The organism is Bradyrhizobium sp. Kon37 (assembly GCF_055807535.1).
Window position 1 is genome coordinate 1 of record NZ_JBVVOY010000037.1, and the last position, 40,435, is coordinate 40,435.

The 40,435-nt window shown below is 63.8% G+C and carries 45 protein-coding genes; 6 read left to right on the plus strand and 39 right to left on the minus strand.

The window, feature by feature from the left end:
• Positions 1-1,009, minus strand: a 1,009-nt coding sequence (locus tag AC0L3J_RS34845; protein WP_473350110.1) for an MFS transporter, incomplete at its 3' end; no start/stop codon positions are given.
• 424 nt (positions 1,010-1,433) lie between these two features.
• Between AC0L3J_RS34845 and AC0L3J_RS34850 the strand changes: the two genes are divergently transcribed.
• Positions 1,434-2,012 (plus strand): MarR family winged helix-turn-helix transcriptional regulator, encoded by a 579-nt coding sequence (locus tag AC0L3J_RS34850; protein ID WP_473350089.1) that lies wholly within the window; start codon positions 1,434-1,436, stop codon positions 2,010-2,012.
• Between the two features lie 14 nt (positions 2,013-2,026).
• Here AC0L3J_RS34850 and AC0L3J_RS34855 read toward each other — a convergent pair whose 3' ends face one another.
• The gene (locus AC0L3J_RS34855; protein WP_473350090.1) at positions 2,027-2,995 is read right to left on the minus strand and encodes a hypothetical protein; all 969 of its coding nucleotides are present in this window, start codon (positions 2,993-2,995) and stop codon (positions 2,027-2,029) included.
• 814 nt (positions 2,996-3,809) lie between these two features.
• On the opposite strand from AC0L3J_RS34855, the gene AC0L3J_RS34860 reads away from it, so the two are divergent.
• Complete coding sequence (locus tag AC0L3J_RS34860; protein ID WP_007595845.1) at positions 3,810-4,580, plus strand: response regulator transcription factor; 771 nt, start codon at positions 3,810-3,812, stop codon at positions 4,578-4,580.
• Positions 4,581-4,754: 174 nt separating this feature from the next.
• Here AC0L3J_RS34860 and AC0L3J_RS34865 read toward each other — a convergent pair whose 3' ends face one another.
• The 37 genes from AC0L3J_RS34865 to motA form a co-directional block, all read right to left on the minus strand.
• Entirely contained in the window at positions 4,755-5,213 is a 459-nt protein-coding gene (locus AC0L3J_RS34865) for a hypothetical protein (protein ID WP_473350091.1), read from the minus strand.
• Entirely contained in the window at positions 5,210-5,722 is a 513-nt protein-coding gene (locus tag AC0L3J_RS34870) for a flagellar biosynthesis protein FlgN (RefSeq protein ID WP_473350092.1), read from the minus strand. Before AC0L3J_RS34870 ends, AC0L3J_RS34865 begins: the two co-directional genes overlap by 4 nt.
• Before the next feature lie 42 nt (positions 5,723-5,764).
• A complete protein-coding gene (locus AC0L3J_RS34875) occupies positions 5,765-6,250 on the minus strand; it encodes a rod-binding protein (RefSeq protein WP_473350093.1) in 486 nt (161 codons plus the stop codon).
• Positions 6,247-6,666 carry a hypothetical protein gene (locus AC0L3J_RS34880; RefSeq protein WP_473350094.1) on the minus strand — a complete coding sequence of 140 codons (420 nt, stop codon included), beginning with the start codon at positions 6,664-6,666 and terminating at the stop codon, positions 6,247-6,249. Before AC0L3J_RS34880 ends, AC0L3J_RS34875 begins: the two co-directional genes overlap by 4 nt.
• 6 nt (positions 6,667-6,672) lie before the next feature.
• Positions 6,673-7,425: a flagellar biosynthesis protein FliR gene (fliR, locus tag AC0L3J_RS34885; RefSeq protein ID WP_473350095.1), complete on the minus strand. Its 753-nt coding sequence runs from the start codon at positions 7,423-7,425 to the stop codon at positions 6,673-6,675.
• The gene (flhA, locus tag AC0L3J_RS34890) at positions 7,422-9,503 is read right to left on the minus strand and encodes a flagellar biosynthesis protein FlhA (protein ID WP_473350096.1); all 2,082 of its coding nucleotides are present in this window, start codon (positions 9,501-9,503) and stop codon (positions 7,422-7,424) included. The genes fliR and flhA overlap by 4 nt, the downstream gene beginning before the upstream one ends.
• Before the next feature lie 85 nt (positions 9,504-9,588).
• Complete coding sequence (gene fliQ, locus AC0L3J_RS34895; protein ID WP_456768229.1) at positions 9,589-9,855, minus strand: flagellar biosynthesis protein FliQ; 267 nt, start codon at positions 9,853-9,855, stop codon at positions 9,589-9,591.
• On the minus strand, positions 9,852-10,265 hold the full coding sequence (gene flgD / locus AC0L3J_RS34900; protein WP_456768228.1) for a flagellar hook assembly protein FlgD: 414 nt from the start codon (positions 10,263-10,265) through the stop codon (positions 9,852-9,854). Before flgD ends, fliQ begins: the two co-directional genes overlap by 4 nt.
• A gap of 14 nt (positions 10,266-10,279) precedes the next feature.
• Entirely contained in the window at positions 10,280-10,690 is a 411-nt protein-coding gene (gene flbT, locus AC0L3J_RS34905) for a flagellar biosynthesis repressor FlbT (protein ID WP_456768227.1), read from the minus strand.
• Positions 10,690-11,034, minus strand: coding sequence for a flagellar biosynthesis regulator FlaF (gene flaF / locus AC0L3J_RS34910; protein ID WP_456768226.1), 345 nt, complete (start codon positions 11,032-11,034; stop codon positions 10,690-10,692). The genes flbT and flaF overlap by 1 nt, the downstream gene beginning before the upstream one ends.
• A 67-nt stretch (positions 11,035-11,101) precedes the next feature.
• Positions 11,102-12,148, minus strand: a complete 1,047-nt coding sequence (locus AC0L3J_RS34915) for a flagellar hook-associated family protein (protein WP_473350097.1) — start codon at positions 12,146-12,148, stop codon at positions 11,102-11,104.
• Between the two features lie 3 nt (positions 12,149-12,151).
• Positions 12,152-13,630 carry a flagellar hook-associated protein FlgK gene (gene flgK, locus AC0L3J_RS34920; RefSeq protein WP_473350098.1) on the minus strand — a complete coding sequence of 493 codons (1,479 nt, stop codon included), beginning with the start codon at positions 13,628-13,630 and terminating at the stop codon, positions 12,152-12,154.
• Positions 13,631-13,664: 34 nt separating this feature from the next.
• Positions 13,665-14,897, minus strand: a complete 1,233-nt coding sequence (locus tag AC0L3J_RS34925) for a flagellar hook protein FlgE (RefSeq protein ID WP_027570491.1) — start codon at positions 14,895-14,897, stop codon at positions 13,665-13,667.
• Positions 14,898-14,987: 90 nt separating this feature from the next.
• A complete protein-coding gene (locus AC0L3J_RS34930; RefSeq protein WP_473350099.1) occupies positions 14,988-15,569 on the minus strand; it encodes a transglycosylase SLT domain-containing protein in 582 nt (193 codons plus the stop codon).
• A complete protein-coding gene (fliK, locus tag AC0L3J_RS34935) occupies positions 15,520-16,860 on the minus strand; it encodes a flagellar hook-length control protein FliK (RefSeq protein WP_473350100.1) in 1,341 nt (446 codons plus the stop codon). The genes AC0L3J_RS34930 and fliK overlap by 50 nt, the downstream gene beginning before the upstream one ends.
• Complete coding sequence (locus tag AC0L3J_RS34940; RefSeq protein ID WP_473350101.1) at positions 16,857-18,059, minus strand: chemotaxis protein; 1,203 nt, start codon at positions 18,057-18,059, stop codon at positions 16,857-16,859. The genes fliK and AC0L3J_RS34940 overlap by 4 nt, the downstream gene beginning before the upstream one ends.
• Entirely contained in the window at positions 18,056-19,387 is a 1,332-nt protein-coding gene (locus AC0L3J_RS34945) for a MotB family protein (protein WP_473350102.1), read from the minus strand. Before AC0L3J_RS34945 ends, AC0L3J_RS34940 begins: the two co-directional genes overlap by 4 nt.
• Before the next feature lie 6 nt (positions 19,388-19,393).
• A complete protein-coding gene (locus AC0L3J_RS34950) occupies positions 19,394-20,089 on the minus strand; it encodes a hypothetical protein (RefSeq protein WP_473350103.1) in 696 nt (231 codons plus the stop codon).
• The gene (gene fliF / locus AC0L3J_RS34955; protein ID WP_473350104.1) at positions 20,086-21,717 is read right to left on the minus strand and encodes a flagellar basal-body MS-ring/collar protein FliF; all 1,632 of its coding nucleotides are present in this window, start codon (positions 21,715-21,717) and stop codon (positions 20,086-20,088) included. The genes AC0L3J_RS34950 and fliF overlap by 4 nt, the downstream gene beginning before the upstream one ends.
• Positions 21,718-22,021: 304 nt before the next feature.
• Entirely contained in the window at positions 22,022-22,936 is a 915-nt protein-coding gene (locus AC0L3J_RS34960; protein ID WP_456768218.1) for a flagellin N-terminal helical domain-containing protein, read from the minus strand.
• Between the two features lie 267 nt (positions 22,937-23,203).
• Complete coding sequence (locus tag AC0L3J_RS34965; protein ID WP_027570484.1) at positions 23,204-24,112, minus strand: flagellin N-terminal helical domain-containing protein; 909 nt, start codon at positions 24,110-24,112, stop codon at positions 23,204-23,206.
• Between the two features lie 263 nt (positions 24,113-24,375).
• Positions 24,376-25,116 (minus strand): flagellar type III secretion system pore protein FliP, encoded by a 741-nt coding sequence (gene fliP, locus AC0L3J_RS34970; RefSeq protein WP_007595877.1) that lies wholly within the window; start codon positions 25,114-25,116, stop codon positions 24,376-24,378.
• On the minus strand, positions 25,113-25,556 hold the full coding sequence (locus tag AC0L3J_RS34975) for a flagellar basal body-associated FliL family protein (protein WP_456768217.1): 444 nt from the start codon (positions 25,554-25,556) through the stop codon (positions 25,113-25,115). The genes fliP and AC0L3J_RS34975 overlap by 4 nt, the downstream gene beginning before the upstream one ends.
• Before the next feature lie 42 nt (positions 25,557-25,598).
• Entirely contained in the window at positions 25,599-26,294 is a 696-nt protein-coding gene (flgH, locus tag AC0L3J_RS34980; protein WP_018453966.1) for a flagellar basal body L-ring protein FlgH, read from the minus strand.
• Positions 26,295-27,053, minus strand: a complete 759-nt coding sequence (locus AC0L3J_RS34985; RefSeq protein WP_473350105.1) for a MotE family protein — start codon at positions 27,051-27,053, stop codon at positions 26,295-26,297.
• A 64-nt stretch (positions 27,054-27,117) separates the two neighbouring features.
• Positions 27,118-28,248 (minus strand): flagellar basal body P-ring protein FlgI, encoded by a 1,131-nt coding sequence (gene flgI, locus AC0L3J_RS34990; protein WP_456768215.1) that lies wholly within the window; start codon positions 28,246-28,248, stop codon positions 27,118-27,120.
• On the minus strand, positions 28,245-28,721 hold the full coding sequence (flgA, locus tag AC0L3J_RS34995) for a flagellar basal body P-ring formation chaperone FlgA (protein ID WP_473350106.1): 477 nt from the start codon (positions 28,719-28,721) through the stop codon (positions 28,245-28,247). The genes flgI and flgA overlap by 4 nt, the downstream gene beginning before the upstream one ends.
• 13 nt (positions 28,722-28,734) lie before the next feature.
• Positions 28,735-29,523 carry a flagellar basal-body rod protein FlgG gene (gene flgG / locus AC0L3J_RS35000; protein WP_007595892.1) on the minus strand — a complete coding sequence of 263 codons (789 nt, stop codon included), beginning with the start codon at positions 29,521-29,523 and terminating at the stop codon, positions 28,735-28,737.
• A gap of 15 nt (positions 29,524-29,538) precedes the next feature.
• A complete protein-coding gene (gene fliE / locus AC0L3J_RS35005; RefSeq protein ID WP_456768213.1) occupies positions 29,539-29,868 on the minus strand; it encodes a flagellar hook-basal body complex protein FliE in 330 nt (109 codons plus the stop codon).
• A 2-nt stretch (positions 29,869-29,870) separates the two neighbouring features.
• Positions 29,871-30,287 carry a flagellar basal body rod protein FlgC gene (gene flgC / locus AC0L3J_RS35010; protein ID WP_007595894.1) on the minus strand — a complete coding sequence of 139 codons (417 nt, stop codon included), beginning with the start codon at positions 30,285-30,287 and terminating at the stop codon, positions 29,871-29,873.
• An 11-nt stretch (positions 30,288-30,298) separates the two neighbouring features.
• Positions 30,299-30,679, minus strand: coding sequence for a flagellar basal body rod protein FlgB (gene flgB, locus AC0L3J_RS35015; RefSeq protein WP_354160444.1), 381 nt, complete (start codon positions 30,677-30,679; stop codon positions 30,299-30,301).
• 85 nt (positions 30,680-30,764) lie between these two features.
• Positions 30,765-31,850, minus strand: coding sequence for a flagellar biosynthesis protein FlhB (gene flhB / locus AC0L3J_RS35020; RefSeq protein WP_473350107.1), 1,086 nt, complete (start codon positions 31,848-31,850; stop codon positions 30,765-30,767).
• Positions 31,851-31,863: 13 nt separating this feature from the next.
• Positions 31,864-32,904: a flagellar motor switch protein FliG gene (locus AC0L3J_RS35025; RefSeq protein WP_027570476.1), complete on the minus strand. Its 1,041-nt coding sequence runs from the start codon at positions 32,902-32,904 to the stop codon at positions 31,864-31,866.
• A 2-nt stretch (positions 32,905-32,906) separates the two neighbouring features.
• Entirely contained in the window at positions 32,907-33,287 is a 381-nt protein-coding gene (gene fliN / locus AC0L3J_RS35030; protein ID WP_027519864.1) for a flagellar motor switch protein FliN, read from the minus strand.
• A gap of 76 nt (positions 33,288-33,363) precedes the next feature.
• Positions 33,364-33,678, minus strand: a complete 315-nt coding sequence (locus AC0L3J_RS35035; protein WP_018453958.1) for a hypothetical protein — start codon at positions 33,676-33,678, stop codon at positions 33,364-33,366.
• Positions 33,659-34,597 (minus strand): flagellar motor switch protein FliM, encoded by a 939-nt coding sequence (locus AC0L3J_RS35040; RefSeq protein WP_456768211.1) that lies wholly within the window; start codon positions 34,595-34,597, stop codon positions 33,659-33,661. Before AC0L3J_RS35040 ends, AC0L3J_RS35035 begins: the two co-directional genes overlap by 20 nt.
• The gene (gene motA, locus AC0L3J_RS35045) at positions 34,594-35,493 is read right to left on the minus strand and encodes a flagellar motor stator protein MotA (RefSeq protein WP_456768210.1); all 900 of its coding nucleotides are present in this window, start codon (positions 35,491-35,493) and stop codon (positions 34,594-34,596) included. Before motA ends, AC0L3J_RS35040 begins: the two co-directional genes overlap by 4 nt.
• Positions 35,494-35,635: 142 nt before the next feature.
• Here motA and AC0L3J_RS35050 point away from each other — a divergent pair, with 142 nt between their 5' ends.
• The 4 genes from AC0L3J_RS35050 to AC0L3J_RS35065 all read left to right on the plus strand — a co-directional run bounded on the left by AC0L3J_RS35050 (position 35,636) and on the right by AC0L3J_RS35065 (position 40,006).
• Positions 35,636-36,424: a DUF1217 domain-containing protein gene (locus AC0L3J_RS35050; protein WP_473350108.1), complete on the plus strand. Its 789-nt coding sequence runs from the start codon at positions 35,636-35,638 to the stop codon at positions 36,422-36,424.
• Positions 36,425-36,427: 3 nt separating this feature from the next.
• A complete protein-coding gene (flgF, locus tag AC0L3J_RS35055; RefSeq protein ID WP_007595915.1) occupies positions 36,428-37,156 on the plus strand; it encodes a flagellar basal-body rod protein FlgF in 729 nt (242 codons plus the stop codon).
• A gap of 36 nt (positions 37,157-37,192) precedes the next feature.
• Positions 37,193-38,518, plus strand: coding sequence for a flagellar protein export ATPase FliI (gene fliI / locus AC0L3J_RS35060; protein ID WP_018453953.1), 1,326 nt, complete (start codon positions 37,193-37,195; stop codon positions 38,516-38,518).
• Positions 38,519-39,370: 852 nt separating this feature from the next.
• Positions 39,371-40,006, plus strand: a complete 636-nt coding sequence (locus tag AC0L3J_RS35065) for a MarR family winged helix-turn-helix transcriptional regulator (RefSeq protein WP_473350109.1) — start codon at positions 39,371-39,373, stop codon at positions 40,004-40,006.
• Positions 40,007-40,435 lie beyond the last annotated feature (429 nt).

A 40,435-nucleotide genomic window follows, 5' to 3' on the forward strand; every position in this document is an offset into this window, starting at 1 on the left:
CACCGAAACCAACCAGGAGCGACAACGCGCCGGGCGCATGGACGATCCACAGGAAGGTCGGGTAGGTCAGCAGCAGCGTTGCGAGCTGCGGCCAGATCATCACCGGCTTGCGACCGAGACGATCCGCCAGCCAGCCCCCGACAAGCGCACCGACAAACTGGATGCCGTTGCTGACCAGCGACACGGCGAAAGCCAGTGTCGACGACACATGGAGCGTGTTCTGCGCATAGGTCGTCATGTATTGGGTGACGTAGGTCGAGATCGTGCCGCTCGCCAGGATCATCAGCGCAAGTCCGATGATGCCAAGGTGTCGTCTCGCCTGCGAAAGATGGCTGGTGTGCTCGACGGTGCGGGCACCGGCTTCGGCCTGCGGGATCGTCTCGGGCAGCGTCCGGCGCATCCAGAACCCGAACGGCAGACACACCGCCCCGATCAGAAACGCCGCCCGCCAGCCATAGGCGTCGAGCATCTCCGGCGCCATCGTCCTGCTCAGGATGACGCCGACGAGCGCGCCCGCGGTCGCGGCGATCTCCTGGCTCGCCGGCTGCCAGGCCACCACCAGCGCGCGATGCTGGGGCGGGGCGATCTCGATCAGATAGGCGGTGGTCGGTCCAACCTCCCCGCCCAGAGCAAAGCCTTGCGCCATACGCGCCGCGATCACGATGACGGGCGCGGCAAGGCCGATCGATTGATAGGACGGCGTGAGCGCGATGGTCAGGATCGATAGCCCCATGAGCGCAAAGCTCAGCAGCATGGCAGGCCGCCGGCCGATCCGGTCGGAATAGATCCCGAGCACGATTCCGCCGATCGGCCGCGTCACGAAGCCGGCGCCGAAAGTCGCCAGCGACAGCATCAGGCTGCCGTACTCGCTTCCCGTCGGGAAGAAGGTATGGCCGATCTGGATGGCGAAGAAGCTGTAGGTGATGAAGTCGTAGAACTCGAGCATGTTGCCGACGGTGGCGGCCAATGCTGCGCGCTTGACGCTGAACGGCTTCACTTGCTCGATCACGGACGACACTCTGGCATTCCCGGGCTCGATCCTATTTCGATTTAACCGCCTGGCCGCATTGCAACGCAACATTCATTAACCGAAAACGGTGGTTCCCCCGTCCCCTTTTCCACTGCCCGAGTTGCGGCCGATCCGTCCGCTCGCGGAATTCGAAGCGCATCGCGCAACAAATGGGCTTTGCGGTGGTCGTAATGACACATCATGTTGCACGCACATCCCGCGCAAGCGGAATCTGCGCGTACACCGCGGTCATTTGAGTGACATTTTCAGAAGAGTTGAGCCGGGCGATTTACTCGAACTTTCTTCGTGACGCTCTAGTTCCACGGTCAGAAGGTTCCGCTTCCCTCGGATCTTCATTATCAGCCGCTCGGATTGCGCTACCAAAAGCTCAATTGAATCAAGATTTATCCGACCTGGAATTAAAATGAACTTGCCTCGCGAATCGATCGAACTGCTGGAACAGGTCGCCCGGATCCTGTGGTTCGAAGGCACCAAGCACGGCTTGCGTGACCGCGAGTGGATGGCGCTGCGTTTCCTTTCCCGCGCCAACCGGTTTTCCCGGACGCCGTCGGCGCTCGCGAGTTACGTCGGCACCACGCGTGGCACCGCCTCGTTCATCATCGGCGAGCTGGAGCGGCTCGGATATCTCGAGCGAAAGCGCTCGGCCCAGGACAAGCGGTCGGTGATGCTGAGCGTGACCCAACAGGGCAAGAAGTTCCTGCTGCGCGATCCCGTCAACGTCCTCGTTGAGGCCATTGCCGTGCTCGAGGACGAGGCGAAGGTCAGCTTCCGCGACGCGCTCCGCCACGTGCTGGATCAGTCGGACGCGGCCGAACAGCGGCACCATACCGACGTCTGCAAGCGATGCATCTTCCTCCGCGAAGATCGCACCACGACGGACAACAGGACGACCGCCGAGTTCAGCTGCCGCCTGTTTCGCGCGCCGATCGCCGAAGCGGAGATCGATCTGCTATGCACCAGCTTCGAGCATCACCGCAAATAGAAGGCGGCCCTCGCTCAGGGCGTTGCCTTGCGTGACGAATAGATGACGCCCCCGCTGGACTCGACGACCAGCCGTCCGTTCTCGTTTTTGATCTCCTCGATGCGGCCAAGGCCGGGCACCTGCTGTCCCAGCACCGCCTCGACGACGCCGTTCGGGCCTTGCAGGATCGCAATCCCTTCATAGGCCTGGCGGACCGACCAGCCCTTGACCGTCTTGCGCGGCGCCGAAATGCGTTCGGACGGAGTTACCGATCCCGTGACCTCGGGCGTAGCGGCCGAGGCCATCATTGGCATTGGCTGTGAGGTGACGGGCGCCGGAGCCTGGGCCTGCACCTGGGCAAGCTTGTCGAGCTTCACCGTAGAGGACGAGCTCACCCGTTCGATGCGATCCAGATTCTCGCCAAAACGGCCAAAACGGTCATTGGTCGCCTTGCTCGATTGATCGACCGCGGTGCGCAGGCCGTCGAGATTGTCGGACACGCCCGACACCTGCCTGCGCAGTTGCGCTACCGTCTCGCGCAGATTCCTGATCTCAGTATTGGCCGCGACGTTGCTCTGGGCGGGCTGTGTGGTGAGATAAGCGATCACGCCGGTGCAGGCGCAGACGACCAGGATCGCAGCGACCGCCAATGTCGCGAGCGGCGCGACCCATGTCGGACGCGGCGGCGGCGGCTTGGCCACGATTACGGCCGGCTTGATCACGGTCGGCGTAGGCTTGTGGATTGCCATCTTGTCGAGGCGCGCCTTGGCGCGAATACGCTTGAGGCCCTCGAGCGCCTCTTTCGCCAGAGTTTCATCGCTCGCTGCTGCCGACGCAGGCTTGGTGTTCGCAGCAGGTTTGGTGTTCACAGCAGCTTTGGTATTTGCAAAAGGCTTGGCCGTCGGCGCCGCATTGTCTCTGGCATCGCGCATCGCCGCAGCCGGTTTCGCCGCTGCGGAAACATCGGCGGTCGCGTTGGGACGAGCTTGTCCATCGGACAACATGCGAGAATGCTCCGTTCGGTTCGATCTGTCGAACGGTGACATTATTTGCCGAAGCTTGCCTGAAACGTGCGCATCGAAAACTTTTCATCACGCGCGATGCGACGTCACATGAGTCAAACGCGTCACGCACGTGGCGAGAGTGCGACTCGAAAGACACACCCTCGCCAAGATTTCGCCAAGCTGGAGGCGCCTCGCCATACATGAGTCGAATTGTCGCATGTGGAAAGATGATCACGGGAGTCAATCCCGGGTTGAAAATCCATCAACTTGCATGAAGCGCAGCACCATCCAAAATGGCTGTAATCATACGGGGATGCGGAACTTTAGAACCGCCAGGGTGCAAAACTAGTTCGAATTCCAAATCAACTGATGCGATTGAATATACCAAGAAACAACTCGAACCGAATCAACAGCATCAAGCACGTGTAGCAAACGCTTAGTTGCGCACGCTTGATCGGAAATCGGCAATTGTTACGGTCCTACTCAAGTGATTCTCGCCAGTTGGCGAGGAGATCGACACAGTACAGTGGCGTTCGGACGCATGAGCAACTTGGCGCAACTGTTCTAGGTCGCTTTCTCAATCCGCTCCGCGAGGTGATCCGCAAGACACCCGCCGAGCCTCACGCAGTAAGCGTTCAGTATCGAGTCGAAGTAGCAGGCCTGCGAGACGCAGGCACTGAATGCGTAGGGCTGCCCGCGAATAAACCATAATAACGGTTCGCGGGAAGGAATATCGTCAAACAGCACAGTTGCCGAGCCGGGCATCACAACAAACAACCGGCCGTAACAAGTGCGAAACAGGGGCGAAAAACTGATGTATATTATCGTTGATGATCGCGAGAGCGTCACGAACAGCTATGTCGGAGGGCTCGTTCGCGAAGGTGTATCGTCGATCGGCTTCTCCTCCGGAGAATTCTGGGACTGGCTGCAATCTGCGAGTGAATCGGATCTGGCCGCGGTGGACGCCTTCCTCCTCGGGGATTGCGACACCCGCGGAAGCCTGCCGCGGGCAATGCGCAAGCGCTCCTCGGCGCCGATCATCGCCATGAGCGGCCAGAAGATGCTCAAGAACACCCTGGAGCTCTTCGAATCGGGCGTCGATGACGTCGTCCACGTGCCGATTCACCTCCGCGAGATCCTCGCCCGAACGGCCGCGATTGCGCGCCGCCGGGTCGGGGAATTGCCGAGGCCCTGCGAGACCAGGATCCAGGTCTTCTTCAACGGACGTGACCCCGAGATCGCTGGCCACGCCCTCACCCTGCCCCGCCGCGAACTGCGCATTCTCGAATATATGGTCAGCAACCACGGCAAGTGGGTCACCAAGACGCAGATCTTCAACGCGGTCTACGGCATCTTCGAAGCGACATTCGACGAGAGCGTGATCGAGAGCCACGTCAGCAAACTGCGCAAGAAGCTCCGCGACCGCCTCGGCTTCGATGCAATCGTGGCCCGGCGTTACGTCGGATACCGCCTCGACATCCCGGCCGGCGAGACTATCGACGTGCCGATGCAGGAGCTCGACGAAGTCGGCATCCTGCTGAACAGGGCGCATACCGCCCCAGTGGCGTATCCGGCCGGAAACTGATCGGCAGCGCGCTGCCACGAAACCGACAACGGCCTCTGCGAACCACCTTCGCAGAGGCCGTTGTAGTTTCTGCGACGTCAACGGCGAATAGAGCGCGGCAGTCCCGGCGCTGCGGCTCGCGTGTAAGTATAATTCTAGAGGCTCGCTTCTGATTCAATCAGAACCGGTAATACCCTAGGGCTTCTGCTGGAATTCTTCCTTCGACACGTAATTGAAGTCCTCGACAAGGACGTCCTGGACGACTTCGGCCTGCATTCGCTCGTTGACACGCTGCTTGATGGCCGTCGTGAGGATGGAGAGGTCGTAACGGGCAAGCTTTCTGAAATCGAGGCGGTCGTCGGCATAGATCCTGCGGAAGGCTTCATCGACGACGAACGGCTCGGGCGGAACGTTGAGCTGGTGCATGGTCCGCGCCTCTACGGTATAGACGAAGCGCGCGACGATGTAGCCCTGCACGTTGCCATTCTCGACCATCGGCACGCTCAGCGCCCGCGTCTTCTGGTACTGCAGCCCGTCAAGATATTCGTCCTTTGCCGGCAGCAGGCTGCCATTTTCCTTCCAATAGGCCACGGCATAGCTCGTTCCCGCGGTGAGGATGCATACCCAGAGCCCGGCCAGAACGAGTCTGATCATTTTCCGTCCTGTGCTGCGCGACCGGTATAGGTGCCGTCCGACTCGGCGTCCTTGATGGCCCTGACGATGATGGTCGCAACCTCGCGCACCGCATCGTAGTGCATTTCGAGGATGGAACGGTTCCGCTCGAGCTTCTCGCGCAGCCGCTGGACCTCCTCGGTGATCTCGACCTCGCCGCCGAGATGCATTCGTGCCCGCATCAGGCGGACGAATTCCAGCATGCTCCGGCTCTTCCGGGCGCTGAACTCGTCGAAGTCGATCTTCTTGCCCGTCGCGAGCGCGGCCGTCTCCTCTTCGACGATGCCTTCGAGCCGGCGGATCGCAGCCAACAGGCCGCGCACCTCGTCCGATCTCGCTGCGTCCGCACCGTCGTTCGTCACCTCGCCACCGACATTCGGCAGCAGCACGGGCAACAGGGCATCCCCCGACACGGCCGCCGTCGTCATCGCCTCGGTGTCCATGGCCGGCTGCTCCATCACCATGGCCGCCGCGCCTTCTTGTGCCTGCATAGGAAATTCACCCTTCAACTTCTGTCACCCATTCCCGAATCATCATCCGGCCTTGCCCGTAGCGTCCGGTCCCGCCGGATGCGCGGCAGCAAGCTGCTTGGCAATGCCAATGCCCTTGCCCTTTGCCAACTGCGCACCAAGTTGCTCCGCCAGCATCGACTTCCAGACGCCGCCCGCCGTGCCCTTTCCAAAGACCTCCTCCGACTCCTTCGGTAACATCGTCTCGACGAAGGTCTGGAGGATGAAGGCTTCGAACTTGCGGTACACCTCGCCGGATGCCGGCGCCTTGATCACTTGCACCGGCGCCCCGTTCACCGCACCCGACTGCGGTTCCGAAACCTTCGTCGCGGATTGATCGGCAGCAGCCGTCTTGGCCTTCGCCTTGCCGGCCTCCGCGTCCATCGTGGCGGCGAAATCCGCGTCCGATGATTTCAACGCGTCGAGCTTCGCGGTGGCCGCGCGCTGCGTCACGGGATCGGCAGCGTCGAGGACGTCGAGGACGAGGTCGGGTGTCGCTGTCACGATCATGTCTTGGTCCGGTTGGCTGGCCGTGGCGTCCACTCGCGCACGGTGAGGCTTGTTCCCGTCATCTCCTCGAGCGATCGCTTCTCGGCGTCGCGAAGCTTGTCCGCGAGCGCCGCCTTCCCGACCTGCTCGAACTGCTTCACACGGCGGCTCTCCGCGCGAACCTGGTCGAGCTGCTGCGAGGCCTGCGCCTGAATCGCGCGCGCGCCGACGCTGGTTCTGGTCAGACGCCGCGCGATCGATTCGCTCGATGATCCCGCCGGCGGCTTGCCCTCGTTGAGAGTTCCGACCAGCCATTCCTGCTCGTCGTGCAAGCTGCGCTCCTGCTGCCGCAGATGCGCGAGCTGCCACTCTGACAGCCGGAGCTGGAGCTTCACCAGCGAGACCATCCGGCCGAGCTTGTCCGCGCGCGACGTCATGACCGATCACTCCGCCAGCCACGACGAGACGCCGAGCATGAATTGCGTCAGGAGCTCGTCGCTGGTGAGGTAGAGCAGCAGGAAGCCGCCGAACAGCACAAAGGGCACGGAGATGAAATAGACCGGAATCGCCGGCGTCAGCTTGTTGATCAGGCCGACCGCCAGGTTGACGACCACCGAATAGACGATGAAAGGGCTGGCGATCCGCAGCGTCAGCACGAAGGCCTCCGACAGCCGGCCGACGAGCTGGTCGAGCGGCATGCTGCCGCCGAGCCGGTCGCCCGGATGCCAGACGTCGTAGGAGTTCATCAGCCCGCGCAGGACCTGCCAGTGCTGGTCGGTCATGAAGAACAGCGTGGTGACGGATGTCATGATCAGCGGCACCAGGGCCGGCGCCGGATCGGTGTCGCCGACCGGCGTCCCCGGGATGTTGCTCAGCCCGATTGCACTGGCCATCACGGTGGCCATGGTCTGGAGCGCAAGAAAGAACACGCGACCGCCAAGGCCGATGACGCTGCCGACCACGAACTCGGAACAGATCAGCAGCACGAGGGTCAGCGGCGCCGCGTTGTCCGTGAGAGGTTTCAGGACAGCAATCAGGATCGGCGTCAGCGCAAACGTCGTGACGAGCGCGACGAACAAGCGGACCTGGGCCGGAACGTTGACGCTGGAATAGCCGGGCACCAGCATCAGGCAGGCACCGATGCGGCAGAACACGATGAACGTCACCAGCACGCTGTCGGTGAGGCCGCTGATCACGATATGGCTCCGAGTGCCCTGATCTCGGTGCTGCGCGCGACCTCGACATGCGACAGGATCGGCAGGGTCGGAAAGACCCGTTCCAGGATCATCCGGACGTAGGGACGCGCTTCCGGGGTCACCGCCAGCACCACGCTGGTGCCGTTCTCGGTGAACTTGCGGATCGCGGCGCTGGCTTCGGTCGCAAACTGCTCGATCAGGCGCGGATCGGCGTCGAATTCGACGACGTCGCCCTTGGCGTCGCGCTTCAGGCTCTGGTGGAACGCCAGGTCCCAACGGTTGCCGAGACGGACGACGTTGAGCACGCCGTTGTCGGAGAGATCGCCGCAAATCTGCTGGGCAAGGCGCGTACGCACGTGCTCGGCCACCTGCTCGGAGCGCCGCACATGGGGCGCGATCTCGGCGATGGCTTCGAGGATCAGATGGAGATTGCGGATCGACACGCGCTCGGCCAGCAGGATCTTCAGGATCGCCAGCAGCCCCGAATACGATATCTGCGACGGGCAGAGATCCTCGACCAGGCGCTTGTATTCGGGATCGAGCCGGTCGAGCAGGCCGCGCATGTCCTTGTAGGACAGGAGCTGGGCGAGGTTGGCCCTGATCACTTCGCTCAGATGCGTGAGCAGCACCGATAGATTGTCGACCGGCTTGCAGCCCTGGCGCTTGACCTCGTCGGTGAACGCGTCCGTCACCCACAGCGCCTTCATGCCAAAGGCCGGCTCGATCACCTCTTCGCCGGGAACGTCGGGCTTGCCATCCTTGTCGACCAGCACCAGCACTTCGCCAAGCCTGAGCTCGCCCTGGGCAACGCGGGTGTCGTGGATCCGGATCTGGTATCCCTTGGGATCGATCGACAAATTGTCGGTGAGCTTGATCTCGGGAACCACGAAGCCGTACTGCTTGGCGAACTTCTTGCGGATCTTGGCCACGCGGTGCGCCAGCTCGTTGCGCGAGCCCAGCAGATGGACCGAGAGGTGGCCGCCGAGCGCCAGCTCGACCTCCGCGGTCTTGAGCGATTCCTTGACGGACTCCTTGGCATCGACCTGGGCGCGTTCGTCGGCCTTGCGCGCATCTTCCTTCTGCTTCAGGGCTGCCTGCCGCCTCGGCAGCGAGTATCCGACGAAGGCCATGACGCCGCCGAGCAGCAGGAAGGGCGCCGTCGGCAGCCCCGGCATCAAGGCGAGCACGAACATCATCAGCGCGGCGGCCGACACCGCGCGCGGATAGCCGCCGAGCTGCCGCAACACCGCCTGCTCGGCCGAACCTCTGGTGCCGCCCTTCGAGACGAGCAGGCCCGCCGACAGCGACACGATCAGCGCGGGCATCTGCGTTACCAGACCGTCGCCCACGGAGAGCTTGGTGTAGACGTCGGCGGCGCGTGCCAGCGTCAATCCGTGATGCGTCACGCCGATGATGATACCGCCGAAAATGTTGATCGCGGTGATGATCAGGCCGGCGACGGCGTCGCCGCGGACGAATTTCGAGGCACCGTCCATGGCGCCGAAGAACGCGCTCTCCTCTTCCAGCTCGCGCCGCCGGCGCTGGGCTTCCTTGTCGTCGATCAGGCCCGCGGACAGATCCGCGTCGATCGCCATCTGCTTGCCCGGGATCGCATCCAGGGTGAAGCGGGCGCCGACTTCGGCGATACGCGTCGCGCCCTTGGTGATCACGACGAAGTTCACCGTGACCAGAATCGCGAAGATGATCAGGCCGATGACGAAGTCGCCGCCCATGACGAACTTCGAGAAACCGGCAACGACGTGGCCCGCGGCGTTTTCCCCCTCCCCGCCGCGCGACAGGATGAGACGGGTCGTTGCGACGTTGAGCGCAAGCCGCAGGATCGTCGCGATCAGGAGCACGGTCGGGAAGGCCGAGAAGTCGAGCGGCCGCTGGATCCACAGCGCGACCATCAGGATCAGCGCCGACAGCGCGATCGAGAATGCGAGGCCGAGATCGATCAGGATCGGCGGTATCGGCAGGAACAGGATCGTGAGCATGGCCACGATGCCGCCTGCGAAAAAGGCGTCGGCGCCCAATCGTCGCGGGGTCGGCAGGCTAGCAGCTAACGTATCGGACATGGGTCACCGGCAGAGGATCCGGTCCGTAATCTGCCGTGCAAAGCTTACGCGGGGGTGGTGGCAGAGGCGGCCGGGACCGCCCGGATCAGAAGCCGCGCTCGATGTGCGAATAGACCATCTCGGTGAAGGTGGAGAGATGGGCTCCGATGAAGGAGCCGGAGATGGCGACGACCACGAGAATGACGATGATCTTCGGAACGAAGGTCAGCGTCACCTCCTGGATCTGGGTCAGAGCCTGGACCAGCGCGATGATGGTGCCGACCAGCATCGCGGCACCGACGGCAGGCCCGGAGGCGACGATGATGGTCCAGATCGCCGCCTGGACGATGTCGAGGGCATCCCGTTCGTTCATGACTGGCTGATCGTGAGACCGGGGCCGATCGCGACTTTGGTACCGTTGTCGAGTGTCGCGATGGAGCCGTCGCTGTTGATGGAGACCGAAGCGACCTTGCCGCTGAAGCTCGCTCCGGTCGAGTCCGTGAAGCTGACGGTCTTTCCGATCAGTCCATTGGCCTGCGACAGCGATTGCGAAGACAGCAGAGCGTCGAGCTTGGTATTGGTCTGCATCGCCTGCTCGACCGACGAGAGCTGCGCAAACTGGCTCATATATTGCGAGGTATCCATCGGATTGGTCGGATCCTGATTCTTCATCTCCGCGACGAGGAGCTGAAGAAATGTGTTGTAATCGACGCCGGTGCTCGAGGTCGTCGTCGTCGTGCTGGTCGACTTGCTGGTGCTATCGGTCGCGCTGGTGACGTTCATATCGCTCTCCGCTGTCAGGCAGCCTCGAATGGGGAATCGATCTTGGCGCCGGCCAGGATGGCCTGCTCCACCGGAAACAGTGCCCGGATCCGCTTGAGCGCCTCGAAGTAACGGCTCGCCCCGACCAGGTCGTCGACCGCACCAAGCCCGGCCAGCATCTCCTGGCTCTCGCACACGGCGAGCAGAGCGGCATGATGCTGCCCGTAGAGGGCCGAGGCATCCCGAACATCGGTCGGATTCATCAGCATGAGCTGGACGATGAAATAGAGCTGCCGCAGCGCCGTTGTGGCGTCGGAGGCCTGCATGATCTGCCCTTCGAGCAGGAACATCACGTCATTGACGAGCTCGACGGAGACCTTGCGGTCCACGCGCAGCACCGCGCCGTTGATGTAGACCCGTTCGCCTGCACGCAAGGATATCTTCATCAAAGTGCGTCTCGGATCAGGCGGTTGATTTCGATGAGCTGGAGCACGTCATTCGACTTTTCTTCGCGAAGGCGGTCGGCTTCCTTGACCACCCACAGCCCGATCGAGATGATGTCGGCGCGCAGCTTTTCCGGAAGCCCGTTTTCCGGATGCGCGAGATCCTCGATGAAGATCGTCCACAGCCGCCGCACATAGAGCAGGCTCTCGACCAGATCCTCGAGGCTGAAGCGGTCCTCCTGGATCCGCTCGAGCCGGTCGATGCCGAGGCTGAGCGCCTGCCGCTCGCGGCCCCGCGCCTCATAGCCGCTCTCGTCGACGACCGATTCATAGGCTTCAAACGTCATCAGGACAACTCTGCGCAGGAGACCGAACAACAAGACAAGGGTTACGCACCTTACGAAGGAGCTGGACTCAGAGATAGTTGATGAGGCTGATCTTCTGGAGCTGCGAGGTGAGCGCAAGTGCCGTCTGGATCTGCGTCTGCAAGGTATTGACTCTGACCGACGCTTCCGTCGGATCGACCTTCTCTATGCCGACGATCTGATTGTTCAGAATGTCCTGCTGCGTCTTCAGCTTGTCGGTTGCGGAGGTGATCCGCTGCTGGACCGTACCGATGTCGCCGCCGAGGGTCGCAAGGTCAGTGATGGCGTTCCCGACAAGGCCGATGGCCTTGTCCACGACGACCTGGAACGTCGCTTGGTCCAGGTTCGCGTTCCCGAGATCCGCCATCATGGTGTAGGCCTCGGCGAGCTTACGGAAGCCAGTCTGATTGGCGCTGACGGAGGTATCGGCGATCTCGGTCGTGGAGATACGGCTTTGCATGACCTGGTCGGTCGCCGATGACCAATTGGTGTTCCAGGCCGGGCTCGCGAACTCGGCATCCAAGGTGGTGTCGAGGAAGGTCTGCATCTGGGCCGGGGTGATGGTGTTCACGCTGGGCGATGATTGCGAGAAGCCGAAGGTCGCAAGGAAGTCGGCATCGACCTGGTTCTTGCTGGCCGAGCCCGCGGTGTAGGCCGTGATCGGCGTGTTCTGCGTGTTGATGCCCGCGAAGAGAGACGAGCCGTTATAGGAGACGTTCAGCGCGCCAATCAGATCCTGGAGGTTGGAGGACGCAGGCGGCAGGATGATCCGCCCGCCGCCGTCGGTGCTGCGCGCCGCGATCAGGTCCTTGAGGAAGTCCGTTGCGGTCGAACCAAGCTGGGTGATCCGGCTCTGCGTGATGTCCAGGCGTCCGGAGACCAGCCCGTTGGTGTCGACGAGCTGATCGGCGAAGCTCAAATCCGCCCGCAGGGTGACGTCGCCTCCCGTCGTGGCGCCAAGCTCGAGGCCGACATCGGCGAAGCGGCCGGTGGTGGCTTCCTTCGAGGCCTTGGCCAGCGCGGCCTGATTGTTGGTGATCGAGGACCTCAACGACGACGACAGCATCAAGGTCGAGATGTAGTTCGCGCTCATCATGACTTAATTTCCCACGGCAGCCAGCAGGCTCTGCAACATTTCGTCGACGGTCGAGATGATCTTCGACGAGGCCGAATAGGTGCGTTCGACCTGGAGCATCAACGACATCTCGTCGTCCATGTTGACGCCGCTGACGTTCGACAGCGCCGCGGTGCTGCGGTCGAGCAGCGTTTTCTGGTAGGTGACGTTGGAGTCGGCGGTCTTGCGCTGGTTTTCGATCCAGCTCGCCGATGACGACGCGAAGTCGATCAAGCTGCCGTTCGGCTTGCCTTGCGTGGTTGCATCGAACGGCTGCGACGCATCCATGGCGCCGATGAGCTGCTGCAGCCGGGTCGAGTAACCGCCATTGCCGGCGGTATTGTATTGGTATGCGACGTTGCCGCTGATCGCACCGTCGCGCAGCAGATTAGGATTGCCGCCCTGGGCCGGATCGACCGATGCAGCAACGGAAATCGTACCAGCGAGGCCCACCAAGACGGTGGCGCTCGCCGGCATTGCCGGCGCGCCGGGATAGGTGAAGAGACCGGGGACGTCGGGCAGCGTTGGAACAGGCGACTGGTCACTTTCCTTGAAGGCGTCGACCAGGCCGCGCGCGATTTCGTCGAGCTGGCTCTGGTAAGTAACCGTGTCATTGTCGCGCAGCTGCGCGAGGCCAGCAAGCTTGCCGGACTTGAGCGGCATCACGGAATTGGCGCCGGTCACCGGAACACCGTCGATATAGACGGCATTGCCGGTGGTGCCGGCCGTATAGGCGTTCGTCGGCGCAAAGCTCACCGTGCGCGCTATCTTGTCGAACAGCACGACGCCGCTGTCGGTATAGAGCGCCGCGTCGCCGTTGGGACGGAGCGACATCGAGACCCCGACCTCCTGCGACATCTGCGAGACGATGCTGTCGCGCTGGTCGAGGTAGTCCGTGATGTCGTCGCCGGAGATCGTCCCCTTCACGATCGCGGTGTTGACGGTCTGGAACTGGGAGAGCAACCGATTGATGTTTTGAACCGACGTTTGCATGTCGGCATCCGCGCCCTCACGGGCCGACTGCACGGTCAGAGTCGCCTGATTGAGCGCGGTCGCCATGTCCTTGGCGGACGTCACCGCTGCCTGCGCCAGCGTGGTGTTGTCCGGGGCGTTGGCATATTGCTGGAGCGCCTTCTTCAGCGCATTGAGCTGCGCCGTCGGCGACTGGTCGAGTTCCGGATCGTCCACCGTGGCAGATGCGATCTTCTGGAGACCGTCAAAAATCGCGCTCTGCTTGGCCGACGTCGAGGTTGCGGTCAAGACATTGTCGTAGAGCCCCGAGCTGGCGGCGCGCTGGATCGCCGCCACGTAAACGCCGGCCCCGGGGAAATTGTCCAATACGGCGATCTTGCGCGAATAGCCGGCGGCACTGGCACCGGCGATGTTGCGCGAGATCGTCGACGACTGGATGCCCGACGCCATGAGCGATGCGCGAGCGGAGTCGAGAGCAGCGGTAAGGGACATGGTCTACTCTTGGCCGGGACGAGTGCGGAAGGATTCAGCGCTTCAGGTTGACGACGACGTCGAGCAGGTCGGCGCCGGTCTGGAACGATTTCGAGTTAGCGGTGAAGCCACGCTGTGCCTCGATCATCCCGGTGAGCTCGTCCGCGAGATCGACGTTGGAGTCTTCGAGCGCCTCAGACTGGATCGTGCCAAGCCCGCCAGTGCCGGCATTCGCGGCCTGGGCGTTGCCCGAATTCTGGTTGGTCGAATAGACGTTGCCCGGCTCGGGCGTCAGATTATCGGGGCTCGCCACGTCGGCGAGCATGAGCGTGTAGAGCGTCAGCTGCTGACCGTTCTTGAGCACGGCGGTCACGTATCCGTTCTGGTCAACGTCGACCTTATCGATGGCCGACGGAACGCTACCGTTGACAGTGGCCTTGAAGCTGAAGTTGGTGCCGACCTGCGTCATGTTCGACAAGTCGAGGGTCACGGTCGCGCCGCCGGTGACCGGAAATGCAAGCGTCGTGGCGCTCGCTGCGGCCAGCGCGCCCTTTCCGGCCGTCGTCGTGTCGAAGGTATAAGTGCCGGTCGCGCCGAGCGTAGCGCCCGTCGTCGAGTTGTAGGCTTGGATTTGCCAGGTGTCCAAGCCCGCCGCTGTCGCGGTATGGGACATATAGAGATCGACCTTAACGGGCTGGCCGATATTGTCGTAGGCCACGATCGAGCTTTTCGACGAGTACGCGCCCGGGCCAGGCGGACCGGCAATGAGTGCTGCCGTCGGATCCAGATTGCCGGTGGTGAGCGTTCCCGCCGTCGATGGCACGGGCACCTGCGAGACCTGGGCGATGTTCACGATCTGCATTCCCGACAGGCTGTTCTGCGAGAAATTAGTCACCTTACCCGGCTGGCCGAGGAGGTAGTAGCCGGCCGCATTGACCAGATTGCCCTGGCTGTCCGGGACGAACGAGCCGGCCCGCGTCAGGAACTGCTGCGTGTTGGTGGCGTCGGACACCACGAAGAAGCCGTTGCCTTGAACGGCAAGATCCGTGCTCGATGTGGTGAATTGCGTATGTCCGGCATCGCTGATGGCGTAGCGGACGGTGGTCTCGACGGCGCCGGAATCGTAATTGCCGGAGCCGCTCTTCAGGATCAGCGAGGAGAATTCGGTCGAAGCCCGCTTGTAGCCGGTGGTGTTGACGTTCGCGATGTTGTCCGAAACCGTCGACAGCTTGTTGGACTGCGCGGCCATCCCGGAAACGCCGGTACGCATAATGCCATAGAGGCTCATGGATTGGGCTCCTTAAGTAGGTTGTAATTACAATGATGGGTTTTGCTTGCGCGGGGCTGATGGAAAGGAACCATGCACAACTTCATGTCGTCAGCCCGTCTTGGGCTGACAGAACGAGCGCGCCTTGTCGGTCCACGCGCCGAAGCCGCTCGAGACGAGATGCGCGACGATGTGGCAGACGTAGCGCTTCTGGGCCGGCTGGTTGTTGGGGCCTGCATTGTAGCGGGCGACTGCCATGGTCCAGCTACCCTCGCGCTGCTTCAGCTCCTTCAGGAAGCGCGCGGCGTAGTCGACATTCCCAGCGGGATCGAACATCGCCCGGACCGAGGCGAATTTGTCGCCGTGATAATAATGGTTGATCTGCATGCAGCCGAGGTCGATCAGCTTGATTCCCCTAGCTCGCATGGCTTCGAAGTTGGCGATCGCGTCGTTCATGTCCTTGGCGAATACGGTCTGTCCGTCGGCGCCGAGCGCGTAAGGGTAAAGTGCGCCGCGCCGCCCGGTCTCGGTCAGGCCGACCGCGTAGAGAATGCCGAGCGGAATTCCGTGCTGCTGGGACGCACGCGCCATCTCGCGCTCGCACGGGCGCGAATTGTCGGTCGCAGCTGTCGCGGCGCCGGCGTTACAGATAAACAGGGCCGCGACGAATCTGCGGCCCCACGTCCTGATCATGACGCGTCTCCTGGTTGGACGGGCGCTCCTGTCGGGCCTGCTTGGCGCCGCCGTCGGCTTGTCCCGACGAATTGCTCGTACCGTCGAACGTGCCTTGCGACTGCGACGATGGCTGCTGCTGGCCCGAAAGCTGCGGCTGCGACTGGCCGGAGCCGCTCTGGAATCCATCCAGCGAGCCGTGCTGAACGGGCGCAATGTCGGCGACGTAGCCCGCCGACTGCATGAGGTCGCGGATCGAATCGCGTTGCTGGTCCAGCATCTGGCTCGTGTCCTTGCGCGCGGCGGCGAGGTGGACGGACACCTCGTTGCCGACCAGACGAAGGCGCACGGTGACATTGCCGAGCGCGGGCGGCTCGAGATTGATGGTCAGGATCTTGAGCGGCTGATCGGGCGCATTGGCTTGGGACGCGGCAAGATCCGCAGCTGCGGACGCCGTCGGTGCCGGAGCTTCTTTCAGCTCGGCGACAACGGCGTTGGCAACCTGCTGCGGAGCGTTGAACTGCGCCGGCGGCAGATGGGTCTCTTGCTGGACCACGGTGACCTTGGTCGTCTCGGGCAATGCGTCCCGCGCCGAAGCCTTGGCGGCACGCTCGACATTGGCCGCGATGGCCTCGAAGCCGGGTGCCGTTGCCTTCAGCGGCGGCTCACTGCCTTGCGGCGATGTCGCCTGGTCGGCAGTCGTCGCGTGCAACGCCGCGGCCTGCGAATGCGCGGCGGTTGGAGCCGCGGGAGACGCGGGCTCGGCTGTCGTCGCCTTCGCCGTGCCCATGGCCTGAACGTCGCGCTTTGTCGTGGAAGACCGCTCGTCGCGCCCGGACGCATCCTTCTTGTCGCCGGTCGGTGCTTGCATCTGCGGCATCACGACCGGCGGCCCGGCGACGATCTCCTGCCCCATGATGCCGGCAATGCTCGATCGGCTCTGGACGTCGGCCTGCTCGGTAGGATCGAGGAATCCATGTTTCCCGGACGATTTCTCGGTGGGTTTCTCGCTGGATCCGGGCTCTTCGACTGCCGCGGCACGGTCGTGCACCGTCTCGTCGTTGGCGTCGTCCTTCCCGCTCTGGTGCGCCAGGCGCGTCCGCAGCGTTCCGGCTTTCACCGCCGTGTCGCCGCCTTCGTCGTTGAGCGCCCGCTTCGCGAGACTCGAGACGGTGTGCAGCAGATCGTTGAAGGAGGAGTCCGCCTGCGCTTTCGCTCCGGCGCTCTTGCCGGAGCGCGATGTGCCCCGCATGTTGAGGCTTTCGGCGAGACTCGAAAAGACCTGTCCGGAGGTTCCACTGAGCTTCGTCATGGACGGCGATCCCTGGTGAGAAGTTCGAGCTCGCCGAGCTGCTTCTGCGCGCGCGTAAGCGTTGCGGTCGACGACGCGAGATCGAGACGCGCCGGCGTGACCGGAGGCTTGTCGGCTGCGGCGGAGGATCCGCCAGCGAACGGCTTGCGGACGTCGAGTGCGAGCTGCACCGTTGCATTGAGAAAGGGAATGTCGCGCTCGGGCAGCTTCGACCGGTCGAGCGCCTTCAACTCGGCGAGACCGCCGTCATATTCGCCGGCGAGCGCCCGCGACACGCCGCGGAACAAATGCGCCCGCTCGCGCTCCGCCGAGGCATCGGCGCTGAGCGTCAGGGCACGCTCGCCGGCAAGCCGGGTCACGGCCAGCCCTCCGCGCACCATCGCGGTCCGCGCGATCACGAGATAGAGCTTGAGGCGGCTCGCGCGATCGATCTGCTCCAGCAGGGTGGTGATCCGCGCAAACCGACGTTCGTCGAGCGCGAGGCTTGACTGCGTCAGGCCGGTCGCAAAGCGCTGCCAGAAGTCCCCGGCATAGACAGAGTTGTGGTAGTGCCTGATATAGGCCAGCGTCAGGAACTCGAACTTGTCGAAATCCTCGGCTTGCCCGACCAGCAGGATCTCGCGCCGCAGCGCGGCCTCCTCCACCAATGTGCCCGGCAAGAGCAGGCGCGCGTCATCCAGACGCTCGATTGCAAGCGATGCCTCGGCGCGTGCGAACAGCGCGCCCTGGACCAGCGCGAGCTGCCCGCCCAGGCCCGCCGGAACCGTCCGCGGCTTGACGTCCTTGAGAAGTTCGCGCGCTTCGTCCTGACGACCCTCGACATAGGCAAGCGCGCCATCGAACAGCCGTCCGTCGACGTTCAACTTGTCGCGCGGCAGCTTGCGGACGATTTGCGGCGCGCCGCCGCTGAGCAGGTAGATGACAGCGGCCTGGCCGTTCTGCGAATTACTCCACACGCCCGGATCGGCGGCGAGAAATTTTTCGCCGATCTGCCGGATCAATGCGCTGTGGCTGCCGTGCGCCGCGGTATCGCCGTTGGCGATGCCGTCCTGCACGGCCTGCAACGCCCGAACGAGCTCGTATGGCTCGCCCGATGCCGATGCCGGCGGGGGCGGCATCGGTGCCGGCTCGGCGAATGCGCCTGCCACCGTGAACGGCAGCAGCATCAGCAGCGCGGCGCGGAGAAGAGGCCTGATCAAGGACGCTTCTCCCGGACCATGATCTCGATTCGGCGATTCTGCGCGGCCGCGGGATCGTTTTGAAGTTTCGGCCGCCGATCGGCATACCCCTCGACATGCTCGATCCGCTGCGCATCGACGCCGGAGCGGACCAGCATGTAATAGGCCATCTGTGCACGGGCCGTCGACAGCCGCCAGTTGTCATAGGTCTCCGAACGGTACGGCCGATTGTCGGTGTGGCCACGGACGATGATCACGCCGGGACGCTTCGTCAGCAGCGGGCCGATCTTGTCGATCACACGGATGAGTTCGGGCCGCGGCTCAGCAGAGCCGACCGCGAACATGCCGAAGTTGGCATCGTCGGTCAGGCTGATCAGCAGGCCTTCCTCAACCTGACGCACCTCGGCCACCGGTCCGGCGCCAGCCTTGACGTCCGACAGCGCGTCGGCGATCGCCGACTGAAGCTGCTTGACCGCTAGTTGCTGGGCCTGAGCCGCGTCGCGCGGCTCGGATTCTTTCGCCGTGTCGTTGGGACGCGGCTGCGCGGCGGCATTGGCTTGATTACCAGCCTGGGCGCCCGGCTGCGCGCTCCCTTCGCGTGAGGCCTGCGATGGCGCGGGCCCCGGCGGCAGCAGAGGCGACAGGCTTGCTGACGGCGCGTCGGCATTCGGAGCCACGCTTCCGCCGGCATCGTCCTGCCTGGCTCGGCGCGCCTGCGGCTCGCCCTCGCCTGTGCCCGACGCAGTGTCGCGCGCGGACGCATTCGGCTTGGGCTCGGGCTTGGGCTCGACGATGCGATCGGCATCCTTGGATGCCTGCGGCGCAAGCTTCCAATAGCCGGGATCGAACGGATCGCGGTAGGCGTCGCCTCCTTTGAGGCCATCCTCTTCGGCGGACGTCAAAGCGCCGGCGCGCCGCTGGCCCGAGGCCTGGTTCGCGCTGCTGGCGATCTCGGCGAGTGTCGTATAGGGATCGCGGAACAGGACCTTCTCCTCGTAGAAGGGCGGCTTCTCGGCCGTCGGAGAGTCACCGCGACGTTCCTCGCTCGGTCCTCCCGGCTGGCGCCTGCCGTCCTGGCCGTCGAACGACGACGGCTCCTTCTTGGAGAGATCCTTCAGCCCCTTCGGGGCAGGTGCGTTCTCCGCGAGCTTGATCGGATTGAAATAGCTCGCGACCACCTGCTTCTGATCCTGGTTGAGCGCATTGATCAGCCACATCACCAGGAAGAACGCCATCATCGCGGTCATGAAGTCCGCATAGGCGATCTTCCAGACGCCGCCGTGCGGCTTCTCGTCGTCGAAGGCGCTCCGCCGGCGGATGATGACGAGTTCTGACTTGACCTCATTCATGACGGACTACCGACGCGCCTCTTTCAGGCGCTCGCTCCAGGCCGTGATCTGCGTCTCGATCACGGTCTGGTCGGCTACGACGCGAACCTCGAATGTATCGGCGGCCTCATATTCGATGCCGGTTCGCCGCGCCGTCTCGAGCTGCGTCTTCACCAGGTCGAGCAGTTCGCTCGGGCCGGTGACCTTGAACACCGGCACCGGCGAATTGCCGGTTAGCGCCGCAATCTGCTCGACCAGCGACCCGATCGCCTTGTCGCGGACCGCGTCGGCGAGGAACGGCAACAATATCCGCGCAACGGAGCTCGCGATATTGGTCTCGATTTCACGGCAAGCCGTGTCGAAGCCGCTGACGACCGCCACCGCCTGCTGGTCGGACCACTTGGCCCGCTCTTCGCCGAGCCGGATCGCGCTGCGCACGCGTTCCTCGGCGATCCTGGACTCGCCCTCCGCGACGCCGGCCGCATGCCCGCGCCGAAAGGCATCGTCCAGGAGATTGGCCGCCGGGGCTTCCGCCTTCGGCGCCGGAGGCGGCGACTGAAGCTGCGGTTGCGAATGGGTCTGGGGCTGCGGCTGAGGCTCGCGCCGGGCTTCCTTCGGCCTCGTCAGCACATCCTGGATTTTAGGCGGCGGTGGAGGCGGAGGCGATTTGACCCGCCCGTTCGCGTCGAACTGCGTCAGGAGCTTTCCGATTGCCGCGTTCATGCCGCCTCCTCGCGTCGCATCCAGTCTTTAAGGATCGCTGCCGCCTGCATCTGATCGAGACGGACGATCTGCTCCAACCGCTTCTGCGGCGTTCGTTGCATCTTGCCTTCGAGGTCTTCGACCAGATTGAGCTCGGCCTCCTCGTTATCCGCCAATGCAAGGGCGCCCGCGGCCGACTCGAGCTGGGCGGCTTCCGCGGCCTCGGTCTGCTCCTGCGCCGCGCGATGGGTCAAAATGCCGTTGACCGCAGGACGAAGTCCGAACCACACCAGCATCGAAGCTACGGCCAGGATCGTGACCGCGTTGATGACGCTGCCGAGCTGCTTGTTGATCATCTCGACGAAGCTGATCGGCGGCACCGGCGCCAGTTCGCGCGAGCCTTCGATGAAATCGACGGCCGTCACCTGGATCTGGTCGCCGCGCGCCTTGTCCAGGCCGCCGGCTGTGGCCGCGAGTTGGCTGATCTCGGCGAGCTTGCTGTCGACGATGGCCTGGTTGCTCTTGTCGCCGAGGTCGGCAATGAGCCGCCCGCGGTTGACCAGCACGGCAATGAACAGCTTCTTCACCGAATAGCCGTCGCTCACCGTCGTCGTGGTCTTGGACGAGACCTCGAAATTGGTGACGTCCTCGCGGCGGGTCTTGTCTTCACTGGAATTCTTGGTGCCGCCGGCGTTCACCTGCTGGTCGGGAAGATTTTGCTGCACCGTGGTCGGCTGCGAACGGTCTGCGTTCTGTGACTTCTCGTTCTCGCGGACGTTCCGGACCGAGCGCTCGGCGCGGCTTTCGGGATCGTAGACGGTCTCGTTGGTCTGCCGCTTGTCGGTGGAGAGCTGCGATGCAACGCTCACTTCGAAATTGTCGAGGCCCAGATACGGCGTCAGCGCCTTGCGGATGTTCTCCTGAACCATTCCGCCGACCGTCTTCTGCAGGCTCGCCATCTTGGTCGGAGCGGCAGTGGCCTCGTCCTCTTCGGCAAGCAGCATCGAACCGTCGGCGTCCAGCACCGTGACCTTGTCGCGACTCATGCCCGGAATGGCCGCCGCGACGAGATGACGGATCGACTGCGCCGTGCGCGCCTCGATCGCGCCGTCGGTACGCAGCACGACCGATGCCGAAGGCGGCTGCTGCGTCGCGCGGAACGACCCGCGCACCGGCATCACGATGTGCACCCGCGCCGCCTTCACGCCCTTCATCAACTGCACCGTGCGGGCGATCTCGCCTTCGAGCGCCCGGAGCTTGGTGACCTCCTGCATGAATGAGGTCAGACCGAGCGAGCCGATCTTATCGAACAGCTCGTAGCCGGAATTGGCGCTGGTCGGCAGCCCCTTCTCGGCGAGCAGCATCCGCGCCTGCATGGTCTGGCTCGGACGCACCGAGACCGCGTCGCCGGCGGTGTTGACGTCGAAGGTGATGTTCTGCTCGCGCAGCGCTGCACCCATGCGTGTCACGTCTTCGCGGGAAAGGCCGGTATAGAGCGTTTCGAATTCAGGCCGGCTCAGATAATAGGCGCCGCCCACGACGGTGACGAGAACGGCGAAACCGATCAATCCCAAGGCCATCAGGCGTCGCGGCCCAAGCTCCAGCAGATTGTTGAGCAGTTGCTGTATCTGCGCACGACTGAACAGCATGTGACCTCATACCAATGCGAACGTAGAGGACACTCTGCTGCCAACCTTGTCTGAAGGTTGCGCGAGACCACGAATGTGTCGGTTCGCCGGCGAGGCGTTGCAATTTTACAAGAGACTGAGTGACGCAATTGCGCGGGTCGGCGACAAGCGGACGGCCGGTCGCATCGCGGTGCGATCGGCGACGGCGTGTTGCCTGGAATGTGGCCTCAGAAAATCGATGTGGGCACGTCGTGTGCCGTCGGATCCGCCGCTCACGGCGGAGACCGTGCTCCCTGAGGAGCACGGTCGTTTTCGAAGCCGTGGCTTAGCGGAACAGCGACAGGATGCTCTGGCTGTTCTGGTTGGCGATCGAGAGCGCCTGAACACCGAGCTGCTGCTGGGTCTGGAGCGCCTGAAGGCGGGTCGATTCCGCATTCATGTCGGCGTCGACGAGCTGGCCGATACCGCGGTCCACGGAGTCCATCAGGGTCTTGACGAATTCCGTGTTGGTCGCGAGTCGGTTCTTGACGGCACCGAGATTGGCGGCGGCCGAGGCCACCGAGTTGATCCCGGCGGTGACCTGCGCGATGTAGCCATCGAGCGTGGTCTGGTCCGCGGCCGAGTCGGTCAGCACGGAGATGCTCATCGTGTTGATCGACGGAGAGGTCGAACCGGCCGTGTCGAGAATGCCGGTCTGCGTCGAGGTGTAGAGCGAGTAGTTCGCGGTCGTCACGGTGATGGAGCCGATGGTGGGCGTACCGCCGACACGCGAGTACGACGACACCAGGTTGAACGTCGTCGGCGTGGTGCCGGTCGTCGTGCTCAACCAGTTGATACCGTTGAAGGTCGCCGAGCTGGCCTTGAGCTTCATGTCCTGCTGGATCTGGGTGATGTCAGCCTGGATCTTGGTGCGGTCGATACCGGCGGTCTTGGCTTCGACCAGCAGCGCCTGGAGCTTGGTCAGGCCGGAGTCCTTGTCGCCGATGACCGAGGTCAGAGCGGTATATTCGGTGTCGACGGTCGCAGCCGACAGACCGAGCGAGTCGGAGACCGCGGAAAGCGCGGCGTTGTCGGAGCGCATCGACGTCGCGATCGACCAATAGGCAGCGTTGTCCGAGGCGGTCGAGACGCGCATACCGGTCGAGATCCGGTTCTGCGTGGTCGCGAGCTGCGAGCTGACGTTGCGAAGGGTCTGCAGCGCGGTCATTGCAGACGAGTTGGTGAGGAGGCTAGAACCCATTTTGATGTCCCTTTGGAGATTGAATTAAATTTGGGGACATACCGGACTTACACCGGTACGGCAGGGCGGCGTCATGCCTTTGGGCTGCGCAAAAGCGTCAAGGCCCAACCTGTCGTAACGGCGACGATAGCCCGCGAAGCTTGTGCGGGGCTTGTGGCTCTGTGTCTTTGCCGCAACAAGGCGGCCGAAATTGCGGCGCGCGCGTCACGCCAAAACAAAAGGGCCGCGCTTCGCAAGAAGCGCGGCCCTTCCCAGATGGTTCGGGGTTTAGCGGAACAGCGACAGGATGCTCTGGCTGCTGTTGTTGGCGATCGAGAGCGCCTGCACGCCGAGCTGCTGCTGGACCTGGAGGGCCGACAGGCGGGTGGACTCCTGGTTCATGTCGGCGTCGACGAGCTGACCGATACCGCGGTCCACGGAGTCCATCAGCGACTTCACGAAGTCCGTGTTGGTCGAGAGCCGGTTCTTGACGGCACCGAGATTGGCGGCGGCCGAGGCCACCGAGTTGATGCCAGCGGTGACCTGCGCGATGTAGCCATCGAGCGTGGTCTGGTCAGCTGCCGAGTCGGTCAACGCGGAGATGCTCATCGTGTTGATCGATGGAGCGGTCGAACCGGCCGTGTCGAGAATGCCGGTCTGCGTCGAGGTGTAGAGCGAGTAGTTCGCGGTGGTCACGGTGATGGAGCCGATGGTGGGCGTACCGCCGACACGCGAGTACGACGACACCAGGCTGAAGGTCGTCGGCGTCGTGGCGGACGTGCTCAGCCAGTTGATGCCGTTGAAGGTCGCCGCACTGGCTGTCGCCTTCATCTGCTGCTGGATCTGGGTGACGTCGGCCTGGATCTTGCTGCGGTCGATACCGGCGGTCTTGGCTTCGACCAGCAGGGACTGGAGCTTGGTCAGGCCGGAGTCCTTGTCGCCGATGACCGTGGTCAGAGCGGTATATTCGGTGTCGACAGTCGCGGCGGACAGACCGAGCGAGTCGGAGACCGCCGAGAGCGCGGCGTTGTCGGCGCGCATCGAGGTCGCGATCGACCAGTAGGCAGCGTTGTCCGAAGCGGTCGAGACGCGCTGGCCGGTGGAGATGCGGGTCTGCGTGGTGGAGAGCTGCGAGCTCACAGACCGCAAGGTCTGGAGTGCGGTCATGGCGGTCGAGTTCGTAAGCAGGCTTGACATTGCGAATGTCCCTTTATGTACGCGTTACATTTTCACGAGGGGACATACCGGGCTTTCACCGGTACGGAGGGGCGGCATCATGCCTTTGGACTGATGTGGGTGGGGTCCAACCCGCCGTGACGCATTGCTAGCACGCCGAATCTTGCGCACGGATTAAGATCGGCTTGAATTACGCTGTAAATCAGATGGTTAACAGTACCTATTGCTAACCATAGTCCGGTACTTCTCGCTAACCATAACGCTCCCTCTGGCGCTCGTTGCCGTTACGAGAACGAGCGCACCAGCCCGGAGGCAAGCAGGTTCCAGCCGTCGATCAGCACGAAGAACAGCATCTTGAACGGCAATGCGAGGATGGTCGGCGGCATCATCATCATGCCCATCGACATGGTCAGCGTCGCCACGATCATGTCGATGACGAGAAACGGCAGGATGATGAGAAATCCGATCTCGAACGAACGTCTGAGCTCGGAAATCATGAAGGCCGGAATGATGACGCGCATGTCGACGCGCTTGTCGTCGAATTTCCTGCGGAAGCTCTCCGCGGCGAGCGATTCGAAGGTCTGCAGATCCTTGTCGCGAACATGAGCCAGCATGAATTCGCGGAACGGATCGGTGATCTTCAGATAGGCCTCTTCCTCCGAGATCTCGTTCTTCATCAGCGGCTGGATGCCGGTTTCCCAGGCGCGGTCGAAGGTCGGCGCCATCACGTAGAAGGTCATGAACAGCGCGAGGCTGATCAGCACCAGATTGGCCGGCGTGGTCTGGAGGCCGAGACCGGCCCGCAGGAACGACAGCGCCACCGCAAATCGCGTGAAGCTCGTTACCATGATGAGCAATCCCGGCGCCACCGACAGCACCGTGATCACCGCCATCAACTGGATGATCCGGCCGCTGGTCGAGCCGTTGCCCGGCGGCAGCAGCGAATTGAGGTCCGGAATCTGGGCCAGTGCCACTTCGGGCAGCACGACCAGGAGCAACGCAAGCAGCAGGACTCTCAGTTTCACTGAATCACCAACGTCTCAATGATCAATTCGCGGATCTTGCCCGAGGAGCGGATATTGGCGCGTTCGGTCAGGTCCTCGCGCAGGTGCTGAAGCCCGCGCGATCCCTCGAACTGCGCCACCGTCGCCGACCTTAGATAGGTGACGATGTCCTCGCTGATATGGGCCGCCAGGATGCCGGCATCCTCGTCGCTCATGCTGTCGGTCACCATGGAGGCTTCGATGCGGGCCCAGTTGTTGGCCGGCGCGCCGAGATTGGTCACGATCGGCGACAGCTTCCTGAGCCGCGCGCTGCCGGCGTAGCTCGAGGCAAGAGGCGGCGGCGTGGCGGTTTTCTTCGCATCGGCGACGCGCTCGGCGGCCGCAAACAGATGCAGGCCGGCAAGCGCGCCCGCGCCGATCGCGATCAGGGTCAACACCACGATGGCCGCAATCAGGCGCATGACGTCCCCTGCCCTCGTGACGCGGCCCGACGGTCGCGCATCTCAGAACGGTGCCACGGCGTCATAGATCCGATGTCCCCATCCAGGCTGCTGCACGTCCGAGAGATTTCCCCGACCGCCATAGGCCACGCGCGCCTCGGCGATCTTCTCGTAGGAGATCGTGTTGGTTCGCGAGATATCGCGTGGACGCACGATGCCGCCGACGTTGAGCACGCGCATTTCCGTGTTGACCTTGAACTCCTGCGAGCCGCTGATCATCATATTTCCGTTCGGCAACACGTCGGTTACGATGGCTGCGATCGACAGTTTGATATCCTCTGTGCGGTCGATCTGTCCGTTGCCCTTGATCTGGGTGTTGGTGTTGAGGTTGGCGCTCGTCGAGCCCTTGTCCTGCCATCCCGCGACGTCCATCAGCCAGTCGAGCCCGAACTTGATCTGCGAATCGCGCGAGCGACCCGTCTTGTTGTCGAGCTTGGCCTTGTCCTGCATCGAGATGATCACCGTCACGACGTCGCCGACGCGCCGGGCGCGGGGATCGCGGTAGAGGTCGGTGCCGTCGTCCCAGGTCGAGCGATAGCTGACGGGCGAGTGCATGCGGGGCGTCACGGGAATCGGATCGGCCTGCGTCCTCAGGCCGCTCCCGACCGGCGACAATCGCGGGCCAGTCAGGACCTCGGCCGGATCAGTGACGCATCCCGCAAGCGACAACAGCGAGAGGATGAGGATCAGATTCTTCATCTATTTGGTCTTTCCGTCATCCACGCGACGCATCCCGCCGAGCAGATCGGCGAGGTGCGCCGCGCGCCCCGTCTCCATCTCGTTGAAGATTGCGCTCGAGCTCCTCGGGCTGAGCTTTGCGAGCACGGCCGCAGCCGTCTCGTCCGCCATCCCGGCGATCTGGGTTGCGGCGGCGTCCGGCTTCATGCGCGAGTAGATCTCGACGACGCTCGCTTCGGCCTTCTTCAGGAAGTCGTCGCGCAACGCCATCCACTTCTCATATTCGGCGCGCTTGGCCTCGACCTCGGCGATCCGCTCGCGAAGCTGGTTCTCGGCCTTCTCCAGCTCCTTGAGCTGCCAAGCCAGCCTTGCATCGACGGCGGGGTCGGCGACGTTGCTGCAGAACAGGGCGATCTCGTTGTCCGCGGTTGCAGCGGCCTGGGGCGGCACCGGCTTCGGCGGCGCCGTGACGCTGCCGGGCTTGGCCGGTCGCGGCGCGGCTGTGGGTGCCGGCGCGGGCTTCTCGGAGGCCGGCACGGCACCGGTGGTCGCGGGTCCCGAATCCTCGGCTGCCCACGCGGTCGCCCGCATCGACGCATTGTCGCTCGGGATCGATGAGATCGGCTTCTGCGGGCCAGGCGCGCGGGCGCGCGCGAAGGACAGCAGGTTGAGCGGCTTCGACGGCTTGGCCTCATCCAGCGCCAGAACGGGCGAAGCGCTCGCGAGCGCGGAGGCCGCGACCAGGAGGAGGAGTTTGGCTTTGTGATCCAGCTTCAACATCGGTCCGCGTGCGATTCTCGGTCGAGAGAGCATTGAGCGACCAAGCTTGCACGGCGCTTACGCGTCATTGCACGATGACATCCGCCTGGAGGGCGCCGGCCGTCTTGATCGCCTGGAGGATCGCGATGATGCCGGATGGTTTCAGGCCGATCTGGTTCAGGCCGCGCACCAGGCGCTGGAGATCGACGCCGCTCAGGATCGCCACCTGCGATCCGGCCTCGTTGGCCTCGACCACGGTCTGGGGCACGACCACCGTCTGCCCTTTCGAGAAGGGCGCCGGTTGCGACACCACGGGAAGCTCGGTGACGCGGACCGTCAGATTGCCGTGCGTCACGGCAACAGTCGATATCCGTACGTCGCGTCCGATCACCACCGTGCCGGTACGCTCGTTGATCACCACCCGCGCCGGCGTGTCCGGCTCGACCGTCAGCTCGCCGATTTCGGCGAGAAAGCGGACCGGGCCGATGTGGCGCGGCTTCGACAGCACGATGGTGCGGTAGTCGCGCTCGAAGGCGATCTGCGCGCGGTAGCGTCCGCCCGCGTAGCGATTGATGGCGTCGAGGATTCGCGTTGCGGTGACGAAGTCAGGATTCTTGAGCTCCAGCACAAGATACTCCATTTCATGGAGACTACCCTGCACTTCGCGCTCGACCAGAGCGCCATTCGGGATACGGCCCGCGGTCGGCGTGCCCTGGCTGACGTTCTGGGCCTGGCCTCCGACGCTGTAACCGGCGACCGTGACCGCGCCTTGCGCCACTGCATAGACCGCTCCGTCCGCCGCGCGCAGCGACGTCATCACCAGCGTGCCGCCGAGCAGCGAGGTCGCATCGCCGAGCGACGACACCGTCACGTCCATGCGCTCGCCGGCACCGATCGAGGGCTGCAGGTCCGCGGTCACCATCACGGCCGCGACGTTGCGCGTGCGCAGCGTCGTCGGCCGCGGCGGATTGTTGGTGCTGGTGGTCTCGTTCCTGACATTGATGCCCATGTTCTCGAGCATCGATTGCAGGGACTGCTCCGTGAACGGCGCATTGCGGAGCGTGTCGCCGGTGCCGTTCAGGCCGATGACGAGGCCGTAGCCGACGATCTGGTTTTCGCGCAATCCCTTGATGTCCGCGATGTCCTTGATGCGGACGGCGGCCTGGGCGCTGACGGCGGAAACGAGCAGGACGAGCGCGAGCAGGACTCTGGTCATGACCCGTCCACGACCTTGACGGTGCCGTCCGGCTGAACGACGCCCCTGATGATCACACCCGTATCGGTGTTTCGTATCGGGATGAGCGCGCCGGGCGCGCCCGACTGCATCGCTGCGCCGTAGGTCACGATCGACAGGCCGCTGTCCTCGACCACGACCTTGACCATCGCACCGCGCGCGACCGTCCAGGGATCCTCCACCGAGTTGGTCGGGATCGGCTGGCCGGGGAGCAGCGCGCGGCGTGCCATGCGGCCGACCAGGACCTGGCGTCCTTCGATGAACATGGCGACCCCGAGCACGTTCGGCGCAAAGGCGCGCTCGGTGATCATGTCGTCCCGGATCAGCTCGCCGGCGCGGATCGAGACGGCCGGCACGGGGAGCCGCTTCTCCTCGGCCGCGGCGAGACGCGCCGAGGCGAGAACCAGCAGCACGGCGGCCAACCCGCGCATGATCGAGCCCATCCTGTTCAACATGGATACACCGGAACTAGCGCATGCCCTTCGAGACCGTCTGGGCCATTTCATCCGAGGCCTGGATGACCTTGGCATTCATTTCGTAGGCGCGCTGGGCAGAGATCAACTCGGTGATTTCCTTGACCGGATCGACGTTCGAGGCTTCGAGATATTGCTGGTTGATCTTGCCGTAGCCGGAATCGCCGGGCAGCCCGACGACCGGCGTGCCGGACGCCGTGGTCTCGCGATAGAGATTGCTGCCCAGCGGTTCGAGGCCGGCCTCGTTGGCGAAATTGGCGAGATTGAGCTGGCCGATTTGCCTCGGGTTCACTTCCGTATCCAGCTTGGCAAACACCTGTCCGGTCTGGTTGACCGTGACCTGGACCGTTCCCTGCGGCACCGTGATGGCGGGATCCAGCAGATAGCCGTCGGTCGTGACGAGCTGGCTGTTGGCGTTGGTGTTGAACGAGCCGGCGCGGGTATACTGCACCTCGTTGTTCGGGCCGAGCACCTGAAACCAGCCGCGACCGTTGATCGCCATGTCGTAGGGATTGCCGGTCTGGGTGAGCGCGCCCTGGATATGCAGCTTGCGGATCGCCGCCGACTTGACGCCGAGGCCGAGATTGGCACCTTCCGGAATCGGCGAGGAGCCGCTGGTGTTGGCAACGCCCTGCATGCGGTCCATCTGGTAGAACAGATCGGTGAACTCGGCACGCGCCCGCTTGTACGAGGTCGAGTTGATGTTGGCGATGTTGTTGGCGATGACTTCGATGTTGGTCTGCTGGGCGTTCATGCCCGTGGCCGCAATGGCAAGCGATTTCACAGCGTCACTCCTTGATCAGATCGACATCCGAACGACTTCTTGGTAGGCCTGCACGACCTTGTCGCGAACTGCGACCGCCGTCTGCAAGGCCTGCTCGGCCGACATCAGCGCCTCCACGACGCGCCGCGTCGATTCTTTGCCTTGCATCGCCGAGACCGAGGCGGCCTCGCCCGCCTTCAGCGTCCCGATCGCGTCCGTCGTCACTTGCTTCATGACCGATTCGAATCCGACGTCGCCGCCGGACTGGATCGCGGGCGTCGCCGTCGACGAGATGGCCTGCGCCTCGGTCGCGCGGCTCGCCGCCTGCGCAGTTGAGATCGCCGTTGATGAAATTGCCTCAAGCATTGTCAGCTCCTCAGCAGGTCGATGGTCATGCCCAGCATCGACCTCACCTGTTTCACGACCTGGAGATTGGCTTCATAGGACCGGTTAACTTCCCGCATGTCCGCCATCTCGATCATCATGTTGACGTTCGGCAGCTTGACGTAGCCGGCCTTGTCGGCGGCGGGATGCCCCGGCTCGTACTCCACGCGGTACGGCGTGGTGTCGACCCCGATTTCCTTGACCTTCGCCAGCTGAGCGCCCGAGGCGCGGTCCATCGCGGCATCGAAGGTGATCGTCTTGCGTTGATAGGGATCGGCGCCGGCGGCGCGCCCTGTCGACGTCGCGTTGGCGAGGTTCTCCGAGACGATGCGCATGCGCGTCGACTGCGCTTCGAGCCCGGAGCTCGCGACCGTCAACGAGGATTGCAATGAGTCCAGCATGTCAGTTCACCTCAGGTCTTCGCGCTCGACAGCAGCATGCGGTGAAACGACCGCACGATAGCCGAGTTCATCGAGTAGTCGCGACTGACGTCGCTGCCCTTGATCATTTCCTGCTCGAGACTGACGGAGTTGCCGGAGTGAACCACGTCCCAGCTGTCCTTCTTCGCGGTCGCCCGGGTGTCGCTCTCGGCAGCAGAGAGCTGCATGTGCGATGGCGCGGTCGTCGCGAGCCTCACTGGCATGCCGTCGAGCACCTTGTTGAAGGGCTCGACGTCGCGCGCCTTGAAGCCCGGCGTATTGGCGTTGGCGACGTTGGTGGCGATCGTCGACTGGCGGAGCTCGAGGTATCGCGCCTGCGACGATGCGAGTTCGAAGAGATAGAGCGGTCCCACGGCAGCACCATTCTGGTTCAGACGGTGTAACCTTAGGGTCGCAAGCTTTCGTCAGGCTGATGGAAGGGACGCCGTCCTCGGAATTCTACTGGACCTTCTCGGACCGCGGCGTCTGCTTGGATTGCAGGAAGTAGATGATCTCGGCGACCGGCCGGAAGAACTCCGCCGGAATCACCTGGTCGACCTGAACCGCCTCGTAGAGCGCGCGCGCCAGCGCCTTGTTCTCGATCACCGGAATCCGGTTCTGCTCGGCGACTTCGCGGATCTTCAGCGCAATCACGTCCATGCCCTTCGCCACGACGATCGGTGCCGGATTTTCCTCGCGATTGTAGCGCAGCGCGATCGCGAAGTGCGTGGGGTTCGCGATCACCAGCGTCGCCCGCGATGCGGAAGCGATCATGCGCTGGCGCGAGCGGTCGCGCGCCAGCGAACGCAGGCGCGCCTTGATCAGCGGATCGCCTTCGGCCTGCTTGTGCTCGTCCTTGATCTCCTGCCGCGTCATGCGCAGCTCGCGCCGCCAGTGGAAGCGCGCCCATGCGAGATCGACCGCGACGAGGACGATGGTCGCGATACAGATCGCCGAGACGATTCGCATGGCGATGTTGAGAATCATCTCCGGCAGCGCGACCGGGTCGGTGTACATCGCCTCGAACGCCTTCGCTTCCGACGAGCGCAGCACGAACGCGACGACGATAGTCACCGCGGCGAGCTTGAATAGCGACTTGGCGAACTCGACGAGGCCCTGCGATCCAAACAGCCGGCTCCAGCCGCTGAGCGGAGAGATTCGCGACAGGTCCGGCGTGATGCGCTGGAGCACCAGGCTGGGAGCATTTTGCAACAGCGAGGCTGCCAGCCCGAACGCCGCCAGGGTGACGACCAGCGGCGTCAGGAACCGCAGTGCCTCGAGCCCGACCACGATGAGGAGATTCTGGGCGTCCGCCCCGGTGCTGAGAGGGAAGCCGTCGGGATCATCGAGAAAGCCCGTCAGCATCGGCGTCAATTGCTGAACGCCCTGGCCGATCAGGAACGCCTGGATCACCATCAGCGCGGCCATCGAGGCGAAGATGGAAGCCTCCCGAGAGACCGGGATTTTGCCCTGTTCGAGCGCATCGCGGACTTTTTTCTCGGTCGGCTCTTCTGTCTTGCTCTCCTGATCGGTTGTTTCTGCCATGCCCGTTCAGCGGTCAGCGGAAGACCAGCTCATCCTCCTGCTCGGGGTTGAGCTCGATTTCGCCCTTTTCCGCGAGATCGAGCGCGAGGTCGGTGATCACGCGCCGCGCCTCCAGCACGTCGCGCTGGTTCGACGGCTCGCCGATGGCGAGTTCGTGCTCGACGACCCTGCGGACGCGCGAGGCGACTGAGGACAGGATCATCTCGCGGAAGTGCTTGTCGGTGCCCTTCAGCGCGATGACGATGCGATCGGTCGGCACCTGGTCGAAGATCATGGTGCGCGCCTTCGGCGTCAGGTTGGTGACGTCGTCGAAGGTGAAGAGCAGCTCCTTCAGCACTTCGGCCGACTTCGGCCGCTTCTCCGACAGGCTCTTCAGCATGTCCTCGATGTGTCCGCGCTCCATCTTGTTGATGATGTCGGCGACGCGGGCATAGGTGTCCGCGCCGAGGTTGCGGGCGAAGTTCAGCGTCAAATCCTCATGAAGCGTCTTCTCGAGGACCCTCATGGCGTCGTCGACGATCGGCTTGAGGCTGAGCACGCGCCGCATCAGCTCGTTGCGCAGGCTCGACGGCAGCTGGCTCATGACCTTGGCGGCGCAGGACGGCTTGACCTTGGACAGGATGAGCGCCGCGGTCTGCGGATGCTCCTTGGAGAGGTAGCTTGCCAGCGAGTTTTCCGACACCGACGAGACGCGGTCCCACACGGACCGGCTCGAATTGCCGAGCAGGTCCGACATGATGGCCGAGACCTGGTCGGCCGGAAGCACGTCGCCGAGCACGGCTTCCAGGCCACCGAGGGTGCCGAGAATGTTGGCGCCCATCGAGAATTGCTGGGCGAACTCCTCGACGATCGCTTCCAGTTCCTGCGCCGTGATCGGCCGCAGCTCGGCCGCCGCCTTTGTAACGGTGCGGATATCCTGCGGCTCGAACTGCGCGAGCACGCTGGCGGCCGCCTGCCGGCCCATGGCGAGCAGGAGTGCCGCGACCTTCTCCGTTCCGCCCAGCGTGGCGACGCCTCGCTGCTTGATGGGAGCCATGCCGACCTGTGCCGCCATGGTCAGGTATCACCCTGTCCCAACGGCCCGACAATTTCGGTGAGCGAGACGCCGAAGCGGGAATTGTCTTCTTCGACCACGACCACCTCGCCGCGGGCGACGACGCGGCCGTTGACGACGACATCGACGGGCTCACCGACCCGGTGGTCGAGCGGAACCACTGCGCCGCGGCCGAGCTTCATCAGATTTGCCACCGGAATGGTCGCCGATCCCAGCACCACCTGCATGGTCACGGGAATGCGCAGGATGGCATCGACATTGGCGAACTTGCCGGTCTCCTCCGCGGTGCGTGCGGCGATCTCCGCCAACCGCTCCAGCGGAGATGTTTCGGTATGCCCCTCGTCGGCCGCCGATGCTGACTCATAGTCGAAGGATTGCGCCATCTGGTATCGCCTCTTGGTATTTCCGCTCCCGGAGCGCCGTGACGTTCCGATCGTATTTATTCCGCCGGCTTCGGCTTCAATGCTTGTTCACGTCGGCGCCGCCCGCGGTCGCCGCGGATGCGAGCCCGCTCCTGGCATCAAGCGCCGCGATCGCCTCGTGGGCCTGATCAATCTTCGTGCTCAGCACGTTGGCGAGCCGTCCGAGATTTGCGGTGGAATCATGCGCCGCGGTGATGACCGTGTCGAAGGCGCCCGCCGTCTCCTGGACGATGGTCGAGAACTCGCCCTGGTAGCTGCGCAACCGCGCCAGCTCGCGATGCATCCGGGTCACCCGCATGCTGGTGAAGGCGAGCGCAATCAGCAGCACGGCATCAACGAGATAGGATATCATCGACGAACTCCCGTTTCTGATCGACGGGATCTGCCACCTGCATGGCGTAATAGCCATCAAGCTGGCCGATCTGACACCAGAACAGCACCTGGTTGTTGCTCTCGAGTCGAGCCAGCGTACGCGGCGTGGCTTCGAGCTCGAGCACCTGTCCGACCTGGAACTTCACGACGTCGCCGAGCGAAATCATCTTTTCGTCCAGCACGGCGCTCAGCGTCACCTCGGTGCGGTGAACCTCGGTCTCCATCTGCTCGCGCCAGCGCGGATCGGCCGCGCGGCCGTCGCTGACGACGACGGTCGCAAGCTTCTGCCTCAGCGGGTTGAGCGCGGAGTGCGGAATGATGAGGAACATCTGGCCGCCGCGGTAGAGTGCCTGCAGCATGATGTTCGCGCAGATCGACATGTTGCCGCTCCGCCCGATCGCCAGCGACGCCATCGCGGTCTCGACCCGCTCCACGCGGAAGGTGACGTTGGAGGTGCCGGCGAAGGAGGATTGCAGCGCCTTGGCGAACCGCTCGAAAAGCGCCTGGACCAGGCGGATCTCGATGTTCGAGAAGCTGCGCTCGACGTCGAGCGGCGGTTCGGCGCCATCGGAGCCGAACATCGCCTCGACCATAGTGAACACGAAGTCGCGGTCCAGCATGATGATGATGCGGGAGTCCCACTGCTCGGCATAGAGCACGGCCGCAACCGCGTTGGCCTCGTAGTCCTTGATGATGTCGCCGACACGATCGTTGGTGATGCCGTTGACCGAGAAATAGCATGGCGTTCCGGCTATCGGCTGCAGGCTGTCCGTGCACGATGCCGCCATGCGATCGAAGATCACATTGAGCATCGGCATGCGCTCGATCGAGATGCCGGCGGCGTCCAGCAGATAATTCGGCAGCGGCTTGCGCTGATCGACGTCGAGGGCTTCCATCATGATGCGCGCGCAGCTTTCGGTTCAACCTCGGCCACGACAGCCTTGGGTCCCGCGATCGTCTCGTTCTCGACGACGTCGATCGAGGGCCGTTCGGGGCTCGCGATCATCTTGCGGCCGTGCTCGACGGCGATCTGCGGCATGGCGCCGTTCATGAACGCCAGCAGCGTCTGCTTGACGATGATGTAGGGCCGGCAACGCTTCTCGCGCGTCATCTTCACCTTCATCGCGAAGGGCGAAATGATGCCGTAGGACAGGAAAATGCCGGCGAAGGTGCCGACGAGGGCGGCGCCGATGAAGCCGCCCAGCAGCTTCGGCGACTGGTCGAGCGCGCCCATGGCCTTGATGACGCCGAGCACCGCGGCGACGATGCCGAGCGCGGGCAACGCTTCCGAGACCACCACCAGCGCATGGTAGGGCGCCAGCTTGCTCTTCACGATGGTGTGGATCTCCTCGTCCATCAGCGCTTCGATCTCGTGCGTTCGCGCGTTACCCATGATGATGAGACGGACGTAGTCGCAGATGAACTGGAGCAGCGACGGATCTCCGAGCACGCTCGGGAACGCCTTGAAGATCTCGGAGGACGCGGGATCGTCGATATGCGCCTCGACCTCGTTGCGGCCCTTGCCCCGCAGCTCCCGCATCAGCGCATGCAGCGCGCCGAGCAGATCGAGATAGTAGCGTTGACCGGGCACCGCCCCCGTCACCGCCTGCACGCAGGCAAGCCCGGTATCCGCGACCGTTTTCCAGGGATTGGCCATGATGAAGGTGCCGGCCGCGGTGCCCATGATGATCACGAACTCCCAAGGCTGCATCAGCACGCCCAGATGCCCGCCCATGGCGGCAAATCCGCCCAGCAGTGCCGCTACCGTGATGACGATCCCCACGAAACTGCCCAACGCGCCGCTCCATCACCGATCCCATCGGGAATATCTAGTCGGCGAGCCTTGCGCGAGGCTGGCTTCCCCCTCGCCAGCCTCGCGCAAGCGATTCACGGCAGCTTGGGACGACGTCGCGAAAGCGGCCAGAGGGGCGCGGGTCATGCTATCCACCATCGCGGACTACACCAGACTGACCAAGGACATGGGCAAGTCGCTGACGCAGGTCGCGACGCAGCCGGACGTCAGCCGCGACACCGATTATTTCCTCAGCCACATCGGCAACGTGAAGACCATCGACGACTTCCTGAAGGACTATCGCCTCTATTCCTACGCGATGAAGGCATATGGCCTCAGCGACATGGCCTATGCCAAGGCTTTCATGCGCAAGGTGCTGACCGAGGGTATCGCCGACAACAAGACCTTCGCCAACAAGCTGACCGACACCCGCTACCGGCAATTCGCCGCCGCGTTCAATTTCGCCGTCCTCGGCGACAAGGCGACCCAAACCGCCGCGGCCACGACCGGCACGGCGACCCAATACGTCACGCAGACGATGGAGGAGAAGGCCGGCGACCAGAACGAGGGCCTGCGGCTGGCGCTCTATTTCACGCGCAAGGCTTCCACGATCACCAATTCCTACCAGATCCTCGCGGACAAGGCGATGACACAAGTGGTCCAGACGGCGCTCGGCCTGCCGTCGACGATCAGCTCGGCTGACATCGATGCTCAGGCCAAGATGATCACGAGCAAGATCAAGCTCACCGATTTCCAGGATCCGGCCAAGGTCACCAAATTCGTGCAGCGCTTCGCGGCGATGTGGGATGCGACCCAGGCCCAGAGCGACACCTCGACCAACCCGGCGCTGGTCCTGATCGGCGGCGCCGCACCGTCGATCGGCATGGATACCAACGTGCTCACGACACTTCAGAACATCAAGTTCAACAGGTAAGTCATGCAATCGGCCCTCTATGTAGGATTGTCGGCGCAGGTCGCCCTCGAAAAACGCCTCCAGACGATCGCCAACAACGTCGCCAACGTCAACACGGCGGCGTTCCGCACCGACGTGGTGAAGTTCGAGACGGTGTTGTCCAAGGCGGGCGCGAACCCGGTCGCCTTCTCCTCGCCCGGCGACAACATCATCTCGCGCGAAATGGGTAGCATCACCGAGAGCGGCAACCCGCTCGACGTCGCCGTGGTCGGACAGGGCTGGATCGCCTTCGCCGGTCCGAACGGCACGGTCTATACGCGCGACGGCCGACTCCAGATCGCCGCCAACGGCGACCTTCAGACCGTGTCCGGCTTCCCCGTCATCGATTCCGGCGGCGCGCAAATCACGCTCGATCCGAACGGCGGACCGGTCTCGATCGCGCGCAGCGGCGCGATCACCCAGGACAACAACGAGATCGGCACCATCGGCCTGTTCAACATTCCCGCCGACGCCAATCTCGACCGCTACGGCAATTCGGGCGTCACGCCCAACCGGCCTGCGACCGCCATCGCCGACTTCTCCCGCGACGGCTTCAAGCAGGGCTATGTCGAGGGCTCGGGCGCCAATCCGATGATGGAATTGACGAAGCTGATCGCGGCCTCGCGCGCCTTCGACGGCACCAATTCGATGATCGAGGGCACCGAGAGCTCGCTCCAGAACGCAATCCGGACGCTGGGCGAACCCGGCAAATAGACGGCGCCACGCGCGCAATGAGGTTGGACGGTTTCCTTGAACGCTCTTCGGCAACTTGAGTGGGCGCTGCTGGAGCTTCAGCAGAGCACTCCCCTGGCAAGCGTCAGCGGCGCGATCTCCGAGATTGCGTCGACGCATTTCCGCGTCTCCGGCCTGTCGCGCTTCGTCAGGCTCGGCGAGCTGATCGGGGTCAACTCCGGCGGCAAGCCCCAGATCGGCGAGGTGGTGCGGATCGACAGCGAAGGCATCATCGCCAAGCCGTTCGACCGGCAGTTCGCCGGCGGCCTCGGCTCGGTCGCCTACCGGATGCCCCCCCTGTCCTTCGCGCCCGATCCGAGCTGGAAGGGCCGCGTCATCAACGCGCTCGGGGCGCCGCTGGACGGACAGGGCCCTCTCACCCCCGGGTCGCGTCCGGTCTCGGCCGAGGCGGAGGCGCCTTCGGCCATGAAGCGCGCGCGGGTCCACAAGCCGCTGCGCACCGGCGTACGCGTCATCGACCTGTTCGCCCCGATCTGTGCCGGCCAGCGCGTCGGCATCTTTGCCGGTTCCGGCGTCGGTAAATCGACGCTGCTTGCGATGCTCGCCCGCAGTCAGGGTTTTGACACCGTCGTGCTGGCCCTGGTGGGCGAGCGCGGCCGCGAGGTGCGCGAGTTCATTGAGGACGTGCTGGGCGCCGATCGTCACCGCGCCGTCACGATCGTGTCGACGGGAGACGAGAGCCCGATGATGCGGCGACTGGCGCCGAAGACGGCCATGGCGGTCGCCGAATATTTCCGAGACCGGGGCGAATCGGTCCTGCTCATGGTCGATTCGATCACCCGCTTCGCCCACGCCGCCCGTGAAGTCGCGCTCGCCGCCGGTGAGCCCGCAGTCGCGCGCGGCTACGCGCCCACCGTCTTCACCGATCTGCCGCGCCTTCTGGAGCGCGCCGGACCCGGCGAGGAGGGGTCCGGGACGATCACAGGGATTTTCTCCGTGCTGGTGGACGGCGACGATCACAACGAGCCGATCGCCGATACCATCCGCAGCACACTCGATGGGCACATCGTGCTCTCCAGGCACATCGCCGACCAGGCACGTTACCCGGCGGTGGACGTTCTGGGTTCGGTCTCCCGCCTCGCCCATAACGTCTGGGACCCCGAAGAGCGCGAATTGGTGAGCAAGCTGCGCGCCATGATCGCCAAATACGAGGACACGCGCGACCTTCGCCTGATGGGCGGATACCAGGCGGGACGTGATTCGGGTCTCGACCAGGCGGTCGACATGGTTCCGAGAATCTACGGCGCGATGCGGCAGGACGCCTCGGCTCCGCCAAGTGCCGATCCGTTCCGCGAGCTGCGGGACATGCTCAAGGGCGATTAGCAAGTCTCAGATTGAGTCGGCGCGCGAGGCGCCACGCGATCGAACCTTGCTCGTTGTTTTCGACAGGCGATTGCGCATGCCGCCACGCTTACAGCGCATGCGCCTGCGCGGCCGTCTCCAGTTTCCGCCGCGATCTTCTCCACCGTTCGGGTGAGGCAGCCGCGCCGAATGCGACTGAACGGCGATTCGTTGATCTGGTCGGAACAACCGCCGCGTGCAATTTCTGTGAGTTCCCCCGGACAATCCTTGGCAGAACGCACAAGTTGTGGATGACATGCCGATGCACATCCTCGTCCTGCACAGGCTTCGATCAACTTGCATCAACCACAGCCAACAACGGGCCGTGCAATAAAACCGTCGCATAGTCGCGTGCATGTTGCTGGTGGGACAGCGTATTGCGTTCACCATCATGTGTCCCGAAGAGCGAGATTGTCTTGAACGTTACATTCGCCTGCGACGACATCCAGTCTCCGCGAGGGTCTCTACTTGATTTTGTTGAGAAGCTCATTCATCGTTTCGTCGAAGATAAGAAACGTCTGCGTGTGACTTGAACCTTAGGGGCTTCGGTTGAACTACTCCGATCCATCGTCTGCTGGCGACGGCTACTCGGGCTCCCGTGCGACGACGCCGCGAATGGCATACCATCAGCAACACCGCTTCCCGCGCCATAGCTTGCAGTGCCCATCGGTCCGGGTCGGGCGCCGGGCAGTCCGTGCCTTCATGCGAGAGAAGAGCACGGGGCATGTGTCGGACATTGCCAGTGGTTTGGCTTCTCGCAAACGACTCGTTCGCGACGGCGGAAGGCGGCTCCGGGGCGCCGCAGACGTTATTCCCGGGGCAAGGTAGGAATTCATGCCATTGGCAAGAGAAGCCGTCGAGCTGCTGGTTCAGGCGGCGAGGGCTTGGTATTTCGAAGGCAATCAGCATGGGTTGCGCGACCGGGAATGGATGGCGCTGCGCTTTCTCGGCCGTGCCAACAGGTTTTCGCGCACACCGTCCGCGCTCGCCGGCTTCATCGGCGCCACCAGGGCGACTGCATCGCAGATCGTGAAGACGCTGGAGAGCAAGTCCTTCCTGGTGCGAAAGCCGTCGCACGAAGACAAGCGTTCTGTCGTGCTGCACGTCACTGCGCAGGGCGAAAAGTGCCTGAACCAGCACGATCCGATCAATCACGTGCTGAACGCCGTCACCGCGCTCGGACCCGACGAGTGCGTCAGGCTGCGCGATTCGCTGCGCCAGATCCTCAATCACCTCGATGCGGCAAATCAGCGGCTCGATGCCAGCATCTGCCGGGACTGCATGTTTCTCGCCGAACGCGGGCCGGGTACCGGCAAGGGTCGCGCAACGGCCGAATTCATGTGCCGACTGTATCGCGCGCCGGTTTCGCTGGAGGAGACCGAGTTGCTCTGCACCAGTTTCGAGCGCACCCGCGACCGTCCCAAGATCGAAGAGCATCTCGACCGCGCGCGCGTGGCGAACCAGGGGTGAGGCACGCGTCTTTCCGGGCGCGGATTCTGCGCTGAACTTGCGGAGTCTCTCATGTCCCCGGCTCTGCAGCGCACCGCAAGAGCGCTCCGCTGCGTCCGGGGCACGAGAGCGGCGTGTGGCGCACACTTTCTCAACCGTCATTGCGAGCGCAGCGACTTGTCCGCCGAAGCTTTAGCGAAGGCGGAAGCAAGCCATCCCTCCGCGGTAACACTCTGGATTGCTTCGCTGCGCTCGCAATGACGGAGCATGAGGCGGCATCGCCTTCCTCCAGTGCAGACTCAAATTGAAGACACGCCTTCGCATTCTCGCGGCGCATTCGCCCGAGCTTTGCTTGGTCATTCCGCCCTCTTGTCCAAGAGGGCGCAGGGAAGGCCGGGTGCCGGCTGGCACCCGCGGTCCGCTGCGCGAAAGCACACGCAGGAAAACCGC

Excerpts from the sequence above, each read along its gene's own strand:
- fliE (WP_456768213.1), bottom strand. The coding sequence starts at position 29,868 with ATGCTTGAGGCAATTTCATCAACGGCGATCTCAACTGCGCAGGCGGCG.
- AC0L3J_RS34985 (WP_473350105.1), bottom strand. The coding sequence starts at position 27,053 with ATGTTGAAGCTGGATCACAAAGCCAAACTCCTCCTCCTGGTCGCGGCC.
- AC0L3J_RS34865 (WP_473350091.1), bottom strand. The coding sequence starts at position 5,213 with ATGATCAGACTCGTTCTGGCCGGGCTCTGGGTATGCATCCTCACCGCG.
- flgA (WP_473350106.1), bottom strand. The coding sequence starts at position 28,721 with ATGTTGAACAGGATGGGCTCGATCATGCGCGGGTTGGCCGCCGTGCTG.
- AC0L3J_RS34855 (WP_473350090.1), bottom strand. The coding sequence starts at position 2,995 with ATGTTGTCCGATGGACAAGCTCGTCCCAACGCGACCGCCGATGTTTCC.
- AC0L3J_RS34915 (WP_473350097.1), bottom strand. The coding sequence starts at position 12,148 with ATGATGAGCGCGAACTACATCTCGACCTTGATGCTGTCGTCGTCGTTG.
- AC0L3J_RS34925 (WP_027570491.1), bottom strand. The coding sequence starts at position 14,897 with ATGAGCCTCTATGGCATTATGCGTACCGGCGTTTCCGGGATGGCCGCG.
- flhA (WP_473350096.1), bottom strand. The coding sequence starts at position 9,503 with ATGTCCGATACGTTAGCTGCTAGCCTGCCGACCCCGCGACGATTGGGC.
- flgC (WP_007595894.1), bottom strand. The coding sequence starts at position 30,287 with ATGCTGGACTCATTGCAATCCTCGTTGACGGTCGCGAGCTCCGGGCTC.
- AC0L3J_RS35025 (WP_027570476.1), bottom strand. The coding sequence starts at position 32,904 with ATGGCGGCACAGGTCGGCATGGCTCCCATCAAGCAGCGAGGCGTCGCC.
- fliK (WP_473350100.1), bottom strand. The coding sequence starts at position 16,860 with ATGACGAAGCTCAGTGGAACCTCCGGACAGGTCTTTTCGAGTCTCGCC.
- flgD (WP_456768228.1), bottom strand. The coding sequence starts at position 10,265 with ATGAACGTCACCAGCGCGACCGATAGCACCAGCAAGTCGACCAGCACG.
- AC0L3J_RS34930 (WP_473350099.1), bottom strand. The coding sequence starts at position 15,569 with ATGATCAGGACGTGGGGCCGCAGATTCGTCGCGGCCCTGTTTATCTGT.
- fliN (WP_027519864.1), bottom strand. The coding sequence starts at position 33,287 with ATGGCGCAATCCTTCGACTATGAGTCAGCATCGGCGGCCGACGAGGGG.
- flbT (WP_456768227.1), bottom strand. The coding sequence starts at position 10,690 with ATGAAGATATCCTTGCGTGCAGGCGAACGGGTCTACATCAACGGCGCG.
- flhB (WP_473350107.1), bottom strand. The coding sequence starts at position 31,850 with ATGGCAGAAACAACCGATCAGGAGAGCAAGACAGAAGAGCCGACCGAG.
- flgF (WP_007595915.1), top strand. The coding sequence starts at position 36,428 with ATGCAATCGGCCCTCTATGTAGGATTGTCGGCGCAGGTCGCCCTCGAA.
- AC0L3J_RS35040 (WP_456768211.1), bottom strand. The coding sequence starts at position 34,597 with ATGATGGAAGCCCTCGACGTCGATCAGCGCAAGCCGCTGCCGAATTAT.
- AC0L3J_RS34950 (WP_473350103.1), bottom strand. The coding sequence starts at position 20,089 with ATGAACGCGGCAATCGGAAAGCTCCTGACGCAGTTCGACGCGAACGGG.
- AC0L3J_RS34870 (WP_473350092.1), bottom strand. The coding sequence starts at position 5,722 with ATGCAGGCACAAGAAGGCGCGGCGGCCATGGTGATGGAGCAGCCGGCC.
- AC0L3J_RS34975 (WP_456768217.1), bottom strand. The coding sequence starts at position 25,556 with ATGCGCCTGATTGCGGCCATCGTGGTGTTGACCCTGATCGCGATCGGC.
- AC0L3J_RS34860 (WP_007595845.1), top strand. The coding sequence starts at position 3,810 with ATGTATATTATCGTTGATGATCGCGAGAGCGTCACGAACAGCTATGTC.
- fliF (WP_473350104.1), bottom strand. The coding sequence starts at position 21,717 with ATGCTGTTCAGTCGTGCGCAGATACAGCAACTGCTCAACAATCTGCTG.
- AC0L3J_RS34965 (WP_027570484.1), bottom strand. The coding sequence starts at position 24,112 with ATGTCAAGCCTGCTTACGAACTCGACCGCCATGACCGCACTCCAGACC.
- AC0L3J_RS34960 (WP_456768218.1), bottom strand. The coding sequence starts at position 22,936 with ATGGGTTCTAGCCTCCTCACCAACTCGTCTGCAATGACCGCGCTGCAG.
- AC0L3J_RS35065 (WP_473350109.1), top strand. The coding sequence starts at position 39,371 with ATGCCATTGGCAAGAGAAGCCGTCGAGCTGCTGGTTCAGGCGGCGAGG.
- AC0L3J_RS34945 (WP_473350102.1), bottom strand. The coding sequence starts at position 19,387 with ATGAATGAGGTCAAGTCAGAACTCGTCATCATCCGCCGGCGGAGCGCC.
- flgI (WP_456768215.1), bottom strand. The coding sequence starts at position 28,248 with ATGACCAGAGTCCTGCTCGCGCTCGTCCTGCTCGTTTCCGCCGTCAGC.
- AC0L3J_RS34850 (WP_473350089.1), top strand. The coding sequence starts at position 1,434 with ATGAACTTGCCTCGCGAATCGATCGAACTGCTGGAACAGGTCGCCCGG.
- AC0L3J_RS34875 (WP_473350093.1), bottom strand. The coding sequence starts at position 6,250 with ATGATCGTGACAGCGACACCCGACCTCGTCCTCGACGTCCTCGACGCT.
- fliQ (WP_456768229.1), bottom strand. The coding sequence starts at position 9,855 with ATGAACGAACGGGATGCCCTCGACATCGTCCAGGCGGCGATCTGGACC.
- flgK (WP_473350098.1), bottom strand. The coding sequence starts at position 13,630 with ATGTCCCTTACCGCTGCTCTCGACTCCGCTCGCGCATCGCTCATGGCG.
- flgH (WP_018453966.1), bottom strand. The coding sequence starts at position 26,294 with ATGAAGAATCTGATCCTCATCCTCTCGCTGTTGTCGCTTGCGGGATGC.
- AC0L3J_RS35035 (WP_018453958.1), bottom strand. The coding sequence starts at position 33,678 with ATGATATCCTATCTCGTTGATGCCGTGCTGCTGATTGCGCTCGCCTTC.
- AC0L3J_RS34880 (WP_473350094.1), bottom strand. The coding sequence starts at position 6,666 with ATGACGTCGCGCGCGGACAAGCTCGGCCGGATGGTCTCGCTGGTGAAG.
- flaF (WP_456768226.1), bottom strand. The coding sequence starts at position 11,034 with ATGACGTTTGAAGCCTATGAATCGGTCGTCGACGAGAGCGGCTATGAG.
- AC0L3J_RS35050 (WP_473350108.1), top strand. The coding sequence starts at position 35,636 with ATGCTATCCACCATCGCGGACTACACCAGACTGACCAAGGACATGGGC.